At 73.5% G+C, this 55,904-nt stretch carries 52 protein-coding genes (2 of these 52 only partly in view); 27 read left to right on the forward strand and 25 right to left on the reverse strand.

What is annotated here, in order from left to right; all coding sequences use genetic code 11:
* The 3 genes in view from ngcE to ACIA8R_RS41375 are tightly spaced (at most 17 nt apart) and all read right to left on the reverse strand, a layout consistent with a single transcriptional unit that may run on beyond the window.
* Positions 1-702 carry the 5' end (the start) of an N-acetylglucosamine/diacetylchitobiose ABC transporter substrate-binding protein gene (gene ngcE, locus ACIA8R_RS41365; protein WP_364093939.1) on the reverse strand. It extends 711 nt beyond the left edge of the window, so 702 of the gene's 1,413 nt are visible here — the first part of the coding sequence; it begins with the start codon at positions 700-702; its stop codon lies beyond the left edge, outside the window.
* 17 nt (positions 703-719) lie between these two features.
* Positions 720-1,454, reverse strand: coding sequence for a sugar isomerase domain-containing protein (locus ACIA8R_RS41370; protein ID WP_397042995.1), 735 nt, complete (start codon positions 1,452-1,454; stop codon positions 720-722).
* Positions 1,455-2,324: a MurR/RpiR family transcriptional regulator gene (locus ACIA8R_RS41375; RefSeq protein ID WP_357694514.1), complete on the reverse strand. Its 870-nt coding sequence runs from the start codon at positions 2,322-2,324 to the stop codon at positions 1,455-1,457.
* A gap of 79 nt (positions 2,325-2,403) precedes the next feature.
* On the opposite strand from ACIA8R_RS41375, the gene ACIA8R_RS41380 reads away from it, so the two are divergent.
* Positions 2,404-3,354: a BadF/BadG/BcrA/BcrD ATPase family protein gene (locus tag ACIA8R_RS41380; protein WP_357694516.1), complete on the forward strand. Its 951-nt coding sequence runs from the start codon at positions 2,404-2,406 to the stop codon at positions 3,352-3,354.
* A gap of 3 nt (positions 3,355-3,357) precedes the next feature.
* Here ACIA8R_RS41380 and ACIA8R_RS41385 read toward each other — a convergent pair whose 3' ends face one another.
* On the reverse strand, positions 3,358-4,428 hold the full coding sequence (locus ACIA8R_RS41385) for a thiolase C-terminal domain-containing protein (protein ID WP_364093932.1): 1,071 nt from the start codon (positions 4,426-4,428) through the stop codon (positions 3,358-3,360).
* Between the two features lie 252 nt (positions 4,429-4,680).
* Between ACIA8R_RS41385 and ACIA8R_RS41390 the strand changes: the two genes are divergently transcribed.
* The gene (locus ACIA8R_RS41390) at positions 4,681-5,529 is read left to right on the forward strand and encodes a LysR family transcriptional regulator (RefSeq protein WP_364093929.1); all 849 of its coding nucleotides are present in this window, start codon (positions 4,681-4,683) and stop codon (positions 5,527-5,529) included.
* A 15-nt stretch (positions 5,530-5,544) separates the two neighbouring features.
* Entirely contained in the window at positions 5,545-6,168 is a 624-nt protein-coding gene (locus ACIA8R_RS41395) for a MerR family transcriptional regulator (protein WP_364093926.1), read from the forward strand.
* Between the two features lie 3 nt (positions 6,169-6,171).
* Here the strand turns inward: ACIA8R_RS41395 and ACIA8R_RS41400 are convergent, their stop codons facing one another.
* Together ACIA8R_RS41400 and ACIA8R_RS41405 are read right to left on the reverse strand one after the other, a co-directional pair.
* Entirely contained in the window at positions 6,172-7,059 is an 888-nt protein-coding gene (locus ACIA8R_RS41400; protein ID WP_397042998.1) for a hypothetical protein, read from the reverse strand.
* 51 nt (positions 7,060-7,110) lie between these two features.
* Entirely contained in the window at positions 7,111-7,788 is a 678-nt protein-coding gene (locus ACIA8R_RS41405; protein ID WP_357694526.1) for a ThuA domain-containing protein, read from the reverse strand.
* Between the two features lie 82 nt (positions 7,789-7,870).
* Between ACIA8R_RS41405 and ACIA8R_RS41410 the strand changes: the two genes are divergently transcribed.
* Entirely contained in the window at positions 7,871-8,725 is an 855-nt protein-coding gene (locus tag ACIA8R_RS41410) for an RNA polymerase sigma-70 factor (protein WP_397043066.1), read from the forward strand.
* A gap of 24 nt (positions 8,726-8,749) precedes the next feature.
* Positions 8,750-9,511 carry an SDR family oxidoreductase gene (locus tag ACIA8R_RS41415; protein WP_357694528.1) on the forward strand — a complete coding sequence of 254 codons (762 nt, stop codon included), beginning with the start codon at positions 8,750-8,752 and terminating at the stop codon, positions 9,509-9,511.
* Here ACIA8R_RS41415 and ACIA8R_RS41420 read toward each other — a convergent pair.
* Positions 9,501-10,073 (reverse strand): TetR/AcrR family transcriptional regulator, encoded by a 573-nt coding sequence (locus ACIA8R_RS41420; protein WP_397043001.1) that lies wholly within the window; start codon positions 10,071-10,073, stop codon positions 9,501-9,503. The two genes, ACIA8R_RS41415 and ACIA8R_RS41420, sit on opposite strands and share 11 nt — an antisense overlap.
* A gap of 84 nt (positions 10,074-10,157) precedes the next feature.
* Here ACIA8R_RS41420 and ACIA8R_RS41425 point away from each other — a divergent pair, with 84 nt between their 5' ends.
* Together ACIA8R_RS41425 and ACIA8R_RS41430 are read left to right on the forward strand one after the other, a co-directional pair.
* Entirely contained in the window at positions 10,158-11,807 is a 1,650-nt protein-coding gene (locus ACIA8R_RS41425) for an FAD-dependent oxidoreductase (RefSeq protein ID WP_357694532.1), read from the forward strand.
* A complete protein-coding gene (locus tag ACIA8R_RS41430) occupies positions 11,804-13,234 on the forward strand; it encodes an ATP-binding protein (RefSeq protein WP_397043003.1) in 1,431 nt (476 codons plus the stop codon). Before ACIA8R_RS41425 ends, ACIA8R_RS41430 begins: the two co-directional genes overlap by 4 nt.
* A gap of 15 nt (positions 13,235-13,249) precedes the next feature.
* Here the strand turns inward: ACIA8R_RS41430 and ACIA8R_RS41435 are convergent, their stop codons facing one another.
* Entirely contained in the window at positions 13,250-14,251 is a 1,002-nt protein-coding gene (locus ACIA8R_RS41435) for an ROK family transcriptional regulator (protein ID WP_364093910.1), read from the reverse strand.
* Between the two features lie 74 nt (positions 14,252-14,325).
* Between ACIA8R_RS41435 and ACIA8R_RS41440 the strand changes: the two genes are divergently transcribed.
* Genes ACIA8R_RS41440 through ACIA8R_RS41450 form a run of 3 tightly spaced genes read left to right on the forward strand, consistent with a single transcriptional unit; the run spans position 14,326 to position 18,093 of the window.
* Positions 14,326-15,489 (forward strand): MFS transporter, encoded by a 1,164-nt coding sequence (locus ACIA8R_RS41440; protein WP_397043005.1) that lies wholly within the window; start codon positions 14,326-14,328, stop codon positions 15,487-15,489.
* Positions 15,490-15,535: 46 nt separating this feature from the next.
* Positions 15,536-16,603, forward strand: a complete 1,068-nt coding sequence (locus tag ACIA8R_RS41445; RefSeq protein WP_357694540.1) for an LLM class flavin-dependent oxidoreductase — start codon at positions 15,536-15,538, stop codon at positions 16,601-16,603.
* A 2-nt stretch (positions 16,604-16,605) separates the two neighbouring features.
* Entirely contained in the window at positions 16,606-18,093 is a 1,488-nt protein-coding gene (locus ACIA8R_RS41450; protein ID WP_397043008.1) for an AMP-binding protein, read from the forward strand.
* 24 nt (positions 18,094-18,117) lie between these two features.
* On the opposite strand, the gene ACIA8R_RS41455 is transcribed toward ACIA8R_RS41450, so the two are convergent.
* Positions 18,118-18,708: a TetR/AcrR family transcriptional regulator gene (locus ACIA8R_RS41455; protein ID WP_397043010.1), complete on the reverse strand. Its 591-nt coding sequence runs from the start codon at positions 18,706-18,708 to the stop codon at positions 18,118-18,120.
* A 98-nt stretch (positions 18,709-18,806) separates the two neighbouring features.
* Between ACIA8R_RS41455 and ACIA8R_RS41460 the strand changes: the two genes are divergently transcribed.
* Positions 18,807-19,940 carry a cytochrome P450 gene (locus tag ACIA8R_RS41460; protein WP_397043012.1) on the forward strand — a complete coding sequence of 378 codons (1,134 nt, stop codon included), beginning with the start codon at positions 18,807-18,809 and terminating at the stop codon, positions 19,938-19,940.
* Positions 19,941-19,949: 9 nt separating this feature from the next.
* Here ACIA8R_RS41460 and ACIA8R_RS41465 read toward each other — a convergent pair whose 3' ends face one another.
* Positions 19,950-20,858 (reverse strand): cyclase family protein, encoded by a 909-nt coding sequence (locus tag ACIA8R_RS41465; RefSeq protein WP_364093894.1) that lies wholly within the window; start codon positions 20,856-20,858, stop codon positions 19,950-19,952.
* A gap of 29 nt (positions 20,859-20,887) precedes the next feature.
* Here ACIA8R_RS41465 and ACIA8R_RS41470 point away from each other — a divergent pair, with 29 nt between their 5' ends.
* Positions 20,888-22,105: a serine hydrolase domain-containing protein gene (locus ACIA8R_RS41470; RefSeq protein WP_397043014.1), complete on the forward strand. Its 1,218-nt coding sequence runs from the start codon at positions 20,888-20,890 to the stop codon at positions 22,103-22,105.
* A gap of 14 nt (positions 22,106-22,119) precedes the next feature.
* On the opposite strand, the gene ACIA8R_RS41475 is transcribed toward ACIA8R_RS41470, so the two are convergent.
* Both ACIA8R_RS41475 and ACIA8R_RS41480 read right to left on the reverse strand, forming a co-directional pair.
* Positions 22,120-22,857 (reverse strand): SDR family NAD(P)-dependent oxidoreductase, encoded by a 738-nt coding sequence (locus tag ACIA8R_RS41475; protein ID WP_397043068.1) that lies wholly within the window; start codon positions 22,855-22,857, stop codon positions 22,120-22,122.
* On the reverse strand, positions 22,857-23,447 hold the full coding sequence (locus ACIA8R_RS41480; RefSeq protein WP_357694552.1) for an isochorismatase family cysteine hydrolase: 591 nt from the start codon (positions 23,445-23,447) through the stop codon (positions 22,857-22,859). Before ACIA8R_RS41480 ends, ACIA8R_RS41475 begins: the two co-directional genes overlap by 1 nt.
* Positions 23,448-23,615: 168 nt before the next feature.
* Between ACIA8R_RS41480 and ACIA8R_RS41485 the strand changes: the two genes are divergently transcribed.
* The 7 genes from ACIA8R_RS41485 (at position 23,616) to ACIA8R_RS41515 (ending at position 32,774) form a co-directional block, all read left to right on the forward strand.
* Complete coding sequence (locus tag ACIA8R_RS41485) at positions 23,616-25,445, forward strand: protein kinase (protein WP_397043016.1); 1,830 nt, start codon at positions 23,616-23,618, stop codon at positions 25,443-25,445.
* A gap of 48 nt (positions 25,446-25,493) precedes the next feature.
* Positions 25,494-25,853, forward strand: coding sequence for an OB-fold domain-containing protein (locus ACIA8R_RS41490; RefSeq protein ID WP_357694556.1), 360 nt, complete (start codon positions 25,494-25,496; stop codon positions 25,851-25,853).
* Positions 25,850-26,173, forward strand: a complete 324-nt coding sequence (locus ACIA8R_RS41495) for a VOC family protein (protein WP_357694558.1) — start codon at positions 25,850-25,852, stop codon at positions 26,171-26,173. Before ACIA8R_RS41490 ends, ACIA8R_RS41495 begins: the two co-directional genes overlap by 4 nt.
* A 15-nt stretch (positions 26,174-26,188) precedes the next feature.
* Complete coding sequence (locus ACIA8R_RS41500; RefSeq protein WP_357694560.1) at positions 26,189-27,703, forward strand: class I adenylate-forming enzyme family protein; 1,515 nt, start codon at positions 26,189-26,191, stop codon at positions 27,701-27,703.
* On the forward strand, positions 27,700-29,733 hold the full coding sequence (locus ACIA8R_RS41505; protein ID WP_364093874.1) for an acetate--CoA ligase family protein: 2,034 nt from the start codon (positions 27,700-27,702) through the stop codon (positions 29,731-29,733). The genes ACIA8R_RS41500 and ACIA8R_RS41505 overlap by 4 nt, the downstream gene beginning before the upstream one ends.
* Positions 29,720-30,469, forward strand: coding sequence for a glucose 1-dehydrogenase (locus ACIA8R_RS41510; protein ID WP_397043019.1), 750 nt, complete (start codon positions 29,720-29,722; stop codon positions 30,467-30,469). The genes ACIA8R_RS41505 and ACIA8R_RS41510 overlap by 14 nt, the downstream gene beginning before the upstream one ends.
* A gap of 253 nt (positions 30,470-30,722) precedes the next feature.
* Entirely contained in the window at positions 30,723-32,774 is a 2,052-nt protein-coding gene (locus ACIA8R_RS41515) for a CHAP domain-containing protein (RefSeq protein WP_397043021.1), read from the forward strand.
* A 19-nt stretch (positions 32,775-32,793) separates the two neighbouring features.
* Here the strand turns inward: ACIA8R_RS41515 and ACIA8R_RS41520 are convergent, their stop codons facing one another.
* From ACIA8R_RS41520 to ACIA8R_RS41540, 5 genes are all read right to left on the reverse strand, one after another.
* Positions 32,794-33,606: a TIGR03619 family F420-dependent LLM class oxidoreductase gene (locus tag ACIA8R_RS41520; RefSeq protein WP_397043023.1), complete on the reverse strand. Its 813-nt coding sequence runs from the start codon at positions 33,604-33,606 to the stop codon at positions 32,794-32,796.
* A 40-nt stretch (positions 33,607-33,646) separates the two neighbouring features.
* The gene (locus ACIA8R_RS41525) at positions 33,647-34,648 is read right to left on the reverse strand and encodes an acyl-CoA dehydrogenase family protein (RefSeq protein WP_397043025.1); all 1,002 of its coding nucleotides are present in this window, start codon (positions 34,646-34,648) and stop codon (positions 33,647-33,649) included.
* 19 nt (positions 34,649-34,667) lie between these two features.
* A complete protein-coding gene (locus tag ACIA8R_RS41530; RefSeq protein ID WP_364093860.1) occupies positions 34,668-35,768 on the reverse strand; it encodes an acyl-CoA dehydrogenase family protein in 1,101 nt (366 codons plus the stop codon).
* A 151-nt stretch (positions 35,769-35,919) separates the two neighbouring features.
* Positions 35,920-36,885 carry an alpha/beta hydrolase gene (locus ACIA8R_RS41535; protein WP_364093857.1) on the reverse strand — a complete coding sequence of 322 codons (966 nt, stop codon included), beginning with the start codon at positions 36,883-36,885 and terminating at the stop codon, positions 35,920-35,922.
* A 117-nt stretch (positions 36,886-37,002) separates the two neighbouring features.
* Positions 37,003-37,659, reverse strand: a complete 657-nt coding sequence (locus ACIA8R_RS41540; protein ID WP_364093851.1) for a type 1 glutamine amidotransferase domain-containing protein — start codon at positions 37,657-37,659, stop codon at positions 37,003-37,005.
* 73 nt (positions 37,660-37,732) lie between these two features.
* Between ACIA8R_RS41540 and ACIA8R_RS41545 the strand changes: the two genes are divergently transcribed.
* A complete protein-coding gene (locus ACIA8R_RS41545) occupies positions 37,733-38,626 on the forward strand; it encodes a LysR family transcriptional regulator (protein ID WP_364093848.1) in 894 nt (297 codons plus the stop codon).
* Between the two features lie 46 nt (positions 38,627-38,672).
* On the forward strand, positions 38,673-39,401 hold the full coding sequence (locus ACIA8R_RS41550; protein ID WP_397043028.1) for a dienelactone hydrolase family protein: 729 nt from the start codon (positions 38,673-38,675) through the stop codon (positions 39,399-39,401).
* On the opposite strand, the gene ACIA8R_RS41555 is transcribed toward ACIA8R_RS41550, so the two are convergent.
* From ACIA8R_RS41555 to ACIA8R_RS41565, 3 genes are read right to left on the reverse strand one after another with little or no spacing between them, the layout of a single operon-like run.
* Entirely contained in the window at positions 39,393-40,133 is a 741-nt protein-coding gene (locus ACIA8R_RS41555; protein ID WP_364093843.1) for an ABC transporter ATP-binding protein, read from the reverse strand. The genes ACIA8R_RS41550 and ACIA8R_RS41555 overlap by 9 nt on opposite strands.
* Positions 40,134-42,755, reverse strand: coding sequence for an ATP-binding cassette domain-containing protein (locus tag ACIA8R_RS41560; protein ID WP_397043031.1), 2,622 nt, complete (start codon positions 42,753-42,755; stop codon positions 40,134-40,136).
* Positions 42,752-43,984 (reverse strand): ABC transporter substrate-binding protein, encoded by a 1,233-nt coding sequence (locus ACIA8R_RS41565; protein WP_357694586.1) that lies wholly within the window; start codon positions 43,982-43,984, stop codon positions 42,752-42,754. The genes ACIA8R_RS41560 and ACIA8R_RS41565 overlap by 4 nt, the downstream gene beginning before the upstream one ends.
* Before the next feature lie 130 nt (positions 43,985-44,114).
* On the opposite strand from ACIA8R_RS41565, the gene ACIA8R_RS41570 reads away from it, so the two are divergent.
* The 3 genes from ACIA8R_RS41570 to ACIA8R_RS41580 all read left to right on the forward strand — a co-directional run bounded on the left by ACIA8R_RS41570 (position 44,115) and on the right by ACIA8R_RS41580 (position 46,147).
* Positions 44,115-45,203 carry an alcohol dehydrogenase catalytic domain-containing protein gene (locus tag ACIA8R_RS41570; protein ID WP_397043033.1) on the forward strand — a complete coding sequence of 363 codons (1,089 nt, stop codon included), beginning with the start codon at positions 44,115-44,117 and terminating at the stop codon, positions 45,201-45,203.
* A 45-nt stretch (positions 45,204-45,248) separates the two neighbouring features.
* Entirely contained in the window at positions 45,249-45,740 is a 492-nt protein-coding gene (locus ACIA8R_RS41575; protein ID WP_397043035.1) for a cupin domain-containing protein, read from the forward strand.
* Positions 45,741-45,835: 95 nt separating this feature from the next.
* The gene (locus ACIA8R_RS41580; RefSeq protein ID WP_357694592.1) at positions 45,836-46,147 is read left to right on the forward strand and encodes a hypothetical protein; all 312 of its coding nucleotides are present in this window, start codon (positions 45,836-45,838) and stop codon (positions 46,145-46,147) included.
* Between the two features lie 25 nt (positions 46,148-46,172).
* Here ACIA8R_RS41580 and ACIA8R_RS41585 read toward each other — a convergent pair whose 3' ends face one another.
* Positions 46,173-48,404 carry an MMPL family transporter gene (locus ACIA8R_RS41585; protein WP_397043037.1) on the reverse strand — a complete coding sequence of 744 codons (2,232 nt, stop codon included), beginning with the start codon at positions 48,402-48,404 and terminating at the stop codon, positions 46,173-46,175.
* 97 nt (positions 48,405-48,501) lie between these two features.
* Between ACIA8R_RS41585 and ACIA8R_RS41590 the strand changes: the two genes are divergently transcribed.
* Positions 48,502-49,023, forward strand: coding sequence for a TetR family transcriptional regulator (locus ACIA8R_RS41590; RefSeq protein WP_364093820.1), 522 nt, complete (start codon positions 48,502-48,504; stop codon positions 49,021-49,023).
* Positions 49,024-49,077: 54 nt separating this feature from the next.
* Here the strand turns inward: ACIA8R_RS41590 and ACIA8R_RS41595 are convergent, their stop codons facing one another.
* From ACIA8R_RS41595 to ACIA8R_RS41605, 3 genes are all read right to left on the reverse strand, one after another.
* A complete protein-coding gene (locus tag ACIA8R_RS41595; RefSeq protein ID WP_397043039.1) occupies positions 49,078-51,057 on the reverse strand; it encodes a PASTA domain-containing protein in 1,980 nt (659 codons plus the stop codon).
* 108 nt (positions 51,058-51,165) lie between these two features.
* On the reverse strand, positions 51,166-52,740 hold the full coding sequence (locus tag ACIA8R_RS41600; protein ID WP_397043041.1) for a protein kinase: 1,575 nt from the start codon (positions 52,738-52,740) through the stop codon (positions 51,166-51,168).
* A gap of 21 nt (positions 52,741-52,761) precedes the next feature.
* Complete coding sequence (locus tag ACIA8R_RS41605; RefSeq protein WP_397043043.1) at positions 52,762-53,571, reverse strand: TIGR03619 family F420-dependent LLM class oxidoreductase; 810 nt, start codon at positions 53,569-53,571, stop codon at positions 52,762-52,764.
* 86 nt (positions 53,572-53,657) lie between these two features.
* Between ACIA8R_RS41605 and ACIA8R_RS41610 the strand changes: the two genes are divergently transcribed.
* Positions 53,658-54,905 carry an LLM class flavin-dependent oxidoreductase gene (locus ACIA8R_RS41610; protein ID WP_364093808.1) on the forward strand — a complete coding sequence of 416 codons (1,248 nt, stop codon included), beginning with the start codon at positions 53,658-53,660 and terminating at the stop codon, positions 54,903-54,905.
* The gene (locus ACIA8R_RS41615; RefSeq protein ID WP_397043045.1) at positions 54,902-55,771 is read left to right on the forward strand and encodes a TIGR03619 family F420-dependent LLM class oxidoreductase; all 870 of its coding nucleotides are present in this window, start codon (positions 54,902-54,904) and stop codon (positions 55,769-55,771) included. Before ACIA8R_RS41610 ends, ACIA8R_RS41615 begins: the two co-directional genes overlap by 4 nt.
* A gap of 52 nt (positions 55,772-55,823) precedes the next feature.
* On the opposite strand, the gene ACIA8R_RS41620 is transcribed toward ACIA8R_RS41615, so the two are convergent.
* Positions 55,824-55,904, reverse strand: partial view of a MarR family winged helix-turn-helix transcriptional regulator gene (locus ACIA8R_RS41620; RefSeq protein ID WP_397043047.1) — the final stretch only. 375 nt of this gene lie beyond the right edge of the window; only the last 81 of its 456 coding nucleotides appear in the window; its start codon lies beyond the right edge, outside the window; it ends in the stop codon at positions 55,824-55,826.

The raw sequence follows: 55,904 nt of genomic DNA on the forward strand, positions 1-55,904 counted from the left end.
CGGCTCGTACAGGTACTGCGGGAACTTGCCCGCGTACGTGAAGGGCGCCATCTTGCCGGACTTCTTGATCGTCTCGCAGAGCTTGGTGAACTCGTCCCAGGTCTTGGGGATCTCCCAGCCGTTCTCCCTGAACACCTTCTGTGAGTACCAGATGCCGTGGATGTAGTTCACGTAACCCAGCACGCTGAACTTGCCGTCGTAGGTGCCGATCTCGATGACCGACGGGTCGATGGTGTCCCTGACCTTGACGGCGGGGTCGTCCCAGCTCGGCGCGTCGAGCAGCGCGGTGAGGTCCTGGAGCTGGCCGTCCTGGGAGAGGGCGCCGAAGTCCATGAAGTTGGCGCCGGAGTTGTCGATCACCTCCGGCGGGTTGCCGCCGGCGAAGCGCGGCTGGAGGACCTTGGTGATCTCCTTGGTCGCGTTGTGCTTGATCTCGCTCTTCGGATATTTCGTCGTGAACAGCGGCTCGTGGATGGTCTTGGCGTAGTCCTGGCCGAAGCCGCCGTCGAAGATCCACACCTCCAGCGGCTTGCCGTCCGCGACGCCGAACGGGTTGGCCGCGCTGGTCGCCACCGGGGCCGACGAGGCGGTGGCGGTGGGCTTGGCGGCGGGGGTGGCACAGGCGGCCAGCGCCCCGGCGACGGGGACGAGAGCCGCGCCGCGCAGGAGTTCACGACGGCTGATATGGGGGGTGTCAGGCATTGATGGCTCCTAGATTTTCATGATCCTCGTCGTATGCGCCCTGCGTATCGGCTCTCCAGGGCCGAGTTGTGCTCGTCGCCGCCGGTCACGTTGACCGACAGGTAGATGGGTGGCCGCTCGCCCAGGGCGACGAGCTCCTCCACCGCCTCGGTGACCACCATCTGCGCGAGCAGCGCCGAGGTGAGCGTGGAGACCGCGCCGAACGTGCCGCCGTCCGGCAGGTCGAGGATGGCGTCCCCGTACGGGGAGCCGTTGTCGAGCACGACGTCGGCCAGGTCCATGAGCTTGACGCCCGAGGGATGGCGCGAGGTCATGCGCGTGCTGTGCGCGACCGAGGTGATCGCGACGAGCGGGTGGCCGCGCTCCTTGACCAGCGTGGCCAGTTCCACGACCGTGCCGTTCACCCCGGAGCTGGAGACCAGGACGAACACGTCCTGCGGCTCGACGGGGGCCAGGTCGTAGATCTCGTGGGCGACGGCCGGGTCGCGTTCCAGCTCGGGGGTGAGCACGCTCGGGGGACGGCCGCCGTACAGGACGAGGTCGCGCGGGGAGAGGCGGTTGCTGGGCACCAGGCCGCCGGCCCGTCCGGCGATCTCCATGGCGATGGCCTCGGAGTGCCCCGACCCGAACGCGTTGACCACCCCGCCGGCGCGCAGCGCGGCGACGATCAGGGCGGCGGCCCGGCGCACCGGCTCGGCCTGGCTCTCGGCGACCCGTCCGGCGAGGGCGAGGGCCGTGGACGCGTAGCTCATTCAGCTCCTCTCCACACGGTGGCTCTCCACCGCGCTGATCGTCAGCTCGAACGCCTCGTTGGTGCGTTCGTAGGTGCGTTGCGCGACCGCCACGTAGACGGCGTCGAGCACGAAGAGCTGGGAGTGCACGGCCGCCAGCCCGCCCAGCCTGAACGTGGTCTCCCTGCTGGCCGTCGTCAGCACCAGGTCGGCCAGCTCGGCCAGCGGCGAGCGGGCGAAGGACGTGACGGCGACCGTGGTCGCGCCGTGGCTGCCCGCCTCGGCCAGCGCCTCCATGACCTCGCGGGTACGGCCCCGGTGGCTGATGCCGATGGCGACGTCGTCCGCGCCGAGCAGGGCCGCCTCCGACAGCGCCACGTGCGCGTCGCCCGCGCTCCAGCAGGGGATGGCGATGCGGCGCAGCCTGCCTTCGAGCATGGTGGCGACGTTCCCGCTGGTGGAGACGCCGATCAGGAGCACCCGGCGAGCCCTGACGACGGCGTCGGCGACCTGGGCGACCACCGAGAGGTCGAGCTGGGCGGCGGTGTCCTGGATGAGCCTGGCGTCGGCGGCGGCCATCACCTCGATGGCCGAGTCGAGCGGGTCGTCGGGGCCGATCTCGTGCCCGACGCCCGCGCCCCAGCCGGCCTGCGCGGCCCTGCCGGTCTCGGTGGCGAGCGCGACGCGCAGCTCGGCGTAGCCGGAGAAGCCGAAGGCCCGGCAGAACCTCGTCACGGTGGCGGGCGAGCTGCCCGCCCGCTCGGCCAGCGCGATGATGGTCGACCGCGCGGCCTCGGCGGGATCGCCGAGTATCACCTCGCCGACCCGGCGCAACGCCTCCGGCAGACCGGGCAGTTCCGTTTCGACGCGCCCGAGCGCTCCTGAAGTCACGAATATTCCTTCCGAATACCCGGTCTTCTGGCGAAAATTATTCTTGCTTCCCGGTCACGTCAACCCCCAGAATTTGACCGTGACCAAATCGCTGGTGGTCGGTGTCGACGCGGGAGCCACCTCGACGCGCGTCTCCGTCCACACCCTCGACGGCACCCGGGTCGGCTACGCGCGGGCGGGCGCCGGCAACCCTTCGGCGCACGGCCTGGACAAGGCGGTGGCGGCGATCGGCACGGCCCTCGGGCAGGCATTGGGGTCGCACGACGGCGGCCTGGTCGTGGCCTCGCTGGCCGGGGTCGCGGGCCAGGTCGACACGCTGGTCCCCGAGCTGGCCCGGGTGTGGGCCGCCCACGGCATCGAGGCGGGCCCGCTGATCGAGCGCGACGTGGCGGTGGCCTACGTCGCCGGCACCGCCGAGCCCGACGGCTCGCTGCTGCTGTCGGGCACGGGTGCGGTCGCGGCCAGGATCACCGGCCACCGCATCGACACGATCGCCGACGGGCTCGGCTGGCTGCTGGGCGACGAGGGCTCGGGCTTCTGGATCGGCCGCGCCGCCGCCAAGGCCGTGGTCTCCGCCCTCGACCAGGGTGCGACGGCCCAGCCGGGAAGCCTGGTCGCGCTCGTCGTGGAGCACTTCCTGGGCGAGGAGCGTCCGGGGTCGCCGCGGGCGGTCGCCGACCGGCTCGTACGGCTGGCGCAGGCCGACCACATGCGGCTGGCCGCCCTGTCCGCCCTGGTCAGCCGGGCGGCCGAGGCCGGTGACCCGATGGCGTTCAAGGTCGCCGAGGAGGCCGCCGACCGCCTGGTGGCCACCCTGCGCCGGGTGCACGTCTCGGGGGACGTCGTGCTCGCGGGCAGCGTGCTGACCAGCGAGGGGCCGGTCCGCCGGGCCGTGCTGGCGCGGCTGTCCGGCGAGCGGGTGGCGACGGCGCGCGACGCGGCCGGCGCGGCGGCCTGGCTGGCGGCCCGCGGCGTGCTGCCCGGTGACGACGGCAGGGCTTCGCACGCCGCGTTCACGCTCACTCCCTGACGTTCAACGCGTGAGAAGAGCCGCGCTGCCGTAGCTGCCGCCGAATCCGGTCACCAGGGCGGTCTCGCGGCCGGCGCGCAGCTCCCGCACCGCCTGGGCCACGTTGTTGAGCCCGTGCACGTAGCCCTCGGAGAGCAGGCCGCCGTGCGGGTTCACCCAGGCGTGCCGCCGTTCCAGCAGGTACGCCCCCAGGTCCCCGCGCGCCGCCAGCCCGAAGTCCTCCAGCTGCCGGGGCACCAGCCAGGAGTAGGCGTCGTAGAGCAGCGCTGCCTCGACGTCCGGGGGACGCATGCCGGACGCCTCCCACAGCAGGGGCGCGACGTGGGAGGAGAAGACGGCCGTCACGTCCGGCGAGCGGTCCATGGAGGAGCAGCCCGGCCCGCCCCCGCGGACGACCGCCCGGATGCGCGGCCCGTCCAGGACGCCGCTCACCAGCAGCGCGCACGCGCCGTCGGTCTCCAGGCAGCAGTCGGCGGTGCGCAGCGGCGTGCAGACGTACGGTTTGGCCAGGTAGGCGGCCAGGTCGAGGGGCTCGCGGCGCAGGGCGCGCGGGTTGCCCGCGGCGTTGCGCCTGGACTGGGCGACCACGGCGTGCAGGTGCTCGGCGGTGAGGCCGGTGTCGTGCAGGTAGCGGGTCGCGGCCATGGCGAACAGCGGGACCGGTCCGGCCAGGCCGTAGGTGTGGCGTTCCAGGGGGCCGGTGGAGGCGGTGTTCATGCGCGTGCCGGACCGTCCGTTGAGCGCCCGGAAGACCAGGACGTTCCGGGCCAGGCCGGCATGGATGATCATGGCCGCGTCCCCCAGCACGGACGCCGCCTGCGTCCCGCCGCCGGCGATGTCGTTGTGCCAGCGCAGCCGCTCGATGCCCAGCGCGCGGGCGACCTGGACGACCGGCGCGGAGTCGTTCAGGTGGTAGCTGAGCAGCCCGTCGACCTCACCCGGCGTGATCCCGGCGTCCGCGCAGGCGGCCCGGCACGCCTCGGCGGCCAGCTCCAGTTCGCCGCGCCCCGACCGCCTGGTCAGCGTGGTCATCCCGATCCCGGCCACGGCCGCGCACCCGGCGAAGGACTGCATCCCGCTCCCTCCGGCTCGGCGATCACGATAACACAGCTAGCCAAGCGCTTGCTCGGCAACCTCGCTGCCGGGTTTCCGGACGGCCGCAACGGCGACGCCTGCCGTCCCAAGGCATTCGTCGCAAGACCGGACGAGGTCCCGACCAGCGTGAAAGCACATGCCGTGACTGGACGTCTTCACGCGGGCTGCCCCGTCTTGTAATACGGAGAGGTGATCAGCCGATAGCCCATCATCATCACCCCGAGGTGAGAGATGGATCTGCGCTACGTCAGGTACACGATGGCGATCGCGCGCGCCGGCAGCCTGCGCCGCGCCGCGACCGCGCTGCACATCGCCCAGCCCACGCTGTCGGAGCAGCTCAGGGCGCTGGAGAAGGAGATAGGCGTCGAGCTGTTCAGCCGCTCGTCCAGCGGCGTCCGGCTCACCGAGGCGGGCGAGGCGTTCCTGGCCCAGGCCACGGTCGCGCTCGACGCCTACGAACGGGCCGTGGCCGCCGCCCGGAGCAGGGGCCGCACCACCCGGCTGGGCGTGGCCGACGGGCTGGCCGACGTGGCCGCCCGGCTGCTCGCACAGCTCCAGAACGTGCCGGTGCGGATCGCGCCGATGAGCACGGCCGAGCAGATGGTCTCCATCGCCGACGGCACGCTCCAGGCCGGCCTGGGTTACGCCCCCGGCTCGCTGCCCAGGGGCGTGGCGCGCATGCTCGTCCACCGCTTCCCCGTACGCGCGCTGCTCCCCCGCGACCATCCGCTCGCCGGGCGGGAGGCGCTGTCGCTCGCGGACCTGGCCTCCGAACCGCTGATCATGCCGGAGTCAGACGCGGTCGCCGGGGCCCGGCGGTTCCTGGAGGGGTTCGTCCGGCACCGGCTGCATCCCCGGCTGGGCCCGGCCGCCGCCACCCATGACCTGGTGGTCGACATGGTGGGCGCGGGGGCCGGTTACAGCCTGTGCGTCCACGAGGGCAGCACCGTGCCCGACACGGTGGTGTTCGTCCCCGTCAAGGAGGACGTGCCACCGCTGGAGGCGGTCTTCCTGTGGAACCGGCAGGCCGACGTCCACGAGGTGGTGAGCGCGGCCCGCCACGTCGCCCGATCTGGATAGCGCTATTATCTATCGATGCGCATCTCAGAACTGAGCGCCCGATCCGGTGTCGCCATCCCCACGATCAAGTACTACCTCCGTGAGGGCATGCTGCACCAGGGCGAGCAGACCGCCGCGACCCGCGCCGAGTACGACGAGTCCCACCTGCGCAGGCTCCGCCTGATCCGGGCCCTCCTGGAGGTGGGCAGGCTCCCCGTGGCCGCCATCAAGCAGGTCATCGCCGCCGTCGAGGACGAGACGCTGCCCATGCACCACATGCTGGGGATCGCGCATTGGGCGCTCGGCCCGACCGTCGAGCCCGAGCAGGGCGAGGAGTGGCGGACCGCCAGGGCCGAGGTCGACCGGCTGCTCGACGAACTCGGCTGGACCGTCGCCGACGACGCCCCCACCCGCGACGAGCTGGCCCAGACGCTGGTCCGCATGCGCCAGCTCGGCCTGCATGTCGATTTCGCGCCGTACGTCGAGGCCGCCAGGAAGCTGGTGACCGAGGTCGAGATGGCCACCATCCCCTTCGACGGGCCGCGCGACGCCGCCGTGGAGGCCCTGGTGCTGGGCACCGTCCTGTACGGCAAGGCGTTCGACACGCTGCGCCGCATGGCCCAGGAGTCGGAGTCGGCCCACCGGGTGGGGCTCCGCTGACGGTCAGAGCACGCCGTTCCCGCGCAGGACCTGGATGGCCCGTACGGTGGCCGCGCCCCGCCATTCGAGCACGCCGGCGGGCGAGATCGGCGCGTAGTCCACGACCCAGCCGCCGTCGTCCTGCTGCGACCCGGCCAGCCGGTCGAGGTCGGCGGCGATCACCTCGGGCGCGAACAGCTCGCGCGCGGGCCGCCCCGGGAACGGCGCGAAGTCGAGGGGGTTCAGCCGCTCCTCCGCGGTGCCGCCCTCCACGGGCACCCGCCCGTCGTCGGGCAGGTACGCCGCCAGCCGCTTGAGCAGCCCGGCCGCCTCGGGCCGCGTCCCGTGGACGGCGTCGAGGAAGTGCACGGCGAAGGAGAGCACGTAGGCGTGCGGCCGGTCCTCCAGCGCCTGGATCGCGTCGAGGCAGTAGCGGGTTGCCCGCTCCAGCCACGGGTGCGCGGCCACGGCCGGGTCGTGGGCGGCCACGGCGTGGGCCGCCGCCGCCGAGACGGCGGTGATCTGCAACGACGAGGTGGCGTGGTCCGCGCCCGCCCACCAGGGCGCGGTGCCCTCGGGCAGGGTGAGCGGGAGCGCGAACGGCAGCCCGCCGTCGGGCATCGTCACCGACTCCAGCCAGTCGCACAGCGCGACGGCCTGCGGCGCGGTGGCGGGGCCGATCTCCTCGAACACCTCGAAGGCGTGCAGCGCCGTGCCCGGCTGGCTCTCCGGCGAGCGCAGGTCGGGCTCCAGGCCCCAGCCGTAGCCGCCGTCGGGGTTGCGGTAGGCGTCGAGGGCGTCGAGCACGGCGGCCGGGCCGGTCTCCCCCATGAGCAGATGGAAGCGGCGCCGGTCCAGGAGCCTTGCGTGCGTGGCCATGAAGCCGGCGACCGCCGTGAGGTTCACGTTCATGAGGCCATCGTGCCCGCCGGGCGGCCCCGGGTCTTGTACGAACCGGACGCGTCAGCCGGTGCCGCCCACCGGCCGTTTCAGCAGCCACGACGCGGCCCGCTGGAGCATCGTCCGGTGGATCTCGTTGTCGTAGGACCTGGTGTCGTGGCCCAGCGCGTCGTAGACCACCCGGCCGCGGCGCACCGGACGCGCCCACACGAGCGGCTGGCCGTGGGAGGAGGCCAGGGGCCGCACGTCCGGCAGCACGTCGAGGTCGCTGTAGACCTCGTCCACCAGGTCGAAGTCGCGCAGGCCGGCCACGATCGGGTGGGCGGCGCCGTGCACCCGCACGCCGGTCCAGCCCAGCGGCGGATGGTGGGACTTGGGCCAGTTCCAGCAGCCGCCGAGCACCCGCGGCCAGCCCTGCCAGTCGTCGAAGCAGACCGCGGCCGTGTGCATGCACAGCAGCCCGCCGCCCCGGTCGAGGTGGTCGAGGAGCGTGGTGCGGGCCTGGGTGGGCAACGCGAAACGCCATTCGCCGCGCAGGCCGGCGAAGCGCTCCTGGCCCATCTGCCAGCGCAGCGCGTTGACGGTGATGAGCTGCACCTCCGGCGGCTCGCTCAGCGCGCCCGCGATGTCCTCGGTGATCTCCGACTCGACGCCGACCTCGCCCAGCACGTCGGCGAGCACGGCCGACGTGGCGGCGAAGTCGTGGAAGAGCCCTCCTGACAGGATCAGATTTCTCGCCACGCCTCCAGCCCATCACGCCCGGCCGGGCTTGGCCACCCTCCGGCGACCCCCGCCAGGCCACCCTGCCCGATGACAGGGCATGATGCCGGACGTGGACTTCGAGGAACACCGCCCGATGCTGCTGGGCCTGGCCTACCGCCTGCTCGGCAGCATGTGGGACGCCGAGGACGTCGTGCAGGAGGCCTGGCTGCGATGGGAGGGCACCGACAGGAGCCAGATCAGGGAGCCGCGCGCGTTCCTGCTGACCGTGGTCTCGCGGCTGGCCCTCGACCAGCTCCGCTCGGCCCGGGTGCGGCGGGAGGCGTACACGGGGCCGTGGCTGCCCGAGCCGGTCGCGACCGGCCAGGCGGGGCCGCTGGACACGGCCGAGCTGCGTGACACCGTCTCGTTCGCGACCCTGCACCTGATGGAGAGGCTGTCGCCGCCGGAGCGGGCGGTGTTCGTGCTCAGGGAGGCGTTCGAGCTGCCGTACGACCAGATCGCCGAGATCGTCGGCTCGTCGGTGGCCAACGCCCGGCAGATGCACCACCGCGCCTCGGTCCGGGTGTCGGAGGGCCGCGACCGGTTCACGCCGACGAACGAGGACCACGCCAGGCTGCTGACGAAGTTCATGGAGGCGGCCGGCGGCGGCGACCTCGACGCGCTGACCGAGCTGCTGCACGAGGACGTCGTCATGTGGAACGACGGCGGCGGCAAGGTCAGGGCGGCCCTGCGGCCGATCCTGGGCCGGCGCAAGGTGAGCGGCTTCATCGGCGGCCTGATGGCCCGCTACGACTTCAGCCGCGCGCGTCTCGTCGAGGCCAACGGCCGGCCCGCCCTGTGGACGCACGTGGCGGGGAACGACCAGCTCATCGCCCTGGACGTGCGCGACGGCCGCATCCATGGGCTCTACGGCATGCTCAACCCGGACAAGCTGACCCGGGTGCGGCCGAGCTGATCGGCCCGTCACTATAGTCGCCCTATGGATCTCGGCATCTCGGGCAAGGTCGCCCTGGTCACCGGCGGCAGCGCGGGCATCGGCCTGGCCGCCGCCAAGAGCCTGGCCCGCGAGGGCTGCGACGTGTGCGTCAGCGCGCGCAACCCCGAACGGCTCGCGGACGCGGTGGTGGAGCTGCAGCAGTTCGGCGGCGTGGTGCACGCCGTGCTGGCCGACGTGGAGGACCCGGCGGCGGCTCAGCGCGTGGCCCAGGAGACGCGCGACGTGCTCGGCCCGGTCGACATCCTGGTGGCCAACGCGGGCGGCCCGCCCACCGGCCGCTCCGACGAGGTCGACCTCCAGGACTGGGACGTCGCCGTGCAGCGCAACCTGCTCGGCACCGTCCGGCTGATCCAGGCGGTGCTGCCCGAGATGCGCTCGCGCGGCTGGGGCCGGATCGTCACCGTCACCAGCTCCTCCGTCCGCGAGGCGATCGACGGGCTGGCGCTGTCCAACGCCATGCGCCCGGCCGTCGCCGGGATCGTCCGCACGCTGGCCCGCGAGGTGGGCGGCGACGGCGTGCTGGTCAACAACGTGCTGCCGGGGGCCATCGACACCGAGCGCCTGCGCGGCACGTCGGGCGGCGACGACGAGGTCGAGGCGCGCGGCCGGGCCGTGCCGGTCGGGCGCGTCGGGCAGGCCGACGAGGTCGGGGACGTGATCGCGTTCCTGGCCAGCGAGCGGGCCTCGTACGTGAACGGCGTCTCGATGCTGGTCGACGGCGGCGCCGGCCGGGTCATCGCCTGAGCAGGGTGGCGACGACGCCGGCCGCCCACTCCTCGTCCTTGTCGGCCGGCTCGACGAGGTAGGACAGGTTGGCCCGGTGGAAGCAGGCGCCCATCAGCAGGGAGGCCGCCGCGCCGGGGTCGAGGCCGGGGTCGGCGCGGCCGGCGGCCCGCTCGGCCTCAAGGATCTCGGCCAGCGACCGGATCGGCAGGTGGGGGCCGGTGTTCGTGGTGGCGAGCATGTGCCTGAACCGGCCCAGCAGCGAGGGGTCGGCCAGCATGCCGGAGGCGATGGTGGCGGCCTCGGTGTAGAACTCCAGCGCCGCCAGGGCGAACCGGGTGAGGTTGGCCGTCAGGTCGCCCTCCCCCGCGCTCAGCCGCAGCCGGGCCAGGGCGGGGGCGAGCGCGGGCAGCCGTTCGAGCAGGACCGCGAGGAAGATCTGCTCCTTGCCGGCGAAGTGCTTGTAGAGCAGGGCCTCGGAGCAGCCGGCCGCCTGGGCGATGCGCCTGGTCGTCGCGCCCGAGATGCCGAACTCCCGAATGGCCTGCTCGGCGGCGTCGAGGATGCGCTCGCGGGTGCTCATCCGCCCATGATATGAGCGAGTGCTCACCAACCTACGCGTGCATGACATCCTTCCCTTAGGGACCATTGGGGAGAAGGTAGGGGAATGGACAAGCCGGTCATCGTGACGGTTGACGACGACCCGGGGGTGTCGCGGGCGGTGGCCCGTGACCTCAGGCGCCGGTACGGCCATGAGTACAGGATTGTCCGCGCCGAGGCTGCCCAGGACGGCATCGAGGCGGTCAAGGAGATGCGGCTGCGCGGCGACGAGGTGGCGGCGATCCTGGCCGACTACCGGATGCCGCAGATGAACGGCGTGCAGTTCCTTGAGGCCGCCATGGACATGTATCCGTACGCGCGCCGGGTGTTGCTGACCGCCTATGCCGACACCGACGCCGCGATCCAGGCGATCAACGTGGTCGACCTCGACCATTACCTGCTCAAGCCGTGGGACCCGCCGGAGGAGAAGTTCTACCCGGTGATCGACGGCCAGCTCGACGCCTGGATGCGGACCGACCGGACGGCGCGTCCGGAGCTGCGTGTGGTGGGCGACCGGTGGTCGGCGCGCTCGTACCAGGTGCGCGACTTCCTGGCCCGCAACCATGTGCCGTACCAGTGGATGCTGGCCGAGGACCCGGAGGGCGCGCAGCTGGTGAAGGCCGCCGGCGAGGGTTGCCACCTGCCGCTGGTCGTCACCGAGGACGGCACCACGCTGGAGTCCCCCGACCAGGCCGCGCTGGCCACCGCCGTCGGGCTGTCCACCACCCCGGCCACCGACTTCTACGACCTGATCGTGATCGGCGGCGGGCCCGCGGGCCTGGGCGCGGCGGTCTACGGCGCGTCGGAGGGGCTGAACACGGTCCTGGTCGAGGCGCACGCCTCGGGCGGCCAGGCGGGCCAGAGCTCCAGGATCGAGAACTACCTCGGCTTCCCCGACGGCGTGTCCGGGCAGCAGCTCGCCGACCGGGCCCGCAGGCAGGCGCTGAAGTTTGGGGCCGAGCTGCTGAGCGCGCGCAAGGTCACCCATCTGGAGCCGCGCGGGCAGGCGCGGGTGATCGGCTTCAAGGACGGCGGGGAGATCGCCGCCCACGCGGTGATCCTGGCCACCGGCGTCACCTACCGGCGGCTGGAGGCGCCCGGCCTGGACGAGTTCGTCGGCAGGGGCGTCTTCTACGGCGCCGCGCTGACCGAGGCGCCCGCGTGCAAGGACATCGAGGTCTACATCGTCGGCGCGGCCAACTCGGCCGGGCAGGCGGCCGTCTACCTGGCGGGATTCGCGAGCAAGGTCCATTTGTTGGTGAGGAGTGATGGTTTGGAGAAATCCATGTCCCACTACCTCATCGAGCAGATCAACGCGATCGACAACATCGAGGTCAGCCTCCTGACAGAGGTCGTCGGTGGCGCCGGTGACGACCACCTCGAACGGCTCACGCTGTCGACCAAGGGCGAGGAGCGCACGGTCGACGCCCAGTACCTGTTCGTGTTCATCGGGGCCGAGCCTTACACGTCGTGGCTGGGCGAGACGGTCGAGCGGGACGCCAAGGGGTTCGTGCTCACCGGTCCCGACCTGGTGCAGGGCGGCCGGCGTCCGCGCAACTGGACGCTGCGCCGCGAGCCCTACTACCTGGAGACCAACGTGCCGGGCGTGTTCGCCGCGGGCGACGTACGGGCCGAGTCGATCAAGAGGGTGGCCTCCGCCGTCGGTGAGGGCGCGATGGCCGTCGCGCTGGTGCATCGTTATCTGGAGAAGCAATGACCGACACCGTCGACATCGACGAACTGCGCAAACTCTTCCTGTTCGAGCGGCTGACCGACGAGCAGCTCGCCAAGCTGGCCGCCAGCGGCCGGGTGCGCTCGTACGCCCAGGACGAGGACATCGTCCGGCAGGGCGAGCCGGCCGAGTGCTTCGCCGTGCTGCTGGAGGGCGAGGTGCAGATGATCAACGAGACGGTCAGCGCCGGGACCGTCGCCATGCCGCGCGCCTCCCAGCCCGGCGTCTACGGTGGCGCCACGTCGGCGTACCTGGGCGACCGGGCGCCGGAGACGTACCAGCACACGCTGCGCGCGACCGCGCCCTCGCGGATCTTCCTGCTGCCGGCCAAGAAGTTCGCCTACATCGTGGCCGAGTGGTTCCCGATGGCGATGCACCTGCTCGACGGCATGATGTCGGGCGGGCGCATGCAGCGGGAGATCATCGACCGGCGGCAGCGGCTGACCGCGCTCGGCACGATCACCGCCGGGCTCACGCACGAGCTGAACAACCCGGCGGCGGCGGCCGTGCGCGCGGTGAGCGAGCTGCGTTCGCTGATCAAGGCCTCCCGCATCCAGCTCGCCCAGCTCGCCGAGGACGGCATCCCGCCGGAGAAGCTGCGCACCCTGATCGAGGCCCAGGAGGCGTGCACGAGCAACCTCGGCAACCAGCCGCAACGCTCCCCCCTGGAGATCTCCGACGCTGAGGACGAACTGAGCGAGGCCCTGGAGGACGTCGGCGTCCAGGACGCGTGGGAGCTGGCCCCCGCGCTGGTCAACGCCGGTTTCACCGCCGACTACCTGCAGAAGATCCGCGGCAAGGTGGGCGAGGAGCACACCCCGGCCGCCCTCCACTGGCTGGCCGAGGCCATCGAGATCTCCCAGATGCTGAACGAGGTCACCGAGGCCACCGAGCGCATCACCTCGCTGATCCGCTCGGCCAAGCAGTACTCGCAGATGGACCGGGCGCCGTTCCAGATGATCGACGTGCACGACCTGCTCGACAGCACGATCGCCATCTTCCGCGGCAAGGTCCCGCCGGGCGTCAGCGTGGTCACCGACTACGACCGCACGCTGCCGCTCATCCCCTGCTACGCCGGCGAGCTGAACCAGGTGTGGACGAACCTGATCCACAACGCGCTCGACGCCATGGGCGAGGAGGGCACGCTGACCGTCCGCACGGCCCACGACGAGGACGAGGCGATCGTCGAGATCGGCGACACCGGCCCCGGCGTGCCCGACGCGATCAAGGACCGGATCTTCGAGCCGTTCTTCACCACCAAGAGCGTGGGCGAGGGCACCGGGCTCGGGCTGGACATCTCCTACCGGATCGTGGCAGGACGGCACGGCGGCGAGATCAAGGTGCGCTCGGTGCCGGGCGAGACGTGGTTCGAGGTGCGCCTCCCGCTGCGCGAGCCGGTCGCGCAGCAGTGAGCCTCGCGGCGCGGGTCACCAGACGTTGTCCCGCGCCGCGTCGAGGGCCGTCAGCACGGCTCCTTCCAGCACCGCGTTGCCCTCGACCCGGGTGGCCCTGACCTCGGTGGGCGCGGGCGACAGCTCGCGCAGCCGTGCGGCGACCTGGTCGGCCAGCTCGTCGCCGCCCTCCTGGCCCGTGGCCCCGCCGAGGACCACCAGGCCGGGGTCGAGGAGGGTGACGAAGGCGAAGGCGCCCTTGGCGACCCGGCGCGCCCGCTCCTCGGGCCGGGTCGTGGCCTGGAGCAGGAGGCAGAACGGCGTGCCCTCCACGTCGAGGAAGCCGATCTCGCCCGCGCCCCCGGACGCGCCGCGGCGCAGCCGTCCGCCGAGGACGACCGCGGCGCCGATGCCGTCGTCCAGCCAGAGCAGCACGAAGTCGTCGCTGCCCTGGGCCGCGCCGGTGCGCAGCTCGGCGACGGCGGCCAGGTTCACCTCGTTCTCCAGGACGACGGGCACGCCCAGCCGCTCGCGCACGGCGGTCACCAGGCCGGGCCGCCATCCGGGCACGTCGTTGGCCATCACCAGCTCGCCGTCCTTGGGCTTGACCAGGCCGGGCGCGCCGATGACCACGTTGTCGAGCGCACGCCCGGCGGCGGCCTCGGCGACCGTGGCCTCGACGAGGTCGGCCAGGTCACCGGAGATCTCGCGGACGGCCGACCCGACCACGTGCCCGGTGAGGTCGGCGACCGTGACGTTGATGGCCGTACGGCGCAGGTCCACCCCGGCGACGTGGGCGCGCCCGGCGACCAGCGCGTAGAGGCGGGCGTTGGGGCCGCGCCGGTCCTCGCCGCGTTCGCCGGCCTCCTCGATGAGGCCGCCGCCCTTGAGCCGTTCGATCAGGTCGGAGACGGTGGGCCTGGACAGACCGGTCAGCTCGCGCAGCTGCGGGGCGGTCAGCGGACCGTGCTCCAGCAGCAGGTCGAGGGCGAGCCGGTCGTTGATCGCACGGGCCATGGACGGGGTCGCGGTCTTCACGCCGCCCATAATAGTCAGGAAGGCTCCCTGATAGCTCTTTTCATCAGGAAGGTTGCCTGATAGTTTTTCCGGCCATGAGCCCTCATCGCGCCATCGCGGCCGTCTTCGCCGCCCACGGCGCCGTCGCCGGCAGCTTCGCCACCCGCATCCCCTGGATCCAGGAGCACGTCCACCTGAGCGCGGGCCTGCTCGGGTTCGTACTGCTCTGCCCCTCGATCGGGGCGTTCGCCGCGATGCCGCTGGCCAGCCGCCTGGCCCACCGGTTCGGCAGCCAGGCCACCACGCGGGTGCTGCTCGCACTGTGGTGCGGCGGCCTCGCCCTGCCGGCCTTCGCCCCCGCGCCGGTCTGGCTGTTCGCCATCTTCCTGCTGTACGGCGCGTCGGCCGGCATGTGCGACGTCGTCATGAACGCCCATGGCGTCACCCTCGAAAGGCACCTGAACAAGCCGGTCGTCTCCGGCCTGCACGGCATGTGGGCCGTGGGCAGCCTGGCGGCCGGCGGCCTCGGCACCCTGGCCGCGCAGGCGGGCATCGACGCCCGCCTGCATCTCGGAGTCGTCGCCGCCGTCCTGGTGGTCCTGGGCGGGATCGCCGGTCGCGGACTGCTGCCCGACGGGCCGCGGGCCGCCGACGCTCCCGCGCCGCGCCGCTTCGCCCTGCCCTCGCGCGCCATCCTGGCCGTCGGCGTGGTCGGGTTCTGCGGCACGTTCGCCGAGGGCGCCAGCTCCAACTGGGCCGCGGTCTACCTGACCAACGTCGCCGACGCCGGGCCGGGGGCCGCCGCCGCCGGTTACACGATCTTCATGCTCTGCATGGCCGGGGCCCGGCTGGCGGGCGACCGGGTGGTGCGCCTGACCGGCCCCGTGCGGGCGGTCCGGATGGGTGGGATCGTCGCGGTCGCGGGCGGCGTGCTGGTGGTCCTGGCCCGTACGCCGGTGCTGGGCGTCATCGGGTTCGCGCTGGTCGGGCTGGGGGTCGCGGTCGTCGTGCCGCTGGTGTTCACGGCGGCGGGGAACGCCGGGCCCACGCCGGGCGAGGGGGTCGCCGGGATCGCGACGATCACGTACCTGTCGGGGCTGACCGCGCCGGCGCTCACCGGCTGGGTGGCCGGCAGCGTGTCGTACCCGGCGGCGTTCACGCTGGTCACGGGGGTCCTGGTGGCGCTGACGGTGCTGGCGCCGGTGCTGCGGCCGCGTCCGGCCGCGCGGGAGGTGGTCCGGGAGCGGCAGCCGGCGTGATACGCTCCCAAGCGAGCGCTTGGTTTACATACGGAGAGGCCGCCGCATGAAGTTCTCGACCTTCCACCTCTTCCACCGCTTCGACGGCCAGAGCTTCAAGGACGTCTACGACTACCATCTGGAGCTCATCGAGCTGGCCGAGGAGCTGGGCTTCGACGGGGTACGGCTGGCCGAGCACCACTTCCGCGACTACGGCGTGGCGCCCAACCTGTTCACCATGCTCGCCCACGTCGCCGCCCGCACCTCCCGGATCAGGCTCGGCACCGGAATCGTGGTGCTGCCGCTGCACAACCCGATCCACGTGGCCGAGGAGGCCGCGCAGGTGGACGTGCTCTCCGGCGGCCGGCTCGACCTGGGCATCGGGCGGGGGTACCAGAGCTTCGAGTTCGAGGGCTTCGGGATCGACCTGGCCGAGGCGCGCGACCGGTTCAACGAGGCGCTGGAGGTGATCCTCGGGCTGTGGACGCGGGAGTCGTACCGGCACGAGGGGAAGTTCTACCGGACCGGCGCCGAGGTCACACTCGCGCCGCGCCCGCTGCAGTCGCCTCACCCGCCGCTGCACGTGGCCGCCGTCTCCCCCGAGACCGTCACCATGTACGCCGAGCGCGGCCTGCCCGTCCTGGCCGACCCCGCCGCGACGTTCCGCAAGGTCGTCAAGGCGGCCGAGACCTGGCGGGAGACGGCCGCGCGGGCCGGCCACCCGGCGGGCGCGGAGCTGGTGGTGGCCCGCAGCGTGTACGTCGCCCCTACGCTGGAGCGGGCCCGCGAGGACCAGGCCAGGTTCGAGGCCTCCTTCGACCGCTCGCGCATCTTCAACGAGCGCAGCGCCCCCATCGACCCGAGGACCGGCAAGGCCGCCCAGGGCTTCGAGTACTACCAGGACCGCTACCTCAAGGGCGGCTCGGTCTCGCCCGACTTCCGCTGGGAGCAGCTGGAGGTCATCGGCGACCCCGCCCGGGTGATCGAGCAGGTCTCGCTGCTCAGGGACGCCGGCTTCACCAACCTCCTGTGCGACTTCGGCAGCACCAGGCCCATGCCGCTGGAGGACATGAAGCGGGTCATGCGCTTCTTCGCCGCCGAGGTCATGCCGGCCTTCGCCCCCGCAGGAGGATGACGATGATCCACAGCCTGACCCTGTCCGACGTCCTGGCCGACCACGCCCGCAGCCGCCCCGGGGTCACCGCCGTGGTGGACGGGGACGTGCGGCTCACCTACCCCGAGCTGGACGACCGCGTCACGCGGCTGGCCGACGCCCTGGCCGGGCGCGGCGTGGCCGCCGGGGAGCGGGTGATGTGGCTCGGCCAGAACTCGCACGCCGTGCTGGAGCTGCTGCTGGCCTGCTCGCGCCTGGGCGCGGTGCTCTGCCCGGCCAACTGGCGGCAGTCGCCGGACGAGCTGCGTTTCGTCCTGTCCGACCTGGCGCCCAGGGTCGTCGTCTGGGAGCACTCCGACGCCGCCGCCGAGCTGGCGGACGCGGCCACGTGGGTGCTCGCGGGCGAGGCGTACGAGGAGCTGGTCGCGGGCGGCTCGGCGCGGGAGTTCCCGCAGGTGGACGACGCCGAACCGGTGCTCGCGCTCTACACCGCAGCCTTCGGGGGCCGGCCGGGCGCCGCCCTGCTGAGCAGCGCCGCCCTCGTCGCCCACAGCGCCACGCTGCTCGTCGTACGCCAGATGGAGCCGGGGTTCACCTTCCTCAACGACGGGCCGCTCTTCCACGTCGGGACGATGATGTTCTGCCTGGCCACCCTCCAGATCGGCGGCACGAACGTGTTCACGCCCGCCTTCGACGCCGAGGAGGTCTGCCGGCTGGTCGACGCCGAACGGGTGACGCAGGCGTTCCTGTTCGGGCCCATGATCGACGCGGTCGCGGCGGCGAACGCGGGCGGCAAGTACGACCTGTCCTCGCTGCGTTTCGTCGCCCACTCCGCCGAGTGGGACGACATGATCACCGTGGACGACTCCCCCTGGTGCCGCTCGAAGATGGGCGGGTACGGGCAGACCGAGGTGGGCGGCATGCTCACCTTCCTCGGGCTGGCCGAGGGCGGCGCGGGGTTCGCGGGACGGCCGTCGCCGCTGGTCCAGGTGCGCATCCTGGATCCGGAGGGCGTGGAGGTGCCGGTGGGCGAGACGGGCGAGATCTGCGCGAGGGGCAAGACCCTCTTTTCCGGATATTTCGCCCGGCCCGACTTAAATGAGGCGAAGTCGCGGTACGGGTGGCATCACACCGGCGACCTAGGCCGCCGCGAGCCCGACGGCACCATCACCTTCATCGGCCCCCGGCTCCGCATGATCAAGTCGGGCGCCGAGAACATCTACCCCGCCGAGGTCGAGCGCGCGCTCAGGACCCATCCGGCCGTCGCCGACGCGGCGGTGATCGGCGTGCCCGACCCCCAATGGCACCAGGCGGTCAAGGCGGTCGTGGTGCTCAGACCGGACGCCGCCGCCACCCAGGACGACCTGGTCGCGCACGTCAGGGGCGAGCTGGCGGCGTACAAGAGGCCGCGCCAGGTGGTGTTCGCCGACGCCATCCCCAAGCAGGGTTTCACCCCCGACTACGACGCCCTCGACGCCGCGTACGGCGGCGGCAACTACCCGGGCGCCTGACCCCCCGCCATCCGTACGGGCGGCCTACACCGGGAGCCCCGCCTCCAGGTGCGCGAGCGCCTTGTCCAGCTCGGCGGGGCCGTCCATGGCCGGGTTCCGGACCCACTCGAACCACAGGGCCACCATCACGCCCGTGACGGCCCCCGTGACGTTCCTGATCTCCGGGTCGGCCGCGTCCCGGCCCTGGCGCGCCGCGAGCTCCTCCCGCAGCGTGGCGAGCACGCCGGTGACGTTCTCCAGGCTGGCCGCCCACAACTCCGGGACGGTGAGCATGAGCTTCTCCCGTTCCATGCCGTCGGCGATCTCCTCCGGCGTCTGGGCGTCCGTGACCGCCCGCATGGCCATGCGCACGGCCCTGACGGGACCCACCTCGGCGGGCACGGCCCTGAGCGCCTCGACGAGGGGCGGGAACTGGTCGAGCAGCACCAGGTCCTCCTTCGTCGGGAAATAGCGGAAGACGGTGCTGGGCGCGACCTCCGCCGCCTCGGCGACCTGCTCGACGGTCGTCGCCGCGTAGCCCTGCTCGCGGAACAGGCGCAGCGCCTCCTTCTGGATCAGGGCGCGGGTTCTGGCCTTCTTCCGCTCGCGCAGGCCCTGGACGGGTCGTTCGCTCATGTCACCGCATTCTCCGGGCCGGCGGTCCGCGCGTCCACTCGTCGGAGCCTGATGCATATCGCTATACAACTTTCATTTGAGAGTCTACTCTCACAATTATGCGACTTCCCCTCGAACGTCCGGCGGAATGTCCCTTCGATCCCCCGGCGGGGCTGGCGGGCCTTCCGGCGATGAGCCGTCTGGAGTTCGCCGACGGCCATCTCGGCTGGCTGGCCACCACGGCCGAGGCCGCCCGCGCGGTGCTGGGCGATCCCCGGTTCAGCGCCCGGCAGGAGCTCAAGCACCAGGCCGTGCACCCGGATCCCGCCGGGCTCGGCACGCCCGCCCCACCGGGCTTCTTCGCGGCCATGGACCCGCCGGAGCACACCCGCTACCGACGGCTGCTCACCGGCCGGTTCACGCTGCGCAGGATGCGCCTGCTCGAAGCGCGGGTCGAACGCATCGCCGCCGACCACCTCGACGCCATGGCCGCCGCCGGGCCGCCGGCCGACCTCGTGACGGCCTACGCGTTACCGATCCCGTCGCTGGTCATCTGCGAGCTGCTCGGCGTCCCGTACGCCGAGCACGACCTGTTCCAGGAGCTCAGCGCCCGGCTCGTCACCTTCGGCGAGGACGGCGCGGGAGCGCTGGCCGAGCTGACCGGCTACCTGCGCGGGCTGGTCCGCCGCAGGCGCGGGGAGCCGGACGGCGGCCTGATCGGAGACCTGACCGGCGACCTCGACGACGACGAGCTCGCCGGCCTCGCGGTGATCCTGCTGGTGGCAGGGCACGAGACCACGGCGAACATGCTGGCGCTCGGGGTGTTCGCGCTGCTGGCGAACGGGCGCCCGTACGAGGACGGCGCGGTCGAGGAGCTGCTGCGCTGGCTGTCGATCCTGCATCTCGGCGCGCCTTCCAGAGCCGCCCTGGAGGACGTGGAGGTGGCGGGCGTGACGGTCAGGGCGGGCGAGACCGTGGCCCTGTCCCTGCCCGTGATCAACCGCGACCCGGCCGTGTACGCCGACCCCGACCGGCTGATCCCCGACCGGCCGGAGGCCCGCCGCCACCTGGCCTTCGGGTACGGCGTGCACCAGTGCCTGGGCCAGCAGCTCGCCAGGATCGAGCTGCGGATCGGCTACCGGGCGCTGTTCGAGCGTTTCCCCGGTCTGCGGCTGGCCGTGCCGGCGGCCCAGGTGCCGGTCAAGGACGACGCCTCGGTGTACGGCGTCAGGAGCCTCCCCGTCACCTGGTGACCGGCCCGCTCACAGGACGGCGAGCGGGGTGATCGGGCTGCCGGTGCCTCCTTCGATGCGCAGCGGCGCGGCCACGAACACGAACTCCGTCCGGCCGGCCGCGCCCAGCTCTTCGAGCCAGAGCATCTCGACCAGGTGGACGCCGTGCCGGTGGAGCAGGATGAGGTGCAGGTCGTCGGCGGCGCACTCGTCGGCGAGCTGCCGGTCGTTCAGGCCGCCGATCGCCGCGTTGTCGCAGGCCACCGCCGACACGTCCTGGGCGGCCAGCCAGGAGCCCGCCTCCGCAGACAGCCCCGGCTGCCCCGACCAGTACTCCTCGCGCGACCGCTCCCAGACCAGCGGCCAGCCCGTGCGGATCACCGCGACGTCCCCGGGGCGCGGCGTGGCGATCTCCTGGAGCAGCCGGGCGGGGACGCGGAAGCCGGCCGGCAGGTGGTCGAGCCCGAGGCGCCGGGGCACGTCGAACAGCACGCCCCTGGCCACCACGCCGCCCACGTGCTCGATCCCGCACCGGGTGGCGCCGTAGGAGCGGACGCGGGCGGCCGGGTGGCCGTTGTAGAGCAGGTCGCCGGTCCACATGTGGCACAGCGCGTCCATGTGGGTGGTGGTGCCGTGGTGGGTCACCAGCAGGGCGTCGTCGGCCACGCGCAGGCCGTCGCCGACGGGCCGGGCGCCCGCGGCGTAGTCGCCGCCGTCCACGGACATGAAGTGTTGCGGCAGCGGACGGCCCCGCAGGTGCGGGACGGTGGTGGGCGCGGCCGAGGAGGTGGCGCCCCTGATCGGCATGGCCAGGCTCAGCACCTCGCCCGTGACGGCGCTGCGCAGGGCCTCCAGGACGACGGCGGGGGTCAGCAGATTGAGGGTTCCGCGCTGGTCGTCTGGGCCGAATCGTCCCCAGTTGTTAGGCTCGTGCACCAAGTAAGCGCTTCCTTTCTTGCGGAGGTCTGATGTACTGCGATCCCCGGTTCTCCCGCGTGCGCGAGGCGTTCGAGCGGAACTTCGCCGAGGGCGAGGAGCTGGGCGCGGCGGTGGCCGTCTATCTCGACGGCGAGCTGGTCGTGGACCTGTGGGACGGGGTCGCCGACCGGCACACGGGACGGGCCTGGGAGGCCGGCACCCCGGCCTTCGCGTACTCGTGCACGAAGGCGATCGCGGCCACCGTGCTGCTGCGGCTCGCCGAACGCGGGCTGGTGGACGTGGGCGCGCCGGTCGCGGACGTGTGGCCGGAGTTCGCCGCCGGGGGCAAGGAGGCGGTCACGGTCGAGCACGTGCTGACGCACTCCTGCGGGCTGCCGGTGATCGAGACGCCGGTGCCGGTGGAGGAGTTCGAGGACCAGCCGGCCGTCGCGGCCCGGCTCGCCGGTCAGACGCCGCTGTGGGAGCCGGGGACGGCGCACGGGTACCACGCGTTGACGTACGGCTTCCTGGTCGGGGAGGTGGTGCGGCGGGTCACCGGGAAGTCGGTGGGCGAGCTGGTGGCGGCGGAGATCGCCGGGCCGCTGGGGCTGGACCTCTGGGTCGGGGCCCCCGACGACGTGATCCCCCGCGCCGCCCGCCTCAAGGCCCCCACCCGCCCCCGCCCCTCCCCCGAAACCCCCACCCGCGGCCCCGGAACCCCAGGGGATGCCTCCGAAACTCCCGCTCCCTCCGGCGGAGGGGTCGGCGTCGGTGGGGGGCGGGATCTGCTGGGCGAGATGAGCCGGGCGGCGCTCGATCCCGGCAGCCTGATGAACCGGGCGCTCGGCAACCCGGCCATCCGCCTGCTCGAAGGCGGCGCGAACAACCCGGTGATCCTGCGCGCCGGATGGCCCGCCGCCGGGGTCGTCACCACCGCCAAGGGCCTGGCCGGGTTCTACCGCGCGCTGGTCGGCGGCGACGTCCTCACCTCTGCGACCCTCCAGGACGCCCTGCGCCCCCGCGTCAGCGGCCCCGACCGCGTGCTGTTCATGGACACCACGTTCGGCCTCGGCTACATGCGCCCGTCGTTCACGTTCCCGATGCCGTCGCGGACGGCGTTCGGCCACTCGGGCATGGGCGGCTCGCTCGGCATGGGCGACCCCGGCCGCGGCCTGGCCTTCGGGTACGTGATGAACCGGATGGCCGACAGCCTCACCGGCAACCTGCGCGGCCTGCGCCTGATCGAGGCCGTCTACCGCTCCCTGTGACCCCACGGCGCTCGTCACTGCATGGTCACGCCGCCGCTCACCGACAGCGTCTGGCCGGTGATGTAGGCGGCGCGGTCGGTGCACAGGTACGCGATCAGCCCCGACACGTCGGCGGGCGTGCCCAGCCGCCGCAGCGGGATCCCCTTGGCGATCTTGTCCACGAGCCCCGGCTCGGCCTCGGACACCCGGCGGAGCATCGGCGTGTCGGTCGGCCCCGGGCAGACCACGTTCGAGGTCACCCCGCCTCTGGCGGCCTCGCGGGCGAGCGTCTTGGCCAGGCCGAACAGGCCCGCCTTGGTCGCCGCGTACGCCCCCTCGCCGCCCGACCCGGCCCTGGCGCCGTCGGAGGAGACGAACACCAGCCGTCCCCAGCCCCTGGCCGTCATCCCGGGCAGCAGCAGCTTGGTCATGAGCATCGGGCCGCGCAGGTTGACCTGCCACATGAGGTCCCAGTCCGCCGGGTCGCTAGCCGTGAACGGCCGCACGATCGACACCCCGGCGTTGTGCACGAGCACGTCCACGGGCCCGGCCTCGGCGCAGAACGCCTCGACGGAGGCGGGCAAGGCCAGGTCCACGGCCAGCGCCCGCGCTCCGGGCAGGGCGGCGGCCGTCCGGCGGGCGCCCGGCAGGTCCACGTCGGCGACGACGACGCGGGCGCCGAGCGCGGCGAGGTCGGTCGCCACGGCCATGCCGATCGCGCCCGCTCCCCCGGTGACGACGGCGACGCGGCCGTCGAGGCGCAGGCCGTCCACTACGTCCACGCCTTCGCCAGGTCGGCCGCGGCGACGCGGGTGGCCAGCAGGCCGACCGTGTTCCGCAGGACGGCCTGCGCGTAGTCCTCGGGGATGCCGGCCACCGCGTCCTTGACCACCGTCACCCGGTAGCCGAGGTTGACCGCCTCCAGCGCCAGCCCCGGGATGCCCAGGTTGAGCGAGACCCCCATCGCGACCACGGACGAGACGCCCAGGGAGCGCAGCGTCATGTCCAGCGAGGTGCCGGTGAACGGCGAGAACCCGTGGTGCCGCCGGCTCTCCAGATCGCCGTCCTCGCGCAGATCGGGCAGCACCTGCACGGCGGCCGTGCCCTCCAGCATGTGCGCGGGGTCCTTGAGCAGGGAGACGATGAACGGGCAGTTGCCGGTGTGCGAGCCCGCCCGGTCCGGCCGGAAGGCGGCCGTGCAGTGGATCACCGGGAGGCCGGCCGTTCTGGCCGCGCGCAGGACGCGGGCGGCGTTGGGCACGACGTCGTGGCGGGCACAGGCCGCCACCAGTTCCGGAAATTTCGTGAGATCGCCGACGACGCCCCGCTGCATCTCCATCACCAGCACGGCCGACCGCTCCACCCGCAGCCTCCATCATTTAGCCGAGCGCTTGCTTGGGCAAGCCACAGCATAACACCGCCCCCACGACATCACTTTTCTCCGCAAAGACGGAAATTTCTCCAGACGTGACAACCCACACCCCGGGTGAGACCGTCGAATGCACGACGGCCTGCCTGATGGGGGTTGGACTTGGTCCCTGGTTACCGTGAAGTTCGCCAGCTCGGCGCGGGCCGCACCGGCCGCGTGTTCCTCGCCACCTACCAGTCCACCGGCGCCTACGTCGCGATCAAGTACCTGAACGCCACCCTGCGCAGGGACCCCGAGTTCATGGACCGCTTCAGGGCCGACACCCACCAGCTCGTCGAGATCGACGACGCCGACGTGGTCCGCCTCTACGAGTACGTCGAGACGCCCGACCGGGCCGCCGTCGTCATGGAGCTGGTGGACGGCGTCTCGCTGCGCACCTTGCTGGCCGAGCACGGCCGTACGGCTCCGGAGGCGGCGCTCGTCCTGCTCAAGGGCGTGCTGGCCGCCCTGGCCGTCGCGCACGAGAGAGGCGTGCCGCACCGGGACGTCAAGCCGGAGAACGTCCTGGTCCAGGCGGACGGCACGAGCAAGCTGGCCGACTTCGGCGTGGTCGTGCACGCCGAGGAGCCGGGGGTGCCGGCGGGCAGCCCGGCGTACATGTCGCCCGAGCTGTGGACGCAGGGACGGGCCGGACCCTCGGCCGACCTGTACGCGGCGGCCTGCCTGCTGTTCGAGGCGGTCAAGGGGCGGCCGCCCTACCGCGCGTACAAGGAGGGCCAGGACGGCGAGCAGGACGTCGCGGCGCTGCGGGACCTGCACCTGATGGAGCCGGTGCCGCTGGAGGTGGTCCCGGACGCGCTGCGCGACCTGCTCAGACGCGGGATGGCGAAGGACCCGGCGCTCAGGTACGCCTCGGCCCGGCAGTTCGCGGCCGAGCTGGAGGAGGACGCCGTCGCGGCGTACGGGCCCGGATGGGAGCAGCGGGGCCGCCGCCGGCTCGCCGAGCTGGCCACGCTGCTCGCGCTGCGCTTCCCGTTGGCGGCCACGACCGAGCGGGAGACGCGGTCCCCGGCGGGGGGCCGGGGCCGGGCGGTGCGGCTGCCCGCGCTGCCGCCGCACCTGTGGGTGGCGGGCGCGACGGTGGTCGCCGTGGCGATCGCCCTGATCATCTCCGGCGGACGGCTGTCGCCCGGCGCGGGCACGATCCTGATGCCGCAGCCGAAGCCGTCGGGCGAGCTGAACCCGGCGCCGGTCGACGCCCACACGCCGACCCCCCGGAGGAGCGCGCCCGCCACGGACCGCGGCAGTGCGCCCCCGCCCGCCACCGGCGGGCCGCGCGTCCCCACCGGCCCGCCGCGCGGCTCCACCGGCCCGCCGCCGGTCCCGTCCAGCGCCGCGCCGCCGGTGCCAACGCAGGCGCAGAGCGGGACCGCCCCGCCGCCGCCGGCCGTGCGGGAGGCGAGCATCACCCGATGGAGCGGCTCGGCGGGCGCGATCAGCGTGTCCGCGGACGGCACGGGGCCGGTGCGGCTGCGGATCGCGTACACGCGGCGGCTCGACGACGGGCCGGTCGCCACCGTGCGGCAGGAGACCCTCACGCTGCGCGGCAGCACCGCCTACACCAGCGGCGTCCGGCACGATCCCGGGGACGTGGGCTGCGGGGTGCGGGCCTACCTCGGGATCGTCGTCATGACCGAGCCGGCGGCGGTCAACGGGCCCCAGGTCAGCGAGGTCGCCGTGGACGGGCCCACCTGCCCCACCCCGACCCGCTCGGGCCCGGCCACGGCGTCCGGCACCCCGTCGACCCCGTCGACCCCGTCGACCCCGTCGACCCCGTCGGCCTCGACGTCCTCGACGTCCTCGACGTCCTCGGCGGGCGGGCGGCCCGTCGCGCGTCCCACGCAGGGACCGCCGTCCCCGTCCGCCGGGACCTCTCCGGAGTACGCCCTCCCGCCCGCCTCCCCGGAGGGCGGGCTGGTGCCCGGCGAGTAGGGGCGCGGGCCCTTGTCGGCCAACCAAGCGTGCGCTAGCTTGGCAGCGATGAGCGGTGACACCTCCCCCACCGGCGCGGGGACGCGTGGCGAGCTGGTGATCCGGCGCTGCGTGTCCTGCGGCCGCCGCGGCTGGCTGCCCGAGCCGTCCTGCCCGGCGTGCGGTGGGGACGAGCAGGCCGCCGAGCCCGCCGAGGGCACGGGGACGGTGCACACGTTCACCGTCGTGCACCGGTCGTTCGCGCCCGGCTACCGGGGGCGGGAGCCGTACGTGCCGGCGTGGGTGGACCTGGACGAGGGGGTGCGCGCGTTCGGGCACGTCGTGGGATGCGCGCCGGAGGAGGTCCGCGTCGGGATGCCGGTGCGGGTGACGTTCGTGGACGATCTGCCGCATTGGAGGCCCGCATGAAGCTCGGCAACGTGCTCATCCCCGTCGCCGACCTGGACGAGGCGATCGCCTTCTACGGCCTGCCGGTCACGTTCAGGGACGGCGACAGGTTCGCCGCGCTGGACGGCGGCGGCGTCACCGTGGCGCTGGCCGGACCCGCCGAGCACGTCACCGCGTCGGCGGCGCCGTCGTACAAGGTGGACGACGTGGCGGCCACGGTGCGCGAGATGGCGGCGCGCGGGGCCGAGGTGGTGCGCGCGCCCGAGGACGGGCCGCACGAGAGGCGGGCCGTGCTGCGCGACCCCTCAGGAAACACGTTCGTGCTCTACTCGCCCCTCTGACCTGGAGGCACCCCCATGGCGCGATCACCCTACGGCAACTACGGCCACGCGATCCTGACCGCGGGAGCGCTGCGCACGCCCGACCGGGTGGCGCTGACGTACTGCGGCGAGCGGAGCTTCACCTACGACGAGCTGAACCGGGCCGTCAACCGCCGCGCGAACGCCCTGCTCTCGGCCGGGATCGCCCCTGGGCAACGGGTGGCGGCGCTGCTCAACGAGACGCTGCTGGTCGCCGAGGTCTACCTCGCCCAGGCCAAGATCGGGGCGGTGACGGCGGCGCTCAACCCGTACTGGCCGGTCGAGACGCTGCGGGCGGTGGTGGCCGCCTCCGGCTGCACGGCCTTCGTGTACGACCCCACGGTCGCCCAGGTGGTCGAGGAGATCAGGGACTCCCTCCCGGACGTCACCACCTGGATCGACGCCGGCGAGCTGACCGGCGGCCCGGAGGAGGAACCGCCGCTGGGCGGCTTCCACGACGACCCGCTGGCCCTCTACTACACCTCGGGCACGACCGGCCTGCCCAAGGCCGTCGTGCACACCCACGCCTCCTCCCTGGCGACCGCCCAGATCTGGCTGGACGTGCCGCGCGGCCCCGACTCGGTGTTCGGCACCGGAGCGATCATCTGGGGCATCGGCTTCCCCGCCATCGTCGGCCCGGCCCTGTACGCGGGCATGCGCCTGGTGCTGGAGCAGGACTGGGGACCGGCGAACTTCCTGCGCGTGGTGCCGCGCGAGCGGGTCACGCACGTGTCGCAGATCCCGTCGTTCTACACGGCGTTGCTGGGGTCGTCCGAGCACGAGGGGGTGGACCTGTCGTCGATCCAGGTGATCATGCTGGGCGGCGAGCCGCTGACCGCGACCATGCTGGACCGCATCAAGGCCAGGCTGCCCGGCGCCGGGGTCTACTCCTACTACGGGCAGACCGAGGCGCCGTACACGTGCATGGGCCGCGTGGACGACGGCTCGACGCCGCTCGGCTCCTCCGGACGGGCGCGCACGGGCAACGCCGTACGGATCACCGGCCCGTCCGGCGCCGCCGTGACCGGCGAGGTCGGTGAGATCAACCTGGCCGGGCCGCACCGCATGGCGGGCTACGACGGGCCGGACGACCACGGCGTGCTGCGCGGCGACTGGTACGTGGGCGGCGACCTCGGGACGCTGTCGGCCGACGGCGTGCTGCGCGTCCTCGGCCGCCGCGAGGACTCGATACTCAAACACGGCCAGTGGACGCAGCCCGCCACGATCGAGGAGGCCGTCTCGGCCCTGGACGGCGTGGCCGAGGCCGGCGCGGTGGGCGTCCCCGAGGGGGCGGCCGAGCAGAGGGTGCTGCTGGCGGTCGTGCCGCGCGCCGGGCAGTCGCTGGACGCCGCCAAGCTGTCGCTCGCCCTGGCCGACACGCTGCCCCCGCACCAGCGGCCCGACCACATCGTGGTGACCGGCGAGCTGCCGCACTCGCAGGACGCCTCCGGCGGCCCCGGCAAGCTGCTGCGCCGCCGGATCCGCGAGCAGCACGGGCACCTGCTCGGGTGAGCGTCCAGGAGCGCGGGGGCCGGGACGGTCCACGGGAGCACGAGGTCAAGGCGCTGGTCGCGGCGGCCGGGGTGCCGGTGCCGCGCGGGGTCGTGGTGCGCGACCTGGACTTCACGGCGGCCGGGGAACTGGCCGGGCCGCTGGTGCTGAAGGCGTTCGGGCCGGGGCTGGTGCACAAGTCGGAGGCGGGGGCCGTACGGCTCGGCCTGCGGGCGGACGAACTCGCGGCGGCGGCCGGGGAGATGCGTTCGCGGCTCGACGTGGAGGGGTTCCTGGTCGAGGAGCAGGCGCCCGCCGGGGTGGAGCTGATCGTGGGGCTGGTCGGCGATCCTGGGTTCGGCCCGGTGCTGCTGGCCGGGCTGGGCGGCGTCTGGACGGAGGCGCTGCGCGACACGGCGCTGCGGCTCTGCCCGATCGCCGAGCGGGACGCCCGGCTCATGCTGGACGAGTTGCGCGGCTCGGCCCTCCTGCGCGGCCACCGCGGCCGGCCGCCGGTGGACGTGGACGCCGTGGTCAAGCTGCTCATGACGGTCGGCGGCCCCGGCGGGCTGTGGGAACGGCTGGAACTGGGCGAGTTCGAGCTGAACCCGGTCATCGCCACCCCTTCCGGCGTGACCGCGGTGGACGCCCGGTACCTGCCCGGCGAGCCCCGCCCGTCCGCCGCCCGCGCGCCGGCGGACTTCCTGCCGCTCTTCGAGCCCCGCGCGGTGGCCGTCGTCGGCGCCTCCGCGAGCAGGCCGAACTTCGGGAACATGTTCCTCGACTTCTACAAGGCCGCCGGCGTGCCGCTGGTGGCCGTGCACCCGTCCGCCTCCGAGGTGGCGGGGGTGCCCGCGGTGCCGTCGCTGGCCGCCGCCGGCGTGGACTACGCGCTGGTGGCGGTGCCCGCCGAGCGGTGCGCCGAGGTGGTGCGGGAGGCGTCGGGCGTCCCGTACGTGCAGGTGATGAGCGGCGGGTTCGGCGAGGCGGGACGCGCGGACCTGGAACGCGACCTGGCCGGGGCCGCCCGCGCGGCGGGCACCCGGCTGCTCGGGCCCAACTGCATGGGCGTGTACTGCCCGCGCGGCCGGCAGACGTTCGTCGGCGGCGGCCTGGGACCGGCCGGGACGGTCGCGCTGATCTCGCAGAGCGGCGGGCTCGCGGGCGAGGTGATCAAGGTCGGGGAGCGGCGCGGGCTCGCGTTCAGCCGGGTCGTCACCGTGGGGAACGCGGCCGACGTGACCCCCGCCGAGCTGCTGACCTGGCTGGCCGGCGACCCCGAGACCCGGGCCGTCGGGCTCTACCTGGAGGATCCGCGCGGCGGCCGGGAGCTGCACGAGGCGCTGCGCGCGGCCGGGCTGCCGGTGGCGCTGCTGGTCGGCGGGCGCAGCTCGCAGGGGCAGCGGGCGGCGCTCTCGCACACCGGCGGCATGGTGGGCGACCTGCGGGTGTGGGCGGCGGTCGCGGCCCAGACGGGCACGGCGCTGGTGTCCTCCCAGGACGACCTGATCGGCGTGCTGGCCTTCTTCCAGGCGCACGGCTCCCGCATCACGGACGGCGACCGGGTGCTGGTGATCGGGCCGAGCGGGGGCGCGGGCGTGCTGGCGGCCGACGCGTTCGACCGGGCGGGCGTGCGGCTCGACCCGCTGCCGGACGGCGTGCTCGACGGGCTCGGCCTGGCCGTCGCGGGCAACCCGCTGGAGGTGCCGGTGGGTCCGCGCGGGCGTCCGGGGCTGGTGGCGGAGGTGATCGAGGCGATCGTACGGCGGGAGCCGTACGCGGACGTGGTCGCCCACGTGAACGTGCAGAGCTTCTTCACCTACGGCGACGCGGCCGAACCCCTGTACGCCTACACGCGGGCCCTGGCCGGCGCGCAGGAGGCGCTGCCGCGCGTCAGGATCACGCTCGTCACCAGGAACGGCGAGTGCGCGCCCGCGGGCGTGGAGGACGAGGTACGGCGGATCGCGGCGGCGGCGGGCGTCCCCGTCTACCGCTCCATGGAGGCGGCCGCGGCGGCCGTCGCGGCAGGAGGTAGTCGTGGGACTGCTTGACGGCAAGGTCGCGCTGATCACGGGTGGGGCCAGGGGCATGGGCGAGTCGCACGTGCGCCTGTTCCTCGAAGAGGGCGCGCGGGTGGTCTTCGGCGACGTGCTGGAGGAGGAGGGCAAGGCGCTGGCCGCCGAGACGGGGGCCACGTACGTGCGGCACGACGTGCGCAGCCCCGGCGAGTGGCGGCGGGCCGTGGACACGGCCACGGAGCTGCACGGACGGCTCGACGTCCTGGTGAACAACGCCGGCATCCTCGCCTACGGCCGCATTCAGGACATGGCTCCCGAGGACTTCGACCGGGTGATCGACGTGAACCTCAAGGGCACCTGGCTCGGGGTCAAGTCGGTGATCGACCCCATGAAGGCGGCCGGGCGCGGCGCCATCGTGAACATCTCCTCGATCGAGGGCTTCGTCGGGGCGGAGGGGTTGTCGGCGTACGCGGCGTCGAAGTTCGCGGTGCGCGGGCTGACCAAGTCGGCCGCGCGGGAGCTGGCCCGCTTCAAGATCCGGGTGAACTCGGTGCATCCCGGCGCGATCAACACGGCGATGGCGGTGAACCCGGACCTGATGGCCGAGGTGGACGCGGAGGCGTTCGTGAAGTCCATGGTCATCAAGCGGTTCGCGAAGCCGGTGGAGGTCTCGCACGTGGTGGCGTTCCTGGCCTCGGAGCGGGCCAGCTACTGCACGGGGAGCGAGTTCACGGTCGACGGGGGGCTGCTGACGGGGGCGGGTTACTAGGCTTCCGTGACTCTTTTCTAGTCGAATCATACGTTTTGGGCATGTCTGGCGGCTTGGTTGAGCTGCGGTTATGCGCCTGGTGATGTCTTTGCCTGCTCTTGGGGTGTGCTTGACCTTGGTCACGAAGCGGTAACCTCGCAGCGCACGACACCACAGGTTTCCGGTTTTGCCACACATGTCCCGGGTTACCCCCGTGTACCCCGGTATGTGTGGATAAATCCGGATCTTGACCGGAAGGTTCCCCCATACTTCCATGACGCCCGAGATGCAGAAGTACATCGACCTGCTCGAAAGCCAGCTCGGCTACTCCGAGAAGGCCGGCGCGTACACCAAGTTCGGCGACTGGTACGGCAAGACCGTCGAGTTCGACGCCGACTACTCCGCCGCCCCCTGGTGTGACATGTACCTCTCCTGGGCCGCGCACAAGCTCGGCTTCCAGGAGTGGATCGGGCAGTTCGCCTGGACCGTACGGCACGCCGAATGGTTCAAGGCGCAGGGCGCGTGGGGGAAGACGCCGAAGCCCGGCGCGTTCGTCTTCTACGACTGGAGCGGGACCGGCAAGATCGACAACATCGACCACGTCGGCATCGTCACACGGGTCGAGGGCGACACGATCTTCACCATCGAGGGCAACATCGACGGCGGCGTCGCCAAGCGCAAGGAACGCGACACCAGCAAGGTCGTCGGCTACGGCTACCCCGAGCGCATCAAGGCGCGCCTGGACGAGGAGGCGGCCCAGAAGCGGGCCGACGAGCAGGCGGCGACGCCCGCCAGGCCCGGCGACGTGGGAACGCTCCAGCTTCCCGGCGACGCGCTCAGCTCCCTGATCCCGCACGTCGAGCAGGAGCGTACGGGCGAGGTCCCGCTCGCCGCGCGGCCGAAGGGCAAGGCCGACAAGACTGCGAAGACGACGGTGTCCTCGCCTGCCGCGTCCCCGGCCGTGCCGTCACCGTCCGCCTCGCCCGCGACGGCGGCGGCGCCCGCGCCGACGACGGCGGCGGGGAGGTCGGCCCAGAAGTCCAAGCACGCCAAGGCGACGACCGCCGACACCACGGCCGCCACCGCCGAGCCCCTCCCCACGCTGGTGGACGCCTCCTCGCCGGGCTCGCTGTCCACGATCGCCTCCCCGACGCTGGTCGGCTCCGCCCTGATCGCCGCCCTGGCCCTCCTGGCCCTGGCGAAGACCCGTCAGCAGCGCCTCCGCCCGGTCACCGCGTCCGCGAAGACCGCCCGGATGCGCGGCGCCGCCACGGCGATCGCCCCTCTGAACCTCTCACCGGCGGAAGGCGTCGCCCTGAGCCCCACGGCGGAGGTCGCCAGCCTGCTGGGCGCCGCTTCGCCGGACAGCGGCACGACGGGCGTCACCGTGCCCGCTCCGGGGACGCGCTCCAGGCGCGGCTCCCACGCCGCCCCCTCCCGCCACCGGCGTCGCCGCAGGCCGTCGGACCCGCGCCACGAACCCACCCACCCCACCTCACACCGCTCCCCCCTCGCCTCCACCCCGCCCCCCGTCTCCCCCGCCCCCACCCGGACGAGCCACTTCGAGCACCCGACCGGCCGTCCCGAGCCCATCCGGACGGCCCGCTCCGAGCACGCGGCCGGCTCCCCTGACCACTTCCGGACGGCCCGCTCCGAGCACCCTGTCGGCTCTCCCGAGCCCGCCCTGGCGGCGTGGTTCGAGCTTTCCGCTCCTGTTCCCGAGCGCAGCCCCGCGAGCGGCGGATTCGAGGGGGACGGGGATGCCTTCGAGGCGTTCACCGACAGGACGGCGCCGCCGCGGCGGCTCGACAGCGCCTCGTTCCGGCCCGCCCCCGACACCGCGCCCTTCGCGCCCACGTTCGACACCGGCCCGATGGTCGCGATCTCGCTCCCTCCGGCGACGAGCACGTTCAGCGCCTTCTCCCCCAGCCCCCGCCCGGGGGCGGAGGTCGCCGCCCGGACGAGGACGACGTCGCACGCCGCGGAGGCGTCCGGGATCGGCGCGACGTACCGGGGCCGTCGCCGTCGCAGCGAACCCGTCGCGTACGCCCCCGGGCCCGCCGCCTTCACGGACGAGCTCGCCCCCTTCACCGCCGACGCCACCCCGCGCGGCCGCCGCCACCGGCGCACCGCGTCAGCCGCGACCGCCGCATCCACTGCGTCCGGGGGCCCCATGGCCCCGCAGAGCGTGTGGAGCCCGTTCCAGCCGACCGGCGGCGGAACGAGCACCGTCGAGACGTTCGTCCAGGACGCCCCCTTGCGCGGCCGCCGCCACCGCACCCGCGAGCTCGTCAGCACCCCCGACTGGGGACGGCAACCCGCCTGAGACGGCCGGCCCCACGCCCTCAGGTGACCCCGTACTCGGCGGCGAAGGCGGCCAGGCGGGTGACCGCGTCGCGGCTGCGCGTCCATGGGCGGACGATCAGCCGCTCCACCCCCAGCTCCGCCCAGGCCGCCACCTCCCCCGGGGAGCCCAGGGCGTACGCGTGCGCCGTGACCGGCACCCCCGCCCCGAGCCGCGCGACCTGCGGCCTGATCGACTCGATGGTGTGCGGCATGCTGATCCACCCGTCGCACAGCCGGGACGCCCGGCGCAGCGCCGCCGCCGACTCCCCACCGGCCAGCACCGGCAGCCGCCCCTGGACGGGCTTGGGCTCGAAGGCGACCTCGGGAAACCGGTAGAACCGTCCGGAATGGGCGACCACGGGCTCGGTCCAGAGCCGCCGGACGACCTCTATGGCCTCGTCCAGGCGGGCGCCGCGGGTCTCGAAGGGCAGTTCGGCCGCCGTCCACTCGCCTCGGTACCAGCCCGCGCCCACGCCGCAGATGGCCCGTCCGCCCGACACCACGTCCAGGGTGGCGAACGCGCGGGCCGACACGAACGGGTGGCGCAGGGCCAGCAGGTGCACGGCGGTGCCGAGCCGGACGCGGGTGGTGAGCCCGGCCAGCCAGCACAGGTAGGCCGGGGCGTCGAACAGCGGGGTCGTCGGCTTGATGCCGGGGTCCTCGGTGCCCGGGTAGACGGCGAGCGACAGGTCGGTGGCGAACACCAGGTGCTCGGGCAGCCACACCGACTCGAACCCCAGCTCGTCGGCGGCCACGGCCACGTCCTTCCAGGCGTCCGGATGCAGCAACCCCAGCGGGACGCCGTACTTCACACGCACCTCCGCAGACCGCCGCCGGGCGGGACGCCGTGCTTCACGGATACCTCCGCAGGTCGCGGGTGTGCAGGGCCGCGCGGACGCGTTCGCGGTGGGCGGCCGCGGTGCCGTGCGCGGCCGCCAGGGACCAGGCCCGTGCGAGCCAGAACCGCAGGTCCAGCTCCTCGGTGTAGCCGATCGCCCCGTGGGTCTGCAGGGCGACCCGGGCGGCCAGGGTCGCCGCCTCGCCGGCCGCGGCCTTGGCGGCGCTCACGTCCCGCTCGGCCGTGGGCGCGTCCCGGTCCACGGACAGCGCCGCGCGGTGCACCAGCGGCGCGGCGAACTCGACGGCCACCGCCACGTCGGCGAGCTTGTGCCGGACGGCCTGGAAGGACCCGATCACCGCGCCGAACTGCCTCCTGACCCCCGCGTACGACACCGAGACCGCGAGCAGCTCCCGCGCGACCCCGACGAGCTGGGCGGCGGTCGCGACCGTGACGGCCCGCACCGCGAGCGCCACCCGATCCGCGCCGCCCCCGCCCCGTCCCCAGGACCAGCCGGGATCGGGACGGTCCGGCGACTCGAAGGCGACGGCGAACATCGGCCGGCACGGGTCCACGCCCGGCACCGCCGTGAGCCGCGCCTCGTCCCCCGCCGCCACCCGGACCCCACCTCCCGTACGCGCCACGACCAGCACGTCGGCGAGATCGGCGTCCGCCATGTACGCCTCCCCCGGCAGCGCCACCCCCACGCACACCCCGCCCGAGGCGAGCTTGGGCACGCGCGGCACCAGGAACGCCGCCGCCACCGCCGTCTCCACCACCGGCCCCGGCAGGCACGCCCGCCCGGTCTCCTCGACGGCGGGCAGCACGTCGGTCAGCCCGAGCCCGAGCCCGTCGAGCTTCGGCGGCAGGAGCAGCCCGAAGAACCCCAGCTCGGCGAGCCGGTCCCAGGCCGGACGGCGTTCGGTCCGCAGCGCGCCGGGCGGGCAGTGCGCCCGCAGCACGTCGCGCACGGTCGCCCCCAGGGCGAGTTGCTCGTCGGTGAAGGCGAAGTGCATGAGGGCGACTCCAGAGGGGTCATCGGGGCAGGCCCAGGACACGCTCGGCGATGATGTTGCGCTGGATCTCGTTGGTGCCCGCGTAGATCGGCCCGGCCAGCGAGAACAGGAAGCCGTCCAGCCAGGGTGTCCCGCCGGCGCGGTCGCCGAGCAGTTCCAGGGCCAGTTCGTGCATGCGCAGGTCCAGCTCCGACCAGAAGACCTTGCCCATGCTGGCCGCCGCCCCGATCTCGGCCCCGGCCATGATCCGGCGGGCGGTGGCGAAGGTGTGCAGCCGGTACGCCTCGGCCGCCGTCCAGCAGCGCGCGGCCTGGTCGGCGAGGACGGGGCCGGCGTCCGCGGCCAGCTCGACGAGGCGGTCGGCGGTGGCGAGGAAGCGGCCGGGGCTGCGCAGGGTCAGGCCGCGTTCGGAGGAGGTGGTGGACATCGCGATCCGCCAGCCGTCGCCGGGCTCGCCGAGCACCATGGAGTCGGGTGCGAACACCCCGTCGAAGTGCAGCTCGGCGAACCCGGGCAGGCCGTCGAGCTGCGCGATCGGCCGGACGGCGACCTCGTCCAGGGGGAAGAGGAAGTACGTCAGGCCCTTGTGCCGGGCGCCGGAGGTGCGGAAGAGGCCGAAGCCGTGGGAGGCGTGGGCGGCCCGGGAGCTCCAGGTCTTGTGGCCGTACAGGCGCCAGCCGCCGTCGGCGCGTTCGGCGCGGGCGGTGAGCGCGGCGAGGTCGCTGCCGGCCTCGGGCTCGGACCAGGCCTGCGCCCACACGTCCTCGGCCGTCGCCATCCGGGGCAGCCAGCGCCGCCGCTGCTCGGGGGTGCCGAACCGCATGAGGCTGGGGGCCAGGAGGAAGATGCCGTTCTGGCTGACCCTGGCGGGGGCGCCGACGGCCCAGTACTCCTCCTCGAAGATCAGCCATTCGATCAGGGACGCGCCGCGGCCGCCGTGCTCGCGGGGCCAGGAGACGACCGACAGCCGCTCACCGGCCAGCAGCGCCTCCCAGGCGCGGTGCGCCTCGAAGCCCTCGGGGGTGTCCATCGGCGGGAGCCGCCGCGGCACGTGGGCGGCCAGCCAGTCGCGAACCTCGGCACGGAAGTCCAGCTCGGCCGGGGAGAAGTCGAGATCCACGAAACCAACCTAGCGCACGCTTGGTCTGCTGGCCAGGCCGCCGTCCGTGCGCCGGGGGTGGGCGTCGTGCAGGGTCTATGGAACGCGAGGGCGCCCACCTCGCCCTGGCCCTGCGACGCCTGCTCGCCAACGCCACCACCTGAGCCGGGGGCTACAACCCGTAGGCCCGCCTGAGCGCTGCCAACCGGGTCTCCCGTGCCCGCCTGCTCAGCGCGGTGTCCGGCACCATGGCGTCGAACCCGTGGAAGGCCCCCGGATAGAGGTGGAACTCGGTGGACACCCCGGCCCGCGCCAGCCGCTGGGCGTAGTCGATGTCCTCGTCCCTGAACACCTCCAGCTCGCCCACGTCGATGAACGCGGGCGGCAGCCCCGACAGGTCCTCGGCCCGCGCCGGCGCCGCGTACGGCGGGACGTCCGGGCCGCCCGTCCGCTCGCCGAGCAGGGCGGACCAGCCGTAGAGGTTCGCGGCCCGGTCCCAGACCACGGCCTCGGTGAACTCCCGGCTCGACGGGGTGGTGTTGCGGTCGTCGAGCATCGGGCAGACCAGGAGCTGGAAGGCCACCTCGGGGCCGCCCCGGTCGCGGGCGAGCAGCACGGTCGCGGCGGCCAGCCCCCCACCCGCGCTGGCCCCGCCGACGGCCAGCCTGGCGGGGTCGATGCCCAGCTCGTCGGCGTTCTTGGCGGTCCACACCAGGCCCGCGTAGCAGTCCTCGACCGGCGCGGGGTGCGGGTGCTCGGGCGCCAGGCGGTAGTCGACGGAGACCACCACGACGCCGAGGCGCTCGACGTAATCGATCATCGTGGCCTCGTCGACCTCGGGCACGCCGACGATCATGCCGCCGCCGTGGATCCAGTAGAGCCCCGGCCTGCCGGTGCCCTCCTGGGCGGGACGGTAGAGGCGGACCCGGACGTCCGGTTCGCCGTCGGGGCCGGGGACGTGGCGGTCCTCGACCAGCACCTCGCTCTCGGCGGGCGGCATGGCGGCCAGCATCGCGTTGATCTGGGCCCGGTACCCGGCCAGTTCCTCCGCCGTGAGGGTGGTCACGTCGAAGGTCGGGAACGGCGTGCTCTCCAGAGCGGCACGCAGTTCCGGATCGAGGTTGGGGTGGAGCGCCATGAGGACTTCCTTCCACGGAGGGGCCTGCCGTACCCCTCAATGGTCGGATCCCGCGCGGGGGTGCGGCAACCGCCAACCGGCTGCCGTTGCGCGCGCGGCGCCCGCCGTTCGGCGAGGTCAGGCGAGCAGGTCGACGACCTGCTCGGCCAGGGGCGCGGCGCTGGCCGGGTTCTGGCCGGTGACCAGGCGGCCGTCCGCGACCACCTGCGGCTGCCAGTTCGCGGCGGGCTCGTGCCGGGCGCCGCGCGCGGTCAGCGCGTCGGCCAGCAGGAACGGCACCACGTCCGCCACGCCGCGCGCGCTCTCCTCGCTGTTGGTGAAGGCGGCCACCCGGCGGCCGTCCACCAGGTGGGAGCCGTCGGACAGGGTCAGGCCGACCAGGGCGGCCGGGCCGTGGCAGACCGCCGCGACCACGCCGCCGCGCTCGTAGATCTCGCGGCCGACGCGGGCGACGTCGGGGTTGTCGGGGAAGTCCCACATGGTGCCGTGGCCGCCGGCGTACAGGACGGCGTCGTAGGCCGCGGTGTCCACGTCGGCGAGGCGGGCGGTGTCGTCGTCCAGGCCGGCGGCGAGGAAGGCGGCCTGCGTGGGGTCGTCCGGGTCGTGGCCGTCGCGCGGCGGGCGGCCGCCGGCGACGCTGGCGACGTCCACCTCGAAGCCCGCCTTGGTGAAGATCTGCCAGGGATGGGCCGCCTCGGGGACGTAGTACCCGGTACGCTCCACGCCGCCGAGGTCGTCGTGGCTGGTCAACACGATCAGGATGCGCTTGCTCATGCCGTCGAGCATGCCCGGCGAGACCCATCAGCAACAAATCGTGAAATATCGGTCCCGGCATCAGAATAGTGATATGTCGCCACTCTCGCTGGACCTGCTGCGGACCTTCCTCGCCGTGCACAGGACCGGCTCCATCACGGCCGCCGCGCAGACGCTCGGCCTCTCGCAGCCCGCGGTGACCGCCCAGGTCAAGACGCTGGAGGCGACCCTCGACCGGCCGCTGTTCGACCGCCTGCCGCGCGGCGTCGCGCCCACGCCCGCCGCCGACGAGCTGGCCCGCCGGGTCGCACCCTCCCTCGACGCCCTGGACGAGGTCGCCGGCTCGGAGCTGCCCTCGGACGAGGCCGTGCACCTGGGCGGCCCGGCCGAGTTCCTGTGCGAGGAGGTCATGCCGATGCTCGCCCCGCTCGTACGCGACGGGCTGCGGCTGCGCACCACCCTCGGCCTGGCCGACGACCTGCTGGCCGACCTCGCGGCCGGACGGCTCGACCTGGTGCTGTCCACGATCCGGCCCCGGGTGCGCGGCGTCCAGGCCGACCCGGTCTACGACGAGGAGTTCGTCCTGGTGGCGGCGCCGTCCCTGGCGGGGGCGCTGCCGCCCGGCCGGGTCGGGCCCAAGGAGCTGGCCGGGGTCCCGGTGGTGGCCTACGCCGAGGACCTGCCGATCGTGCGCCGCTACTGGCGGACCGTGTTCGGGCGGCGTCCGTCGATGGCCGCGCAGGTCGTCATCCCCGACCTGCGCGGCGTGCTGAGCGCGGTGCGGGCGGGCATGGGCGTCTCGGTCCTGCCCGCGTACCTGTGCCGGCGTGACCTGGCCGAGGGCACGCTGGTCGCGCTGGCCGAGCCGCCGGAGCCGCCGATCAACACCGGCTACCTGGCCGTACGGTCGGGGGCGCTGGCCAGGTCGGCCGTGGCGCGGGTACGGGCCCATCTGCTGGCGGCGTTCCGGGCGGCGCCGCCGTACTGAGGACGAAGGTGGATGACGGGCGATCACCGTGGGCATGCTGGGCAACATGTGTCATTCCACCGACAGCCGACCGCCCGCCCCGCCGATCCAGGGCGAGGTCGCCGCGCACGAGCAGATCACCCTGACCTCCGCCGACGGCACCCGTTTCATGGCCTACCGCGCCGACCCTGCCGAGCCGAACGGCCGCGGCGTGGTGATCATGCCGGACGTGCGCGGCCTGCACCCGTTCTACCGCGACCTCGCGGTGCGCTTCGCCGAGGCCGGGTTCCGCACGATCGCGATCGACTACTTCGGCCGCACCGCCGGGACCGACGACCGCGGCGACGACTTCGACCACATGCCCCACGTCGACCGGCTCAAGCTCGACCAGGTGCAGGCCGACGCCGCGGCGGCGACCGCCGAGCTGGCCGGCGACGGCCCGGTGTTCACGGTCGGCTTCTGCATGGGCGGCGCGCTGTCGTGGCGTCAGGGCGCGGAGGGCAACGGCCTGGCCGGCAGCGTCGGCTTCTACGGCGCGCTGCGCTTCATCGACGAGCCGGCGACCGGGCCGGGCGCGCCGCTGCTGCTGCTCAGGGGCGGCGCGGACACGGTGTCGAGCCCGGAGGAGTTCGAGGCGTACACCGCGGCGCTGGACCGGGTGGGCACCGAGCACGAGACCCACGTCTACGAGGGCGCGCCCCACTCCTTCTTCGACCGCTCGTTCAAGGAGTGGGAGGACGTCTGCCAGGACGCCTGGCGCCGCGTCCTGACCTTCACCGAACGCCACTCAGCCTAGGTACGCGGCCCGCACCACCGGGTCGTCGCGCACCTGCGCGGGCGTCCCGGACGCGATCACCCTGCCCAGGTCCAGCACGACGATCCGGTCGCAGCTCTCCATCACGAAGCCCATGTCGTGCTCGACCAGCAGCACCGTCGTGTCCAGGGCCCTGACGACCTCGCCGAGCCGGGCGGTCTGGGCGGCGTCCAGGCCGGAGGTGGGCTCGTCGAGCAGCAGGAGCCTTGGACGGTCCGCGAGCGCGCGGGCCAGCTCGACCATCCGGCGCTGCCCGACCGGCAGCGCGGCGGCGTACGCGTCGCGCAGCAGGGTGAGCCCGCACAGGTCGAGCACCTCGGCCACGCGTGCGCCGCGCTCGCGCTCGATCCGCCGCCGGCCCGGCCACCCGGCCAGGTCGGCGGCCAGCCCGCCGCCACCGCCGTGCCAGTCGAGCGCGGCCAGCACGTTCTGGGCCACGGTGAGCCGGCCGAACACCTGCGTGCGCTGGAACGTCCTGCGCACGCCGGCCCTGGCCCGCCGGAGCGCCGACACCCCGGTCAGGTCGCGCCCGTCCAGCGCGACCCGGCCCGCGACCGGCCTGCGCAGCCCGGACACCACGTCGAACAGCGTGGTCTTGCCCGCGCCGTTCGGCCCGATCACGCCGCAGACCTGGCCCGGCCCGGCCTCGAACGACACGCCGTCCAGCGCCCTGACCCCGCCGAAGGCCACGGACACGCCCTCCACCGCGAGCATTCACCTCACCCCCAGGTAGGCGGCGGTCAGCCGGTCGCCGTCCACCTCCGAGCGCGGGCCCGTCCAGGTGACGCCGCCCAGCCGCATGAACGCGACCCGGTCGGCGACGGCCAGCGCCTCGGTCGCCTTCTCCTCCACCAGCAGCAGCGCCACGCCCCGGTCGCGCAGCTCGGCGAAGACGTCGAACACCTGCCGCACCACGAGCGGCGCCAGGCCGAGCGACGGCTCGTCGGCGATCAGCACGCGCGGCGGGCGCACCAGGGCCGGGGCCAGCGTGAGGAGCTGCTGCTCGCCGCCCGACAACGCGCCCGCGGCCACCGTACGGCGGGCCGCGAGCTGCGGCAGCCGCTCGTAGACCGGCCCGGGATCGTCCAGCCAGGTACGCAGGTTCTCCTCCACGGTGAGCCCCGGGAAGACACCCCGCCCTTCGGGGGCCAGCAGGACGCCGGCCCGCGCCCGCCGGTGCGCCGGCCAGGCGGTGACGTCCACGCCGTCGAGCAGGACGCGGCCGGCGCTCACCGGCAGGTCCCCGGCGGCGACGGCGCACGTGGTGGACTTGCCCGCGCCGTTCGCGCCGAGCAGCGCCACCACCTCGCCGGGCCGCACCTCCAGCCTCACCCCGCGCAGCACGGTGCAGTCGGCGTAACCGGCCACGACGTCCTCCAGCACGAACAACGCCCGACCGCCTCCGGCGGCGACCTCCGCCCGGCGGGGCACGACGTGGGGAACGGCGGGAGCCACGGCGGGGAGGCGGCGCCGGGCGCGGGCCTCGGCGAGCTGGGTGAGCACGCCGTCCGGATGCCGGGCCAGGATCATGCCGCCCGCCCCGAACAGGATCGACCCCACGTGCGCGGACAGGCCCCAGGTCGCCAGCAGCTCGGGCACGGCCACCGCGACGAGCCCGCCGAGCACCGCCCCGCCGATTCTGCGCACGCCCTGCAGCACCACCACGGCCAGCCACACGAACCCGGAGAACGCCGGCAGGTCGGTGGCCGTGATCGACCCCTTGGAGATCGCGAACAGCACCCCGCCGAGCCCCGCGATCCCGGACGCCAGCACGAACAGCACGATCTTGGCGCGCGGCGCGGACAGCCCGGAGGTGACGGCCGCCGCGGGCGCCGACCGTACGGCCAGCACGGCCCGCCCGGACGCCGACCGCTCCAGGTTCCGCACCAGCAGCGCCACCAGCCCGATCAACGCCAGCAGCACGGCCACCCGCACCCGCGGGTCGGAGGTGTCGGCGACGCCGAGGCCGAGCGCGGGCAGCGCCCAGCCGATGGTCCCGTTGCTGAAGGCGTCCACCTGGAACAGCACCTGATCGGCCAGCAGCGCCAGGGCCAGCGTGGCCAGCGTCAGCACCCGCCCGCCCAGCCGCAGCGCGGGCAGCGCCACCACCAGCCCGACGGCCCCCGCCGCGACCACGCCCAGCAGGATCGCCACGACGAACGGCAACCCGGAGGCGAACGCCCACCCACAGGTCAGCGCCGCCATGGCGGCGAAGGCGGCCTGCGCCAGGTTCACCATGCCGCCGATCCCGGTCACCACCACGAACGAGCAGAAGATCAGCGCGAGCACCAGCCCCTGGGCCGCGACGCCCACGTAGTACTGCGGCCCGAGCAGCGCGAAGGCCGCCAGCGCGGCCAGCCCCGCCGCCCACGGCAGCCGCCTGCGCCAGGCCGGCACCCCGGCCAGGTGGTCGGGCGGCGGGACGTCCTCGGCGGCGCTGCCCGCCACCCGCTCCCGCGACCGGTTCAGCAGCACCAGCCCGGCGAACAGCAGGAGCACCGGCACGGCGGTGCGCAGCCCGGTGACCTCCTCCAGGAAGTCGGTGTACCCGGCGACCAGGTTCTGCACGACCCCGAGCGCGAGCCCGGCCGCGAACGTCCAGGGGATCGAGCGCAGCCGCCCGAACACCGCCGCCGTCGCCGAGGCGAACAGCAGCACCGTGTACGCCGTCGCGTCCAGCCCGAGCACCGGCGCCGCCAGCACCCCGGCCAGCCCGGCGAGCCCCGATCCGAGCATCCAGGCCAGCGCGGAGGTGGCGTCCACGTCGATGCCCCGCAGCGTGGCCAGGCGGCGGCGGTCCACGGAGGCGCGCATGCGCAGCCCGTACGGCGTGTGCCGCATGAACGCCCACAACCCGGCCGCCGCGACCACCGAGAGGGCGAAGATGATGAGCTGGTCACTGTCCAGCCGCACCCCGAGCGGGTCGAACCCCTGGGCGGGGTGGGGGCCGACGCCGCGCGGCAGCGAGGTGGCGTCCGTGGCGGGCAGCCCGGCCAGGTCCACGACCAGCAGGCCGAGCGCGGGCAGCGCGATCGTGAGCCCGATGGTGGCGACGATCTGCGCGGTCTCCCCCGCCTGGGCGAGCCCGCGGAACATGGCCCGGTGCAGCAGGTAGCCGAGCGCGGGCGCGAACAGCCCGGCCGCCACCAGCGCCGACAGCCAGGCGGGCAGCCCGGCGGCGGTGAGCTCGTAGAACACCAGGGCGGCCAGGAAACCGACCGCGCCGTGGGCGAAGTTGAACACCCCGGTCGCCGCGTACGACAGCGTCAGGCCGGAGCCCATGATCGCGAAGACGGCCCCGGTGACCAGGCCGCTGAGCACGTACTGGAGGATCATTTCAGCGGCACGTTGTCGAAGCAGGCCATCCTTCTGGCCACCTGGAAGGCCCCGCCCGCCAGCTTGACCAGGGCGCCGCAGCCGTTCGGCTCGCTGTGGTCCCTCGGGTAGCGGATGCGGCCGAACCCAGGGTTCTCGTAGAGGTAGTCGCCGTTGGCGGTGGCCAGGAACTTCTCCCTGGTCAGGTCCTTGCCGGTGCGCTTGAGGACGTCGAGGAAGATGTCGGCGGCCCAGTAGCCGATCGCCAGGTGCTGGGTGAGCGCGGTGCCGGGGGCGACCTGCTCGACGTCCTTCTTGAGCTGGGCGATCTCGGGCGCGGGCGACTCGAACGGCTCGAACATGGGCGCGGCGATCACGCCTTCGAGCGCCTGCGCGCCGGCCTGGTCCTTGAGGATGGCCACGTCGTAGCTGGTGGCGTCGGTGAGCACGCCCTTGTAGCCGGCCCGCTTGAGCGCCGCGTAGAGGCCGACGTTGAACTTGGTGCCCGCGATCACCGAGACGACGACGTCGGGGGCCTTGCCGCCGTCCGAGGTCATGATCTTGTTGACGTACGGGAGCCAGTCGGGGGGCGGGGCGGCGGCCGGCAGGCCGGAGTTCACGCCGACCAGCTCGAACCCGGCGGCGGTGAACGACTGGGAGATGGTCGTGCCGCCGTACTTGCTGCCGCTGGAGTCGCTGGTCTGCACGTAGACGCTCTTGCCCGCCGCGCCGCCGAGCAGGTCGGCCATCTGCCTGCCCCACCACGTCTGGGAGCCCGCCCCCTGCTTGGGGGCCAGGCAGCCGTTGTAGCCGAACCCGGTCCTGGTGCCGCACCACTGCGGCCCGGTGGCCCAGCCGAACCAGGGGACGCCCTGCTGTTCGAGGAAGGCCGCGCCGCCGAAGTTGGGGGCGTGCACCGGGACCAGCGCGAACACCTGGTCCTTCTGGACGAGTTTCTTGGCCGCCGCGTCGCCCTTGGCCGCGTCCTGGGCGTCGTCCTCGGCGCCGATGAAGTCGATCTTCCGGCCGTGCACGCCGCCCTCGGCGTTGGCACGGGCGAACCTGGCCTTGGCGCCGATCTCGGCGTCCCTGGTCGAGTAGCCGCTCGCGCTGGTCTTGGTCAGCACGCCGCCGATCTTGATGGTGGTGTCCGTCACTCCCGTGCCCGACTGGGCCGTACCGGTCTGCTGGGCCGCGCAACCGGCGGCGAGCAGCGTCAGGGTGAGCGCGGCCGCGCCCCGCCGTACCATGTTGTTCTCCCTCGCGACTCGGCCTAGCGCTCGCTTGGTTTCGCTGAGCGTAGATTTGCCGGGGAGGGGTGTCAACGGGCTCCCGAGCAACCGCTTGCTCGTAGCCCGCGCGCCGGGCTAGCGTGGGCGCATGCTGATGCGCGCGGCCGTGCTGACCGGGTTCCACGCCCCGATGGAGATCCGCGACGTCGAGATCGACGACCCCGGCCCCGGCGAGGTCCGCGTCCGGATCAAGGCCTCGGGCGTGTGCGGCTCCGACCTCAAGGCGATCGACGGCAAGAGCCCGGTGGTGAGCGCGCCGCCGTTCATCCTGGGGCACGAGAGCGCGGGCGTGGTGGAGAGCGTCGGCGCGGGCGTCACCACCGTCCGGCCGGACGACCACGTCATCATCGCCATGAGCGGCCCCTGCGGGCGCTGCCGCCACTGCGGCTCTGGCCGCTTCCACCTGTGCTCGGGCCCGCTGCGGCTGCCCACCATCATGGGCGGCCCGCCCAGGGTCACCCTGGACGGCCAGGAGACCCGCCGCTTCATCGGCATCGGCTCGTTCGCCGAGTACGCGGTGGTCACCGAGGCCATGTGCGTCAAGATTGCCAAGGACGCCCCCTTCGCCGCCATGTGCCTGCTGGCCTGCGGCGTGATCACCGGCGTGGGCGCGGTCCTGAACGTGGCCCAGGTGCCGCCGGGCGCCTCGGTGCTGGTCGTCGGCTGCGGCGGCGTGGGCCTCAACGTCATCCAGGGCGCGGTGCTCGCCGGCGCCACCACGATCATCGCCGCGGACGTGGCCGAGCAGAAACTCAAGCTGGCCGAGCGCTTCGGCGCCACCCACCTGCTCACCCCCGGCGACCTGCCGGACCAGGTGGGCGCGCTGGTACGCGGCGGCGTCGACTACGCCTTCGACGCGACCGGCGTCCCCGGCGTGCTGGCCGACGCCTTCGCCGCCACCCAGCCGGGCGGGACCACCGTCATGGTCGGCAGCCCGCCGCGGGGCCACCCGATGGAGCTGGACACCGGCCTGCTGTTCTCCTCCCGCCGCCTCATGGGCACCCAGGGCGGCGACGCCGCGCCGCACCGCGACCTGCCCATGCTGGCCGGGCAGTACCTACGCGGCCGGCTCGACCTCGACGGCCTGATCACCGAACGCCTGCCCCTCGACCGGATCAACGAGGCCGTCGCCCACGTCCGCCAGGGGACGGTCGCCCGCACCGTCATCACGTTCTGAGCCCTCGCTATTCTCAGTTCCTTCGGAACAGCGGAGGAGCCCCCCATGTCGTACCCCGAACAGCGCTACCTGGCCGAGACCGGCGAGATCAGCGGCACCCTGCGCCCGGCGGAAAACGGCCCCGACCTGTCGATGGCGACCGGCACCCGCGTCCACTACCTGGGCACGGGCGGCTCGACCAACGGCGCCTTCGGCCTGTACCGCTGGGAGATGGGCCCGCGTCCCGGAGGCGCGAGCCCGCACTTCCACCGCACCATCACCGAGTCCTTCTACGTGCTGACCGGCAGCGTCCAGCTCTACAACGGCGCCACGTGGGCGAAGGGCCTGCCCGGCGACTTCCTGCACGTGCCCGAGGGCGGCATCCACGCCTTCCGCAACACCTCGGGCGAGCCGGCCTCGATGCTGGTGCTCTTCACGCCGGGCGCGCCGCGCGAGGCGTACTTCGAGGAGCTGGCCGACATCACCCACACCGGCCGCGAGCTCACCTCCGAGGGGTGGGTCGAGCTCTGGAACCGCCACGACCAGTACCCGGTCTGACCAGCCGCGGGGACGGCACGCGGGTCCGCCACCGGCCGGCCCGCGCCCGAGCGCGTACTGTGAGCGGGTAATCGCCCACAGTGAGGGAGGTACGCATGCTCGTCAGAGGAGCCGTCGCGGCCGGCCTGCTCGCGGTCCTGACCGTGGGCGGCGCCGGCCCCGCCGAGGCCCGCTACCGCTACGACTTCCGCAGCCGCGAGGTGGTCATCTGGAGCGAGCCGAAGAACGGCGCGACCCAGCTCGGCGTGGGCCGTCCCGGCGACGGCTTCGACTCCGACCGGTCAGAGGAGCACGAGCTGTTCCGGTGCGACGAGGCGTTCGACAGCACCCTGTGGCACCACGGCACCGACTCCACCACCGGGGTCGTCGGATGGGTGCCGGCCTGCCATCTCGACGACCCCGACTGACCGCTCCGACCGCTCGCCCGCGGGCTCAGCGCCCGGCGCCCACCGGCTCCTGCGCCCGCTCGTCGCTCGGCGCCGGGTCGTCCTCCTCGTGCCCCTCGACCGACAGGTTCGGCAGCAGCCGGTCCAGCCAGCGCGGGCACCACCAGTTCGCCCGGCCGAGCAGCACCATCGTCGCCGGCACGAGGAAGCCGCGGATGACGGTCGCGTCCACCGCGATGGCCACGGCCAGCCCGACGCCGAACGTCTTGACCATCGCGTCCGGGTAGGCGATGAACGCCACGAACACCGCCACCATGATCAGGGCGGCCGAGGTGATGACCCGGCCGGTCGAGCCGAGCCCCTCGGCCACCGCCCGGCTGTTGTCGCCGTGCCGGGCGTGGGCCTGCCGCACCGCCGTCAGCAGGAACACCTCGTAGTCCATCGACAGGCCGAACAGCACCGCGAACAGCATCAACGGCACATAGCTCTCGATCGGCACCGAGAAGAACACGGTCTCCAGGTAGGAGGAGTCCATGGGGGCGTCCATGCCGACCAGGCCGCTGCCGAGTCCGATCGAGAACACCAGCGCGAGCGCGCCGAACGCGGCGCCCAGGGACACCAGGTTCATCACCGCGGCCTTGACCGCGACGACGGGCGCGCGGAAGGCGAACAGCAGGAGCAGGGCACTCAGCAGCACGACCACGCCGATGACCAGCGGGGTGCGCTCGTTCATGCGGTCGCCCGCGTCGGTCATCCCGGCCACCTTGCCGCCGACGTGCACCTGGACGCCCGGGATCGAGACGGCCCTGACCTGCCTGACCACCTCGGCCGCCTTCGGGTCGCTCGGGGCGTAGTCGCTGATCGTCTGGAGCAGGACCGAGCGGCCGGAGGCGTTCAGCTTCGGATCGGCCACATGGGCGACGCCTTCGACGTCGGCGACCGCGTCGGCGATCCGCCGCACGGTCACGTCCCCGGCGCCGGAGACCTTCTCCGGCAGTTCGGCGACCACGATGAGCGGGCCGTTGCTGCCGGGCCCGAAGGCCGTGGCCATCAGCTCGTACGCGCGCCGCCCGGCCGAGTCCTTGGCCGCGTACCCCTCGTCCAGCGGCCCCAGCTTCAGCGCGAGCGCGGGCGCGGCCAGCGCGGCGAGCACGAGCACGCTGCCGATGAGCACCCGCCACGGCCTGCGCGCCACCCACGCGCCGAGCCCGGCCCAGCCGGCGCCCCCGCCGCGGTTGGACGAACGCCCGCGGATCAGCGGCACCTTGAGCGCGTTGACGCGGTGGCCGAGCAGCCCGAGCAGGGCGGGCACGAGGGTGACCGAGGTCAGCACGGCGAAGACGACGGAGATGCCGGTCACCCAGCCGAGCGTGCTCAGCAGCGGGAACCCGGCCAGCATCAGCGCGCTCAACGCGATGATCACTGTGCCGCCGGCGAACACGACGGCCCCGCCCGAACTGGCCACCGTCCGGCGTACGGACTCCACGACCGGCACCCCGTCGGCCAGCAGCTTGCGGTGGCGCGACAGCAGGAACAGCGCGTAGTCGATGCCGACGCCGAGCCCGATCATCGTGGACATGATCCCGGCCTGCTTGGGCATGTCCACGACGTACCCGAGCAGGCCGATCACGCCGAGCCCGGTCGCGACGCTGACCAGCGCGGTGAAGATCGGCACCATCGCGGCCACCAGCGTCCCGAACGCGAAGACCAGCACGAGCAGCGCGCAGATCACGCCGATGATCTCGCTCGGCCCCGTCTTGATCTCCTTGCTCGCCGGGTTGGAGTCGTCGGCGGGCACCACTTCCAGCCCGGCGTCCCTGGCCGGGGCGGCGGCGTCGGACAGGGCCTGCGTGGCCTCGCCGGCCTTGTCGGGGTCGTTGCCCTGCATCTTGACGGTGATCACGCCGATCTGCAGGTTCGAGGCGATGCCGCCCACGCGGAAGGGCGTCTCCACCTGGACCACGTGCGGCATCGTGCGCATCGCGGCGACCGAGCGCTCGACGGCCTGCTTGCGCGGCGCGTCGGTGAGCTTGCCGGCCGCGGAGTACAGGAGGAGCTGCACGGTTCCGCCGGTGGCATAGCCGGGGCCGAAGCCCTCCTTCATCAGGTCGTGCGCGCGCTGCGCGTCGGTGCCCGGGATGGAGGCGTCGTTGCTGACCGGACGGCCGAGCGCGAGGCTGCCGCCCATCAGGCCGACGGCCAGGACCACCCATAAGGCCAGGACGATCCGCCCGTGCCGCGCGCACCAGCCACCCAGCCGACCAAGAAACCGCGTCATCGCCCCGCCCCTGCCCGACGCCCGTCCTGTACGGTCGTACAGGACTACGATAAAACGGAGGACGCCGGAAATTCCGGATTCCGTGGGAAATGAGACGATGACCACACCCGACGACACCCGCTCCCGGATTCTGGCGGCCGCGCGCGAGCTGTTCGCCGAGCGCGGCTACGCGGGCACCTCGCTGGCCGACATCGCCGCCGCGGTCGGGCTGACCAAGACCGCCGTCGCCTACCACTTCCATCCCAAGGACCGGCTGGCCTCCGAACTGCTCTCCCCGGCCGCGGCCGAGATGATCACCCTGCTCGACGCCGACCATCCCGACCGCAAGGCGTTCGTCGAGGCCCTGGCCGTCTTCGCGGTGCGCCACCGCGCGGTGATCCGCCTGTTCATGGAGGACCTCGCGGCCGACGAGCCCGTGCCGGCCGGCTCCGAGCGCGCGGTCGTCGGCACGTTCAGGGACGAGATCTTCGCCAAGCTCGCCGGCGAGAACCCGGGGCCCGAGGCCAGGGTCAGGTGCTGGGCCCTGCTCGGGGCGCTCCAGTGGGGCGTGGTCAAGACCATGGACCTGCCCGAGGAGCAGGTGACGGCGGTCATGCTGGAGTCGGCGCTGGCCTTCTGACGGCTCCCGCCGATCAGCTCCTGCGCCGGGTCCACCGAGGCGGAGGTCTCCCGATCACAGCCCCGTCGAGGGGTCGACGACGGGGCCGGTCGGGCTTTGCGTGGGCTCCTCGGGGCCGGGCCCGCCCTGCCGGCCGGACACGCCGACCGTGATCACGACCACGTCCCCGGACGCGGCGCAGGTCCCCGGCGCCAGGCTCTGGCCCAGGACGGTGTCCGCCTTGGCGTCGTCGTCCACGACCTGGGTGCGGGCCCGTACCGTGAAGCCGGCCGCGACCAGCTCGGCCCGGCCGTCGGCGCGGCCCTCCCCCACCACGGACGGCACCTCGACGCCCTGGCGGGCCACCGTCAGCGCCACCGGGGCGCCACCCGGCACCCGGGCGCCGGCCTCGGGCCGCGTCGCGAGGACCTGGCCGTCCGGCTGGTCGGAGCACGATCGGGTGACCGTCCCGGCCATGAGCCCGGCGGCGGTGAGCGCCGCCTCGGCCGCCCTGCGCTGCCGCCCGGCGACGGACGGCACCGCCACCCCCGCCGACACCTCCAGCGCGACCGCGCCGCCCCGGCCCACCACGGTCCCGGCCGCCGGACGGCTGCCGAGCACCCGGCCGATCTCCTTGACCGAGTCGGTTCTGGTGACCGCGCCGACGGTCAGCCCGGCCTGCTTGAGCGCCTTGACCGCGCCGGCCCGGTCCAGGCCGGTCAGCGGCGGGACCGCGACCGTCGTCACCGGCCGCCCGACTGTCGGCTCGCCGGTGGGCTCGACGGCGGGCGCGACGGTGGGCACGCGCTCCCGCTCCGCCGGCTTCCCGCCCGGCCGTGAGGAGGCGCGCGCCGAACCCGCTGGGCTCGGCGGCGCCGCCGGCAGCACGGACGCCTGGCCGGAGCGGTGGCCGTTGAGCGCGGGCACGATCACGGTGAGCACGACCGCGGTCACCAGCAGCGCCGCGCACACCGCCACGACCGCCTGCACCCATCCGGCCCCGCGCCCCCGGCCCTGCCGGTCCGGCGCGCCCGTCCCGGCCCGCGTCCTCAGGCCGTCCGGCGGGCCCGCCTCGGCCGGTGGCCTCGTGCCCTGCGCGGTCGTGGAGAGCTCGGGGCCGCCGCCCGTCCGCGAGCGCAGGTGGTACGCGCCGGCCGCGCCGGTGACCTCGGGCTCGGCCAGCGGCACGGGCGGTCGCTGCCCGGGGATCAGCGGCACGTCGCCGTACCCTTGATCCGGCGAGTCCGCCTCGCCGAGCAGCGCGAACAGCAGCTCCCTGCTGGACGGCCGGTTCCTGCTGTCCTTGTCCAGGCAGGCGGCGACCAGCACCCGCAGCCGGCCGTCCAGCCGGCCCAGCTCGGGCGGCGCGGTCAGGATGCGGTGCAGCACCGGCGCCACCGAGTCCTGGCCGAACGGCGCGCTCGCGTTGGCCGCGAAACACATGGTCGCGCCCCAGGAGAAGACGTCGGCCGCCCCGGTCACGGCCGAGGCGGTGATCTGCTCGGGAGCCATGTACGCCGGCGTGCCCACCCCCCTGTTCGTCACCGTGGCCGCCGCGTCCAGCGCCCTGGCCAGGCCGAAGTCGATCACCCGCGGCCCGTCGGGCCCGAGCAGCACGTTCTGCGGCTTGAAGTCCCGGTGCACGATGCCCGCCCGGTGGATGGCGGCCAGCGCGGTCGCGGTGCCGACCGCCAGCCGTTCCAGCGCGCCGCCGTGCCGCGGGCCGGTCAGCGAGACCTCCCGGTGCAGCGAGGGCCCGTCGACGTACTCGCTCACGATGTACGGCCGGCCCTCGTCGAACCCGGCGTCGACCACCTGGGCCGTGCAGAACCTCGCCACGTGCTTGGCCAGCTCCACCTCCCGCAGGAACGCCCCTTGCTCGTCCCCGACGGGCCCGTGCAGCAGCTTGACCGCGTACCTCTCCCCGCTGTGCCTCTCCCCGCTCCTCGAACCGAGGAACACCGCGCCCTGTCCGCCTTCACCCAGTCGCCCGGCGAGCTCGTACTCGCCGAGTCTGTGCGGGTCCCCCGTTCTGAGCGGCTGCGCCGTTGGCACGGGGCGCCTCCCCTCGCCGCCACCCCTTCTTGCTCTCCACTGAAGGCAACGGGCCGCGTTCAGTCAACCGTGCGCACCGCAATCGCCGCCTGACCGTGACACAGCCGGTCAGGAGGCCCGGGAGACCTGGCCCGCGTACATGACGGCGCCGTCGTCCGATCGGGTCACCTTGACGGAGAACCGGTTGGGGTCGTCCGAGGGGACGATCCGGGCTGTTCCGGCGTGGCACGCCTTGCCGGTGACCTGGCCGAGGGCGAACACGACGGCGCTCCTCGTGGGGGTGAGCCGGCCGGAGCAGTGCAGGTCGGCGCCCCAGCGCATGGTGGATCCGCCGTCGGCGCGCAGGCGCAGCTCGACCGGGAAGATCCGGCCGGCCGTGGGGTGCTCGGCCGATCCCGTCCAGACGCCGTCCAGGGGCGGGACGGTGGGGTTTCCCGGCGGGGGCTCACCGGTGGTGGCGTGCGTGGGGGTGGCGCCCTGGTCGGCCGTGCCGTTCCGGGCGTCCGCCGGGTCCGGGTCCTGCGCTCCGCGCAACCAGAACACGACCCCGGCGACCACCACCACAACCCCTGCCACCGCCACCAGCCACCCCCGCCGAGCCTTCCCGACCACAGTGGCAGGCGTCCTTTCGGGGAAGGTGGCGGAAGCACTTCCCGCCGCGACAGCGGGCACCCCTTCAGGGAAGGTGGCGGAAGCACTTCCCGCCGCGACAGCGGGCACCCCTTCAGGAAAGGTGGCGGAAGCACTTCCCGCCGCGACAGCGGGCATCCCTTCGGGGAAGGTGGCGGGGGTTTCGTCGGGGGAGGTCGAGGGGGCGGTGGTGGGGGGCCGTTCATCGGGGGTGGCGGCTTGGGCGCCGGAGGGGAGGACGTCGCCGGTGCCGGCGTCCTGGCCGAGCAGCGCGCGCAGCGTCTCCTCGGCGTCCGGACGGTCACGCGGGTCGCGGGCCAGGCACGCCGCCACGATCTCCCGCAACCGCCCCGACAACCCGCGCAGGTCCGGCCTGCCGTACAGGATCCTGGCCAGAATCTCCTGGTACGTGTCCGCCATGTACGCATGCCGCCCGCTGGCCGTGTACGCCACGGTCAGCCCCCACGCCCACATGTCCGCGGCCGGCCCGGCCGGCTCCCCGTTGATGCGCTCGGGCGACAGGTAGGCCGGCGTGCCGATGGGCGACCTGGTCGTGGTGGCGGCGGCGTCCATCAGCCGGGACACCCCGAAGTCGATGACCCGCGGCCCGTCGAGGCTGAGCAGCACGTTGCCCGGCTTGAGATCGCGGTGGACGACCCCCGCCCGGTGGATCGCCCCCAGGGCGGTGGCGGTGCCGATGGCCAGCCGGTCGAGCGAGCCGCCGAGCCGGGGCCCCCGGGCGACCACGTGCTCGCCCAGCGAGGGCCCTTCGACGTACTCGCTGACCAGGTAGGGGCGGTCGCCGTCGAGGTCGGCGTCCAGGAGCTGGGCGGTGCAGAAGGCCGCGACCCGGCGCACCGCCTCGACCTCGCCGAGGAACCGGCGACGTACGTCGGCGTCCTTGGACACGCTCGCGTGCAACAGCTTGATCGCAACCTGCGCCCCGGCCGGCGAGTGACCGAGGAAGACGACGCCCTGGCCGCCCTGCCCGAGCCTGCGCGAGAGCCGGTACTCCCCCAGCCGGCGGGGGTCATCAGCACGGAGCTCGGACATAGGGCGTCATTATGGCACCGCCTACAGCAGGCCGGCATAGGCGTCGAGGGCGCGCAGGACGACGTCCGCCGGGCCGCTCGGCAGGGTGGCCACGGCCTCCTCGATGCCGAGGCCGGCGAAGTAGTCGAGCTTCTCCCTGGTGGGCAGCGTCCCGAACGGGATCACCCTGGCCATGGGCCGCCCGGCCTTCTCGCACGCCTCGCGCAGCGCGGGCAGCGCGTCCTTGATCCCCTTGCCGCCGATGGGCATCCAGCCGTCGCCGTACTCGGCGATGTGGGCGAACAGCTTCGGCCCGGCGGCGCCGCCGAGGTAGACGGGCAGGTCGCGGACGGGCTTGGGCCACGACCAGGACGGTTCGAGCCCTTCGACGTCGGCCACCTCGTCCCGCCAGAAGGCCCGCATGGCCAGCACGTTGCGCCGGGCGACCTCGCGACGTCGCCCGTACGGCACGCCGTGGTTCTCGATCTCCTCGACGTTCCAGCCGAACCCGACGCCGACCACCACGCGCCCGCCCGACAGGTGGTCGAGCGTGGCCAGGGCCTTGGCGGTGACGATGGGGTCACGCTGGGCGGCGAGCAGGATGCCGGTGCCGACGCGCAGCCGCCGGGTCGCGGCGGCGGCGAAGGAGAGCGCGACCAGCGGGTCCAGCGTGCGCTTGTACTCCTCGGGCAGCTCGTCCTGGCCGCCGGCGGGCGGCGTGCGGCGGCTGACCGGGATGTGGGTGTGCTCGGGCAGGTAGAGCGAGTCGAGCCCGCGCTCCTCGGCCGCGGCCGCGAGGTCCTGGACCGGCATGGCCAGATCCGTGGCGAACATCGTGACACCCAGCCTCATACGGCCTCCTCATGTCAACCAAGCGATTGCTCGGCTAAGATTTCCAGGGTAGCTTGCAAGGCGACGTCCGCGGAAAGAGGTTCCCGGTGAAGTTCTCTATCTTCCTGAACCCGCAGATTCCAGGCTCTGGATACGCGGCCGAGGAGAACGCCAAGGCACGGCGTCCCATCGGACGCGACACCGAGTCGTATCAGCGGCTGCTGCACGAGGTGCGGGAGATAGCCGTCCACGCCGACCAGGTCGGGTTCGACGCGCTGATGATGACCGAGCACCACTTCCACTCCGAGGGGATGGAGTTCTCGGTCAATCCGCTGATGTTCCTCACCGACCTCGCCGCCCGGACCGAGCGCATCCTGCTCGCGCCGCTCGGCATGGTGCTGCCCGCCTGGGACCCGATCAGGGCCGCCGAGGACGTGGCGCTGCTCGACCAGTTCAGCAAGGGCCGCCTGCGACTCGGCGTGGCGCGCGGCTACCAGAACCGCTGGATGAACGTCCTCGGCCAGCGCTGGCAGGCCGCCGCCGCCCGCTCCGACGGCTCGGCCTCGGACACCCGGAACTTCGACGTCTTCGGCGAGGTGCTGAAGATCATGAAGATGGCCTGGACGCAGGAGACCCTCCGCTACAAGTCCGACGTGCTGGACTACGAGGTGCCGTACCCCTACGACGGTATCGAGGGCTGGCCCGCGATGGAATGGACCAGGACGTTCGGGGCGCCCGGTGAGGTCTCCGACGACGGGAAGATCCAGGCGATCTCGGTCTGCCCCCGGCCGTACCAGAACCCCCATCCGGAGCTGTGGCAGCCGTTCACGATCTCCGACCGGTCGGTCATCAGGGCCGCCCAGGAGGACATCCTGCCGTGGATGTTCACCCCCAACCCCGACGACCACGCCGCCAAGGCCAAGCTCTACCAGGAGGAGTCGGCCCGGCAGGGCCGCCAGTACAAGCTGGGCGAGCACACCGGCATCCTCAAGATCGTCGGCATCGCGGACACCACCGAAGAGGCGATCAACACCTTCGGCCGCAGCATCCCCAAGGACTTCGCCGCCTTCTTCGGCCCGTTCGGCTACCTGGAGGTGCTGCGCAAGAAGGAGGACGAGAAGCACAAGCCGATCTCCCCCGAGAAGGGCGACGCCAAGCGCATGAACGACGTGGAGATGGCGCTGTTCGGCACCCCCGACGACGTCAAGCGCGGCATTCAGCGCATGCTCGACCGCATGCCGGACCTGGAGTGGTTCGGCCTGTACATGCAGGGGCAGCAGGGCGTGCTCCCGCTGGACACGGTCAAGCGGAACCTGGAGATGTTCGCCACCAAGGTCGCGCCGGAGTTCCGATGAAGATGTGGCTGGGGGCCTCGTTCGCCCCGACGGACCAGTTCGTGGAGCTGGCGCGGGCGGCCGAGCGCTGCGGTTTCGACACCTTCACGCTGTCGGACCACCTCTTCTACGCCGACTTCGCCTCCCGCTACCCGTACTCGCGGTCGGGCGCGCCCCGCTGGACCGCCGAGACGCACTGGCCCGACGTGTGGGTGACGATCGGCGCGATGGCCGCGGTGACCACGACCCTGCGCTTCTCGCCGAACGTCTACATCGCCCCGGCCCGCGACCTGTTCACCGTGGCCAAGCTGGTCTCCACTGCGGCGGTGCTGTCGCGGGAGCGGGTGACGTTCGGGGTCGGGGTGGGCTGGTGCGAGGAGGAGTTCGCCGGCACCGGCCAGGACTTCCACACCCGGGGACGCCGCCTCGACCGCATGCTGCCCACGCTGCGCGCCCTGTGGGCGGGCGAGACGGTCACGCTGGACGGCCTGCCTCCCCTGTCCATCTCCCCCGCCCCGGCCCGGCCCGTACCCGTCTACGTGGGTGGCGACAGCGAGGCGGCGCTGCGCCGGGCCGCCCGCTTCGGCGACGGCTGGCTGGGCAACCGCATCTACACCGAGGAGCAGCTCGACCCGGTGCTCGACACCCTCCGCCGGCACCTCGACGAGAACGGCAGGACGGGCCCGTTCGACATCGTCGCCCCGCTGGCCGTGCTGCCCGACGCCGAGACCTACCGCCGCTTCGCCGCCAAGGGCGTGACCGCCACCATGGCCGCCCCCTGGTGGCTGGCCACCCCCGAGGAGAAGGCCCGGTACGGCGAGGACACCCTCGACCTCAAGATCGCCACCATGGAACGCTTCGCCGAGGACGTCATCGCCAAGCTCTGACCCCGGCGGCCGGGACGATCCTGACCGGGCACGCGACACGTGCGCACCCCGGTCAGGACGCCCCTTCCGCCAGGTTGGCCATGATCCGCCGCAGCATGCCCGTGACCTGCTCGATCTCGTCCTCGGAGAAGCC

The organism is Nonomuraea sp. NPDC051191 (assembly GCF_044455665.1).
In the GTDB taxonomy this organism is placed as follows: domain Bacteria; phylum Actinomycetota; class Actinomycetes; order Streptosporangiales; family Streptosporangiaceae; genus Nonomuraea.

Coding starts and splice junctions, on each gene's coding strand:
- ACIA8R_RS41410 (WP_397043066.1), top strand. CDS start 7,871: ATGCCGGACGTGGACTTCGAGGAACACCGCCCGATGCTGCTGGGCCTG.
- ACIA8R_RS41605 (WP_397043043.1), bottom strand. CDS start 53,571: ATGAGGCTGGGTGTCACGATGTTCGCCACGGATCTGGCCATGCCGGTC.
- ACIA8R_RS41535 (WP_364093857.1), bottom strand. CDS start 36,885: ATGGCGCTCCACCCCAACCTCGATCCGGAACTGCGTGCCGCTCTGGAG.
- ACIA8R_RS41460 (WP_397043012.1), top strand. CDS start 18,807: ATGCGACTTCCCCTCGAACGTCCGGCGGAATGTCCCTTCGATCCCCCG.
- ACIA8R_RS41395 (WP_364093926.1), top strand. CDS start 5,545: ATGCGCATCTCAGAACTGAGCGCCCGATCCGGTGTCGCCATCCCCACG.
- ACIA8R_RS41550 (WP_397043028.1), top strand. CDS start 38,673: ATGTGTCATTCCACCGACAGCCGACCGCCCGCCCCGCCGATCCAGGGC.
- ACIA8R_RS41545 (WP_364093848.1), top strand. CDS start 37,733: ATGTCGCCACTCTCGCTGGACCTGCTGCGGACCTTCCTCGCCGTGCAC.
- ACIA8R_RS41590 (WP_364093820.1), top strand. CDS start 48,502: ATGACCACACCCGACGACACCCGCTCCCGGATTCTGGCGGCCGCGCGC.
- ACIA8R_RS41390 (WP_364093929.1), top strand. CDS start 4,681: ATGGATCTGCGCTACGTCAGGTACACGATGGCGATCGCGCGCGCCGGC.
- ACIA8R_RS41415 (WP_357694528.1), top strand. CDS start 8,750: ATGGATCTCGGCATCTCGGGCAAGGTCGCCCTGGTCACCGGCGGCAGC.
- ACIA8R_RS41560 (WP_397043031.1), bottom strand. CDS start 42,755: ATGATCCTCCAGTACGTGCTCAGCGGCCTGGTCACCGGGGCCGTCTTC.
- ACIA8R_RS41525 (WP_397043025.1), bottom strand. CDS start 34,648: ATGCACTTCGCCTTCACCGACGAGCAACTCGCCCTGGGGGCGACCGTG.
- ACIA8R_RS41440 (WP_397043005.1), top strand. CDS start 14,326: ATGAGCCCTCATCGCGCCATCGCGGCCGTCTTCGCCGCCCACGGCGCC.
- ACIA8R_RS41425 (WP_357694532.1), top strand. CDS start 10,158: ATGGACAAGCCGGTCATCGTGACGGTTGACGACGACCCGGGGGTGTCG.
- ACIA8R_RS41540 (WP_364093851.1), bottom strand. CDS start 37,659: ATGAGCAAGCGCATCCTGATCGTGTTGACCAGCCACGACGACCTCGGC.
- ACIA8R_RS41585 (WP_397043037.1), bottom strand. CDS start 48,404: ATGACGCGGTTTCTTGGTCGGCTGGGTGGCTGGTGCGCGCGGCACGGG.
- ACIA8R_RS41455 (WP_397043010.1), bottom strand. CDS start 18,708: ATGAGCGAACGACCCGTCCAGGGCCTGCGCGAGCGGAAGAAGGCCAGA.
- ACIA8R_RS41450 (WP_397043008.1), top strand. CDS start 16,606: ATGATCCACAGCCTGACCCTGTCCGACGTCCTGGCCGACCACGCCCGC.
- ACIA8R_RS41580 (WP_357694592.1), top strand. CDS start 45,836: ATGCTCGTCAGAGGAGCCGTCGCGGCCGGCCTGCTCGCGGTCCTGACC.
- ACIA8R_RS41420 (WP_397043001.1), bottom strand. CDS start 10,073: ATGAGCACCCGCGAGCGCATCCTCGACGCCGCCGAGCAGGCCATTCGG.
- ACIA8R_RS41555 (WP_364093843.1), bottom strand. CDS start 40,133: ATGCTCGCGGTGGAGGGCGTGTCCGTGGCCTTCGGCGGGGTCAGGGCG.
- ACIA8R_RS41565 (WP_357694586.1), bottom strand. CDS start 43,984: ATGGTACGGCGGGGCGCGGCCGCGCTCACCCTGACGCTGCTCGCCGCC.
- ACIA8R_RS41570 (WP_397043033.1), top strand. CDS start 44,115: ATGCTGATGCGCGCGGCCGTGCTGACCGGGTTCCACGCCCCGATGGAG.
- ACIA8R_RS41575 (WP_397043035.1), top strand. CDS start 45,249: ATGTCGTACCCCGAACAGCGCTACCTGGCCGAGACCGGCGAGATCAGC.
- ACIA8R_RS41600 (WP_397043041.1), bottom strand. CDS start 52,740: ATGTCCGAGCTCCGTGCTGATGACCCCCGCCGGCTGGGGGAGTACCGG.
- ACIA8R_RS41400 (WP_397042998.1), bottom strand. CDS start 7,059: ATGAACGTGAACCTCACGGCGGTCGCCGGCTTCATGGCCACGCACGCA.
- ACIA8R_RS41495 (WP_357694558.1), top strand. CDS start 25,850: ATGAAGCTCGGCAACGTGCTCATCCCCGTCGCCGACCTGGACGAGGCG.
- ACIA8R_RS41445 (WP_357694540.1), top strand. CDS start 15,536: ATGAAGTTCTCGACCTTCCACCTCTTCCACCGCTTCGACGGCCAGAGC.
- ACIA8R_RS41490 (WP_357694556.1), top strand. CDS start 25,494: ATGAGCGGTGACACCTCCCCCACCGGCGCGGGGACGCGTGGCGAGCTG.
- ACIA8R_RS41500 (WP_357694560.1), top strand. CDS start 26,189: ATGGCGCGATCACCCTACGGCAACTACGGCCACGCGATCCTGACCGCG.
- ACIA8R_RS41385 (WP_364093932.1), bottom strand. CDS start 4,428: ATGCAGTCCTTCGCCGGGTGCGCGGCCGTGGCCGGGATCGGGATGACC.
- ACIA8R_RS41430 (WP_397043003.1), top strand. CDS start 11,804: ATGACCGACACCGTCGACATCGACGAACTGCGCAAACTCTTCCTGTTC.
- ACIA8R_RS41470 (WP_397043014.1), top strand. CDS start 20,888: ATGTACTGCGATCCCCGGTTCTCCCGCGTGCGCGAGGCGTTCGAGCGG.
- ACIA8R_RS41370 (WP_397042995.1), bottom strand. CDS start 1,454: ATGAGCTACGCGTCCACGGCCCTCGCCCTCGCCGGACGGGTCGCCGAG.
- ACIA8R_RS41615 (WP_397043045.1), top strand. CDS start 54,902: ATGAAGATGTGGCTGGGGGCCTCGTTCGCCCCGACGGACCAGTTCGTG.
- ACIA8R_RS41515 (WP_397043021.1), top strand. CDS start 30,723: ATGACGCCCGAGATGCAGAAGTACATCGACCTGCTCGAAAGCCAGCTC.